42 protein-coding genes (1 of these 42 cut by a window edge) are annotated in these 57671 nt (G+C 72.1%); 18 read left to right on the forward strand and 24 right to left on the reverse strand.

Going from position 1 to position 57671, the window contains the following annotated elements; genetic code table 11:
- Window positions 1-66: 66 nt before the first annotated feature.
- Entirely contained in the window at window positions 67-495 is a 429-nt protein-coding gene (locus ACZ5GP_RS00995; RefSeq protein ID WP_468748725.1) for an SsgA family sporulation/cell division regulator, read from the reverse strand.
- A gap of 255 nt (window positions 496-750) precedes the next feature.
- Between ACZ5GP_RS00995 and ACZ5GP_RS01000 the strand changes: the two genes are divergently transcribed.
- The 3 genes from ACZ5GP_RS01000 (at window position 751) to ACZ5GP_RS01010 (ending at window position 4139) form a co-directional block, all read left to right on the forward strand.
- Window positions 751-2289, forward strand: coding sequence for an ATP-dependent DNA ligase (locus ACZ5GP_RS01000; protein ID WP_468748726.1), 1539 nt, complete (start codon window positions 751-753; stop codon window positions 2287-2289).
- A 97-nt stretch (window positions 2290-2386) separates the two neighbouring features.
- Window positions 2387-2872: a cation:proton antiporter regulatory subunit gene (locus ACZ5GP_RS01005; RefSeq protein ID WP_468748727.1), complete on the forward strand. Its 486-nt coding sequence runs from the start codon at window positions 2387-2389 to the stop codon at window positions 2870-2872.
- A gap of 4 nt (window positions 2873-2876) precedes the next feature.
- Complete coding sequence (locus ACZ5GP_RS01010) at window positions 2877-4139, forward strand: cation:proton antiporter (RefSeq protein ID WP_468748728.1); 1263 nt, start codon at window positions 2877-2879, stop codon at window positions 4137-4139.
- Window positions 4140-4373: 234 nt separating this feature from the next.
- Here ACZ5GP_RS01010 and ACZ5GP_RS01015 read toward each other — a convergent pair whose 3' ends face one another.
- From ACZ5GP_RS01015 to ACZ5GP_RS01030, 4 genes are all read right to left on the reverse strand, one after another.
- Complete coding sequence (locus ACZ5GP_RS01015) at window positions 4374-6563, reverse strand: WD40/YVTN/BNR-like repeat-containing protein (protein ID WP_468748729.1); 2190 nt, start codon at window positions 6561-6563, stop codon at window positions 4374-4376.
- A gap of 58 nt (window positions 6564-6621) precedes the next feature.
- A complete protein-coding gene (locus ACZ5GP_RS01020) occupies window positions 6622-9003 on the reverse strand; it encodes a non-reducing end alpha-L-arabinofuranosidase family hydrolase (protein WP_468748730.1) in 2382 nt (793 codons plus the stop codon).
- 181 nt (window positions 9004-9184) lie between these two features.
- Window positions 9185-10720 carry a sigma-70 family RNA polymerase sigma factor gene (locus tag ACZ5GP_RS01025; RefSeq protein WP_468748731.1) on the reverse strand — a complete coding sequence of 512 codons (1536 nt, stop codon included), beginning with the start codon at window positions 10718-10720 and terminating at the stop codon, window positions 9185-9187.
- Window positions 10721-10896: 176 nt separating this feature from the next.
- The gene (locus ACZ5GP_RS01030; RefSeq protein ID WP_468748732.1) at window positions 10897-11742 is read right to left on the reverse strand and encodes an alpha/beta fold hydrolase; all 846 of its coding nucleotides are present in this window, start codon (window positions 11740-11742) and stop codon (window positions 10897-10899) included.
- A 241-nt stretch (window positions 11743-11983) separates the two neighbouring features.
- Between ACZ5GP_RS01030 and ACZ5GP_RS01035 the strand changes: the two genes are divergently transcribed.
- Window positions 11984-12664, forward strand: a complete 681-nt coding sequence (locus ACZ5GP_RS01035) for a hypothetical protein (protein WP_468748733.1) — start codon at window positions 11984-11986, stop codon at window positions 12662-12664.
- A 147-nt stretch (window positions 12665-12811) separates the two neighbouring features.
- A complete protein-coding gene (locus tag ACZ5GP_RS01040; protein WP_468748734.1) occupies window positions 12812-13438 on the forward strand; it encodes a sigma-70 family RNA polymerase sigma factor in 627 nt (208 codons plus the stop codon).
- 134 nt (window positions 13439-13572) lie between these two features.
- Here the strand turns inward: ACZ5GP_RS01040 and ACZ5GP_RS01045 are convergent, their stop codons facing one another.
- The gene (locus ACZ5GP_RS01045; RefSeq protein ID WP_468748735.1) at window positions 13573-13938 is read right to left on the reverse strand and encodes a winged helix-turn-helix transcriptional regulator; all 366 of its coding nucleotides are present in this window, start codon (window positions 13936-13938) and stop codon (window positions 13573-13575) included.
- 167 nt (window positions 13939-14105) lie between these two features.
- Here ACZ5GP_RS01045 and ACZ5GP_RS01050 point away from each other — a divergent pair, with 167 nt between their 5' ends.
- Window positions 14106-14399 (forward strand): DUF1330 domain-containing protein, encoded by a 294-nt coding sequence (locus ACZ5GP_RS01050; RefSeq protein ID WP_468748736.1) that lies wholly within the window; start codon window positions 14106-14108, stop codon window positions 14397-14399.
- A gap of 25 nt (window positions 14400-14424) precedes the next feature.
- Here the strand turns inward: ACZ5GP_RS01050 and ACZ5GP_RS01055 are convergent, their stop codons facing one another.
- The gene (locus ACZ5GP_RS01055) at window positions 14425-14895 is read right to left on the reverse strand and encodes a GNAT family N-acetyltransferase (protein ID WP_358578523.1); all 471 of its coding nucleotides are present in this window, start codon (window positions 14893-14895) and stop codon (window positions 14425-14427) included.
- 239 nt (window positions 14896-15134) lie between these two features.
- On the opposite strand from ACZ5GP_RS01055, the gene hemC reads away from it, so the two are divergent.
- Both hemC and ACZ5GP_RS01065 read left to right on the forward strand, forming a co-directional pair.
- Entirely contained in the window at window positions 15135-16070 is a 936-nt protein-coding gene (hemC, locus tag ACZ5GP_RS01060; RefSeq protein ID WP_468748737.1) for a hydroxymethylbilane synthase, read from the forward strand.
- A gap of 227 nt (window positions 16071-16297) precedes the next feature.
- Complete coding sequence (locus ACZ5GP_RS01065) at window positions 16298-17713, forward strand: PP2C family protein-serine/threonine phosphatase (RefSeq protein ID WP_468748738.1); 1416 nt, start codon at window positions 16298-16300, stop codon at window positions 17711-17713.
- Between the two features lie 10 nt (window positions 17714-17723).
- On the opposite strand, the gene ACZ5GP_RS01070 is transcribed toward ACZ5GP_RS01065, so the two are convergent.
- Window positions 17724-19223 carry a DNA-binding protein NsdB gene (locus tag ACZ5GP_RS01070; RefSeq protein ID WP_468748739.1) on the reverse strand — a complete coding sequence of 500 codons (1500 nt, stop codon included), beginning with the start codon at window positions 19221-19223 and terminating at the stop codon, window positions 17724-17726.
- Window positions 19224-19457: 234 nt separating this feature from the next.
- Here ACZ5GP_RS01070 and ACZ5GP_RS01075 point away from each other — a divergent pair, with 234 nt between their 5' ends.
- Both ACZ5GP_RS01075 and ACZ5GP_RS01080 read left to right on the forward strand, forming a co-directional pair.
- Window positions 19458-20645, forward strand: a complete 1188-nt coding sequence (locus ACZ5GP_RS01075) for an aminoglycoside phosphotransferase family protein (protein WP_468748740.1) — start codon at window positions 19458-19460, stop codon at window positions 20643-20645.
- A 290-nt stretch (window positions 20646-20935) separates the two neighbouring features.
- Window positions 20936-22921, forward strand: a complete 1986-nt coding sequence (locus tag ACZ5GP_RS01080) for an N-acetylmuramoyl-L-alanine amidase (protein ID WP_468748741.1) — start codon at window positions 20936-20938, stop codon at window positions 22919-22921.
- On the opposite strand, the gene ACZ5GP_RS01085 is transcribed toward ACZ5GP_RS01080, so the two are convergent.
- Window positions 22916-25339, reverse strand: a complete 2424-nt coding sequence (locus ACZ5GP_RS01085; RefSeq protein WP_468748742.1) for a glycoside hydrolase family 95 protein — start codon at window positions 25337-25339, stop codon at window positions 22916-22918. The genes ACZ5GP_RS01080 and ACZ5GP_RS01085 overlap by 6 nt on opposite strands.
- Before the next feature lie 128 nt (window positions 25340-25467).
- Window positions 25468-25968, reverse strand: a complete 501-nt coding sequence (locus tag ACZ5GP_RS01090) for a hypothetical protein (protein ID WP_468748743.1) — start codon at window positions 25966-25968, stop codon at window positions 25468-25470.
- A 273-nt stretch (window positions 25969-26241) separates the two neighbouring features.
- Here ACZ5GP_RS01090 and ACZ5GP_RS01095 point away from each other — a divergent pair, with 273 nt between their 5' ends.
- A complete protein-coding gene (locus tag ACZ5GP_RS01095) occupies window positions 26242-27294 on the forward strand; it encodes a leucine-rich repeat domain-containing protein (RefSeq protein WP_468748744.1) in 1053 nt (350 codons plus the stop codon).
- A gap of 212 nt (window positions 27295-27506) precedes the next feature.
- On the opposite strand, the gene ACZ5GP_RS01100 is transcribed toward ACZ5GP_RS01095, so the two are convergent.
- The 5 genes from ACZ5GP_RS01100 to ACZ5GP_RS01120 all read right to left on the reverse strand — a co-directional run bounded on the left by ACZ5GP_RS01100 (window position 27507) and on the right by ACZ5GP_RS01120 (window position 31997).
- A complete protein-coding gene (locus ACZ5GP_RS01100) occupies window positions 27507-27749 on the reverse strand; it encodes a DUF397 domain-containing protein (RefSeq protein WP_468748745.1) in 243 nt (80 codons plus the stop codon).
- A 107-nt stretch (window positions 27750-27856) separates the two neighbouring features.
- Complete coding sequence (locus ACZ5GP_RS01105) at window positions 27857-29059, reverse strand: thiolase domain-containing protein (protein WP_468748746.1); 1203 nt, start codon at window positions 29057-29059, stop codon at window positions 27857-27859.
- Entirely contained in the window at window positions 29056-30135 is a 1080-nt protein-coding gene (locus ACZ5GP_RS01110; RefSeq protein WP_468748747.1) for a thiolase domain-containing protein, read from the reverse strand. The genes ACZ5GP_RS01105 and ACZ5GP_RS01110 overlap by 4 nt, the downstream gene beginning before the upstream one ends.
- Complete coding sequence (locus ACZ5GP_RS01115; protein ID WP_468748748.1) at window positions 30136-31098, reverse strand: Zn-ribbon domain-containing OB-fold protein; 963 nt, start codon at window positions 31096-31098, stop codon at window positions 30136-30138.
- A gap of 98 nt (window positions 31099-31196) precedes the next feature.
- Entirely contained in the window at window positions 31197-31997 is an 801-nt protein-coding gene (locus ACZ5GP_RS01120; RefSeq protein ID WP_468748749.1) for a crotonase/enoyl-CoA hydratase family protein, read from the reverse strand.
- Window positions 31998-32221: 224 nt separating this feature from the next.
- Between ACZ5GP_RS01120 and ACZ5GP_RS01125 the strand changes: the two genes are divergently transcribed.
- On the forward strand, window positions 32222-33841 hold the full coding sequence (locus ACZ5GP_RS01125; RefSeq protein WP_468748750.1) for an acyl-CoA synthetase: 1620 nt from the start codon (window positions 32222-32224) through the stop codon (window positions 33839-33841).
- Window positions 33842-33894: 53 nt separating this feature from the next.
- Here ACZ5GP_RS01125 and ACZ5GP_RS01130 read toward each other — a convergent pair whose 3' ends face one another.
- The gene (locus ACZ5GP_RS01130; protein ID WP_468748751.1) at window positions 33895-34740 is read right to left on the reverse strand and encodes an alpha/beta fold hydrolase; all 846 of its coding nucleotides are present in this window, start codon (window positions 34738-34740) and stop codon (window positions 33895-33897) included.
- A gap of 173 nt (window positions 34741-34913) precedes the next feature.
- Between ACZ5GP_RS01130 and paaK the strand changes: the two genes are divergently transcribed.
- Window positions 34914-36212 carry a phenylacetate--CoA ligase PaaK gene (gene paaK / locus ACZ5GP_RS01135; RefSeq protein ID WP_468748752.1) on the forward strand — a complete coding sequence of 433 codons (1299 nt, stop codon included), beginning with the start codon at window positions 34914-34916 and terminating at the stop codon, window positions 36210-36212.
- 57 nt (window positions 36213-36269) lie between these two features.
- Here paaK and ACZ5GP_RS01140 read toward each other — a convergent pair whose 3' ends face one another.
- Window positions 36270-37772: an acyl-CoA synthetase gene (locus ACZ5GP_RS01140; RefSeq protein ID WP_468748753.1), complete on the reverse strand. Its 1503-nt coding sequence runs from the start codon at window positions 37770-37772 to the stop codon at window positions 36270-36272.
- A gap of 106 nt (window positions 37773-37878) precedes the next feature.
- On the opposite strand from ACZ5GP_RS01140, the gene ACZ5GP_RS01145 reads away from it, so the two are divergent.
- Entirely contained in the window at window positions 37879-40287 is a 2409-nt protein-coding gene (locus ACZ5GP_RS01145) for a penicillin acylase family protein (RefSeq protein ID WP_468748754.1), read from the forward strand.
- A gap of 45 nt (window positions 40288-40332) precedes the next feature.
- On the opposite strand, the gene ACZ5GP_RS01150 is transcribed toward ACZ5GP_RS01145, so the two are convergent.
- From ACZ5GP_RS01150 to ACZ5GP_RS01160, 3 genes are all read right to left on the reverse strand, one after another.
- Window positions 40333-41907, reverse strand: coding sequence for an acyl-CoA synthetase (locus ACZ5GP_RS01150; RefSeq protein WP_468748755.1), 1575 nt, complete (start codon window positions 41905-41907; stop codon window positions 40333-40335).
- Window positions 41904-43016 (reverse strand): nitronate monooxygenase, encoded by a 1113-nt coding sequence (locus ACZ5GP_RS01155; RefSeq protein ID WP_468748756.1) that lies wholly within the window; start codon window positions 43014-43016, stop codon window positions 41904-41906. The genes ACZ5GP_RS01150 and ACZ5GP_RS01155 overlap by 4 nt, the downstream gene beginning before the upstream one ends.
- A gap of 121 nt (window positions 43017-43137) precedes the next feature.
- The gene (locus tag ACZ5GP_RS01160; protein ID WP_468748757.1) at window positions 43138-44691 is read right to left on the reverse strand and encodes a phytoene desaturase family protein; all 1554 of its coding nucleotides are present in this window, start codon (window positions 44689-44691) and stop codon (window positions 43138-43140) included.
- A gap of 268 nt (window positions 44692-44959) precedes the next feature.
- Between ACZ5GP_RS01160 and ACZ5GP_RS01165 the strand changes: the two genes are divergently transcribed.
- Both ACZ5GP_RS01165 and ACZ5GP_RS01170 read left to right on the forward strand, forming a co-directional pair.
- Window positions 44960-45907, forward strand: a complete 948-nt coding sequence (locus ACZ5GP_RS01165; protein ID WP_468748758.1) for an aldo/keto reductase — start codon at window positions 44960-44962, stop codon at window positions 45905-45907.
- A gap of 63 nt (window positions 45908-45970) precedes the next feature.
- On the forward strand, window positions 45971-46615 hold the full coding sequence (locus ACZ5GP_RS01170) for an HAD family hydrolase (protein ID WP_468748759.1): 645 nt from the start codon (window positions 45971-45973) through the stop codon (window positions 46613-46615).
- An 84-nt stretch (window positions 46616-46699) separates the two neighbouring features.
- Here ACZ5GP_RS01170 and gntD read toward each other — a convergent pair whose 3' ends face one another.
- The 4 genes from gntD to ACZ5GP_RS01190 are packed head-to-tail and all read right to left on the reverse strand — an operon-like array spanning window position 46700 to window position 50782.
- Window positions 46700-47725 carry a guanitoxin biosynthesis L-enduracididine beta-hydroxylase GntD gene (gene gntD, locus ACZ5GP_RS01175; protein WP_468748760.1) on the reverse strand — a complete coding sequence of 342 codons (1026 nt, stop codon included), beginning with the start codon at window positions 47723-47725 and terminating at the stop codon, window positions 46700-46702.
- Window positions 47726-47775: 50 nt separating this feature from the next.
- The gene (locus tag ACZ5GP_RS01180; RefSeq protein WP_468748761.1) at window positions 47776-48459 is read right to left on the reverse strand and encodes a cyclase family protein; all 684 of its coding nucleotides are present in this window, start codon (window positions 48457-48459) and stop codon (window positions 47776-47778) included.
- The gene (locus ACZ5GP_RS01185; protein WP_468748762.1) at window positions 48456-49661 is read right to left on the reverse strand and encodes an argininosuccinate synthase domain-containing protein; all 1206 of its coding nucleotides are present in this window, start codon (window positions 49659-49661) and stop codon (window positions 48456-48458) included. Before ACZ5GP_RS01185 ends, ACZ5GP_RS01180 begins: the two co-directional genes overlap by 4 nt.
- A complete protein-coding gene (locus tag ACZ5GP_RS01190) occupies window positions 49658-50782 on the reverse strand; it encodes a TauD/TfdA family dioxygenase (RefSeq protein ID WP_468748763.1) in 1125 nt (374 codons plus the stop codon). Before ACZ5GP_RS01190 ends, ACZ5GP_RS01185 begins: the two co-directional genes overlap by 4 nt.
- Window positions 50783-51774: 992 nt before the next feature.
- Between ACZ5GP_RS01190 and ACZ5GP_RS01195 the strand changes: the two genes are divergently transcribed.
- Window positions 51775-54912 carry an amino acid adenylation domain-containing protein gene (locus tag ACZ5GP_RS01195; protein WP_468748764.1) on the forward strand — a complete coding sequence of 1046 codons (3138 nt, stop codon included), beginning with the start codon at window positions 51775-51777 and terminating at the stop codon, window positions 54910-54912.
- Window positions 54913-55012: 100 nt separating this feature from the next.
- Window positions 55013-57671 carry the 5' portion of an AMP-binding protein gene (locus tag ACZ5GP_RS01200; protein WP_468748765.1) on the forward strand. It continues 59 nt past the right edge of the window, so only the first 2659 of its 2718 coding nucleotides appear in the window; it begins with the start codon at window positions 55013-55015; its stop codon lies beyond the right edge, outside the window.

The raw sequence follows: 57671 nt of genomic DNA on the forward strand, positions 1-57671 counted from the left end.
GGTGAGTGCTCCGCCGAGGGTGGCCGTGCGCGGCGCGGGCCGAGGAGGCGGTGGCGGAGCTTTTCGCTAGTGCCCGCTGCCCTGGACACCGCCGAGCAGCCGGGAGAGCCCCTCGTCGAGATCAAGGCCGCCCTCCTCTTCGCCGTCGGGCACCACGGAGTAGGAGCGGGCCAGGAAGCGGCGGAGCGCGATCCTGTCGAACTGGACCAGGGCCATCCCCTGGTGGGAGTGGAACTCCATCACCGTCCGCGCCCGTCCGCACGGCCATATGCGCACGTCACCGCCGCCCGTCGGGGCGCTGAGGCCGTCCTCCAGGAGCCGGCGGGCGAAGATCCAGGTGACCTCCATGCCGTCGAGGGAGGCCTCGGAGGGGAAGGTGATCTGGACCGCCAGCGGGTCCTCGGCCGAGTAGCGCAGGACCACGGGGAGGCCGTACTCGTGTCCGTCCGGGGCGACGAGGCGGGCACGGGTGGGCTGCTGGAGGGTGACGGCCATGATCGAGCTCCACTTCTGGTTCTTCCACTGCGCGGGATCCGTTCGCGGACCCCTGTGCCCTTACGACCCCGTACGGAGGGGTTTCATTACGGCGATTCCGGCAAGAGGCCTGTGTGACCTGTGTCACTCACCTCGCATGAGTGGTGCGTCCGAGGACCGTGTGACCGTCCGTGTGCCCCTCATGGCGCGGTACACACGTGCCCGGCCCCGGCCGGCGGCCGTGCGCCGGGCCCCGGTGCGTTGCAGGATGGGCCCATGCTGCTCGCCCGGCTCGCCCACGTGTCCAAGGAAGTGGCCGCCACCTCCGCGCGGTCCCGGAAGATCGCCCTGCTCGCGGAGCTGTTCTCGGCAGCCGAGCCCCAGGACGTGCCGATCGTCATCCCCTACCTGGCGGGGCGGCTGCCCCAGGGGCGGCTCGGCATCGGCTGGAGCACGCTCAAGGACGCCGGGCCGCCCGCCGGCGAACCGAGCCTGACGGTGCGCGGTGTGGACGCGGCGCTCACCGCGATCGGCGCGGTGGCCGGTACCGGGTCGCAGGCCGAGCGGCGCCGTCTGATCGGTGAGCTGATGGGGGCCGCGACGGCGGACGAGCAGCGGTTCCTCGTCGGCCTGCTCACCGGTGAGGTCCGGCAGGGCGCGCTGGACGCGGTCGCCGTCGAGGGCCTGGCGGTGGCCACGGAGACGCCCGCGGACGCCGTGCGGCGCTCGGTGATGCTCGCCGGCTCCGTGAGCCCGGTCGCGCAGGCGCTGCTGGCGCGCGGCCCCGAGGCGCTGGAGGAGTTCCGGCTGACCGTGGGCCGGCCCATCCTGCCGATGCTCGCGCACGGCGCCACGTCGGTCGCCGAGGGCATCGACAAGCTCGGCGCGTGCGCGGTCGAGGAGAAACTGGACGGCATCCGGGTCCAGGTCCACCGCAGCGGGGACGACGTACGCGTCTACACCCGCACCCTGGACGACATCACCGGCCGGCTGCCGGAACTGACGGCCGCCGCACGCGAGCTGAAGGGCGAGCACTTCATCCTGGACGGCGAGGTCATCGCCCTGGACGCGCAAGGGCGGCCGCGGCCGTTCCAGGACATCGCGGGGCGCGTGGGCTCACGCGTCGACGTCGAGACGGCGGCGGCCGGGCTGCCCCTGTCCCCCGTCTTCTTCGACGCCCTGTCCGTGGCCGGGCGGGACCTGCTCGGTCTGCCGTTCGCCGAGCGGCACGCGGAGCTGGCCGCGCTGGTCCCCGAGCCGATGCGGGTGCGCCGCACGGTGGTGGACGAGCCCAGTGACGAGCGCCTGCGCGGTGCGGCCGAGGAGTTCTTCGCGGAGACGCTGGCGCGCGGCCACGAGGGAGTCGTGCTGAAGTCGCTCGACGCCCCGTACAACGCGGGCCGGCGGGGGGCGTCCTGGCTGAAGGTCAAGCCGGTGCACACGCTGGACCTCGTGGTGCTGGCCGCGGAGTGGGGTCACGGGCGCCGCACCGGCAAGCTCTCCAACCTCCACCTGGGAGCGCGGCGGCCCGACGGGACGTACGCGATGCTGGGCAAGACGTTCAAGGGCATGACGGACGCGATGCTCGCCTGGCAGACGGAGCGCCTCCAGGAGCTGGCGGTCAGCGACAACGGCCACGTGGTGGAGGTCCGTCCGGAACTCGTCGTGGAGATCGCCTACGACGGCCTGCAGCGCTCCACGCGCTACCCGGCCGGCGTGACCCTCCGCTTCGCCCGCGTCCTGCGCTACCGCGAGGACAAGCCCCCCGCGCAGGCGGACACCGTGGAGACCGTGCTGGCCCGGCGTACGGCGTGATCCGGTCCGACCTCGGGCCGATTACGTGAATTTGCCAATACTTGACCCCGATAGGGTGACACCACGGGATGATCACCTATCGCACAAGGGGAAAGCTGTGCCCGCATCACGTCTGAGCCGCACGCCGCTTCCAGGCATCGGCATCCGGTACGACCTCACGACCCGGGAACAGCGGCGGCTGTCGGTGGTCGCCCACCGGGACGGGGCGCGGACACTCAGCGCGTACCGGTCCGACGATCCGGACGAGTGCGCCCTGTCGCTGCGGCTCAGCTCGGGCGAGGCGGGATCGCTGATCGACGCGTTGATGCCGTCGCACCACAGCCCCACCTTGCTGCACACCACGGACCTGGGTCTGGTGGCCGAGCGGGTGCTGCTGTCCGCCACCTCGCACTGGAACGGGCGGCTCCTCGGCGAGACCCGGATGCGGACCGAGACGGGCGTCTCGATCGTGGCGGTCCTGCGGCGGGCCGACGCGTTCCCCTCGCCCGCCCCCGACTTCCGCCTGGCGGGCGGGGACACCCTCATCGTGATCGGCACGCGCGAAGGCGTGGAGACGGCCGCGGCGATACTCGGGCAGGAGTGAGCGCGTGCACTCCGCTGTCTTCCTCATCGAGTTCGGCGCGATCATCCTGGCTCTCGGTCTGCTCGGCCGGTTCGCGGGGCGCTTCCGGTTCTCGCCGATCCCGCTCTATCTGCTGGCGGGGCTGGCGTTCGGCGAGGGCGGGCTGCTCCCGCTCGGCGCGAGCGAGGAGTTCGTCGCCATCGGCGCCGAGATCGGCGTCATCCTGCTGCTGCTGATGCTCGGCCTTGAGTACACCGCCAGCGATCTCGTCAGCAACCTCAAGACGCAGTACCCGGCGGGTCTGGTCGACTGCACGCTGAACGCCCTGCCGGGCGCCGTCGCCGCGCTGCTGATGGGCTGGGGCCCGGTCGCCGCCGTCGTCCTCGCCGGTGTCACCTGGATCTCCTCGTCCGGTGTCATCGCCAAGGTCCTCGGCGACCTCGGGCGGCTCGGCAACCGCGAGACGCCGGTCATCCTCAGCATCCTCGTCCTCGAAGACCTGGCGATGGCCGTCTACCTGCCCATCATCACCGCCCTGCTGGCGGGCGTCGGCTGGGCCGCGGGCAGCCTCACGCTCGCCGTCGCGCTCGGCGCGGCGGGCCTCGTCCTCTTCCTCGCCGTGCGCTACGGACGGCTCATCTCCCGCTTCGTCTCCAGCGACGACCCGGAGAAGCTCCTCCTGGTGGTGCTCGGCCTGACCATCCTCGTCGCCGGCATCGCCCAGCAGCTCCAGGTGTCCGCCGCCGTCGGCGCCTTCCTGGTCGGCATCGCGCTGTCCGGTGAGGTCGCCGAGGGCGCGCACTCGCTGCTCGCGCCCCTGCGGGATCTCTTCGCGGCCGTCTTCTTCGTCTTCTTCGGGCTGCACACCGATCCGGCGAGCATTCCGCCCGTGCTGTTGCCCGCTCTGGCGCTCGCCGTCGTCACCGCCCTGACGAAGATCGCCACCGGCTACTGGGCGGCGCGCCGCGCGGGTGTCTCCGTCAGGGGCAGGTGGCGGGCCGGCGGCGCGCTGGTGGCGCGGGGCGAGTTCTCCATCGTCATCGCGGGCCTCGCGGTGGGCGCCGGCATCGAGCCGTCGCTGGGGCCGCTGGCGACGGCGTACGTGCTGATCCTCGTGGTCATCGGCCCGCTCACCGCCCGTTACACGCAGCCCGTCGCCGGCTTCGTGGGCGGCGCCCTGGCCCGGCGGCGGGCGGGCGCCGCCACCGGGGGCGAGGACGCACGGGTTCCCGGGCCCCGGGAAGCGGCCGAGTCCCGGGACGGGCAGGACGCGGGCGACCGCGCCTAGGCCTGGGACCGCGAAGTGGTGGTGTCGTTGGTCTGGGTGTGGAGGTGTCCGTCTGCACAGGCCCCGGAAGATCCCAGGTCAGACCGGCGCACCGCCACCGTCGGCCGGATCGGCCTCGCCCGGCTCCTGGCCTCCTCCCCCGTCCACCCTCGCGGCACACCGGGTCGGGTACGCCGAGGGCCGCCCTCCTGACCGTCAGGAAGGCGGCCCGCCGTCACAGGTGGGGCACGGGGATCAGGACGGGTCGCCGTACTGGAGGCCGCGGCCGTTGGTGCCGATGTAGACGCGGCCGTAGGTGTCGGGGTCGCCGGTGACGACGCCCTGGCTGCCGATGGCGCCCCACTGGTGGTCCTTGTCGTTGACGCGGGTCCAGGTGGCGCCCTTGTCGGTGGAGCGGAAGACGCCGGTGAGGTCCTTGACCGTGCCGATCAGGTACAGGGTCTGGTACGAGGCGCGCGGCGCGGCCTTGCCGAAGCCGACCGCCGAGGCGGACGTCACGGAGGTGAGCCGAGTGAACCTGCCGCCGCCGTCCGTGGAGTGGAACAGGCCCTTGCCGCCGCCCGCGATCCACAGGTCGCCGGCCCGGCCCGGGAGGGCCTTGAGGCGGCCGTCGGCGGGCAGGCCGGTCGCGCGGGCGGTGAAGGTCGCGCCGCCGTCGGTGCTGGCGTAGAGGGTGCCACCGGTCAGGGAGTAGAAGGTGCGGGCGGCGGAGCGGGCGGCGACGACCTCCGCCCCCGCGCCGAGCCCCCGCACCTTCGACCAGGTAGCTCCCTTGTCCGTCGAGCGGTACGGGGACTGCCCGGCCTGGGTCCACACCAGCGTGGAGCCGTCCGCCGCGAGGGCGATGCGACCACTGTGGGCGCCGGCCACCGGTTCGGCGGCGAAGCCCCGCCAGGTGGCACCGCCGTCGGTGGAGTAGGCGCCGTCCTGCGCGCCCCCCGTACCGACCCGCGCCATCACCGACGGCTTCGACGCGGCGTAGTCGATGTCGGTGCTGTTGCTCATCAGCGGGTTCTTCATCCGCCCGGACGGCACCCGCGTCAGGTCGGTGTGGCGGAATCCGCCCTGGTCGCCCATGGCGGTCAGGACGGTCGCGCCGCCGGGCGGAGCGATGGCGTCGAGGATCGCCGTCTCCTCAAGCCCCTTGGCCCCTACGGTCCAATGGCTCGTCCCGGCGTCGGCGTCCTTGCTGCGCCAGATTCCGTTGCCGGTGCCGTACAGCACGTGCCCGGAGTCGAACGGGTCGATCGCGAGGGCCGTCATCCAGTGACCTGTGTGGGTGCCGACGTAGGGCGCGTCGGAGGCGCCCCGCACGGACTTGCGGGCGAGGGCCTTCCAGGTCGAACCACCGTCCGTGGTGCGGTAGATCTCGTCCTCGGGGTACCAGCGGTCCAGCGTCGTGACCATCACCGTGGACGGCTCGCGCGGATCGACCGCGAGCCCCGAGAAGCCGTACGAACCCTGCGACGGGGACACGTTCTTCCAACCCCCGCCGCTCGGCGTGTACTTGTGGACCGAGCCGCCGGTGACGCCGTTGGGTCCGAGGTTGTCGGTGTACGTCACATACAGCGTGCCGTCGCCCGTGACGACACCGTGCTGGGGCAGCCCGCCGGTCGGCTGCCCGGCCACCGCCTGCCAGGTGGCACCGCCGTCCGTCGACCGGTAGAGGGACGTGGACTTGTCGGCGACACCGGCGTACACGGTGCCGCTGCCCTTCGGCCCGTACGTCACGAACGAGATCCCGGCACCGCTGCCCGCCCCGTCCTTGACCGGGAAGGACTCGACCTGACGCCAGGTCGCACCGTAGTCGGTGGACCGCCACAGGCCGTTCTTGCGGGAGCCGAGGAGCAGCTTCGAGTGGTCGGACGGGTCGACGACGAGGCGTTCCCCGGCACCGCGGCCGTCCTCGTTGCCACCGATCTTGAAGGGCAGCTCGGTGCGTTCGAAGGTGCGGCCGCGGTCGGTGGAGCGGAGGATCGCGCCGTTGCCCGCCCAGTCGTTGGTGTACGTGCCCGCGCCGAGGTAGAGCCGGTCGGGGTCGACGGGGTCGGTGGCGAGGGAGTCGATGCCGAGCAGGTTCCAGTCCTTCTCGCCGAGCCAGTCGGTCAGCGGGATCCACTTCTCGGCGCCGGCGTCCCAGCGGTACGCGCCGCCCATGTCGGTGCGGGCGTACAGCAGACCCCGCTCGCGCTGGTTGAAGACGAGGCCGGAGACGTAACCGCCTCCTACGGTCTGCGCGTTCTTCCACACGTACGGTGTCGCCGCGGACGTCCGGGCCTTGGCGGCCTGGGAGTCGTCCTGCGTGAGGAGCAGGTACGGCACGGCCGCGGCGGGCACCGCGAGCAGCAGGGCGATGGTGCCCCGGCGGCGACGGTGCAGACCGCGCCGCCGGGAGTCCGTGCGGGTGGGGCGAGAGATGTTCATGGAGAAGGCGTGCTCCTTGCGGATGACTGTCTGTGGAACGGTGGAACGGTGGAGCGGCTCAGCGCCGCAGGGTCAGCACACCCGGCCGGTACGGCAGCGCGTCGTAGGGGGCGTCCGACTTCGGGTCCTTGCCCTGGTAGAGCAGCTGGAGGTTGCACGGGTCGACGGTCATGGTCTGGTCCGGGTTGGAGCGGATCAGGTCACCGTGGCTGATGTCGTTGGTCCAGGTCGCACCGCTGTTGGCCTTGCCCGCGAAGGGGTTGGACTCGGTGGCGGCCTGCGGGGTCCACGTACCGTTCAGGCTGCTCGCCGTGAAGGAGCGGAAGTAGCGGCTCTCATTGGCACCGCGCGCCTCGACGATCATCAGGTACTGGTTCTGGCCCTGGACCTTGTAGACCTGCGGGGCCTCGAAGAGGTTCTTGACCGTGTCGCTCATGACCGTCGTGTACGAGGAGCCGAAGTTGCCGGGGAAGTTCCCGATCGGCATGGACGCCCGGTAGATCTTGCCGTTGTCACCGGCGAAGAAGAGGTACATGTTCTGGTCGTCGCCGATCAGCGTCTGGTCGATCGGGCCGGTCCGGGAGTCGGGCAGGCTGCCGGTGAACAGGGGCTGCGGCGCGGACCAGCCGTTGGGGTTGGTGGGGTCGGTGGAGGTGCGGTAGCTGAAGGGCGAGGCCCCCCACTGGTACGTCAGCACCCAGATCCTCTTCGGCGCGAAGTAGAAGAGGGTGGGCGCGACCGCGTTCTGGTTCATCCTCGTCTGCGTGGCCGTTCCCATGCCGGACCAGTCGGTGAACGGGGCGAACGCCATCGAGCCGTAGGAGGTGCCCGTCGACATCGACCCGTAGACGAGGTGCTTGCCGTTGTACGTGACGTGGGTGAAGTCCTTCAGCGAGGCCCAGCCGTTGGCGGGGTTCGCGAGGACGCCGGTAGAGCTCCACTTGTACGTGGACGGCAGCGCGCACGTGCCACCGGCCGACCCGGAGGGGGCGGTCCACTTCTGGTTGGCGACGTCGGCGCAGGTGTACAACTGGATCTTGGTGCCGTTGGACGTGCCCGCGCCGACCGCGTCCACGCACTTGCCGGACTGGACACCGGAGATCGAACCGTTGGCGTTGATGTTCCACTGCTGGTTCGTGCCGCCGTTGCAGTCCCAGATGACCACCTCGGTGCCGTTCGCCGTGCCCTTCGCCTTCGCGTCCAGGCACTTGTCGCCGAGCACCTTCAGCTGCTTGGCGGCGCCGTACGTCCAGGTCTGGTTCGGCTGCCCGTCGCAGTCCCTCAGCTGTACTTGGGTGCCGTTGGCGGTCGAGGAGGCGGGGACGTCGATACAGCGGCCGGAGGCCACGCCCTTGATCGCGCCGGTGCCGTCGCCCGCGCCCGCCGGGGTCCTGCCCGGCCCGGTGCCGAACGCTTCCTTGACGGCGTCGTACGCGGGCTTCGGCTTGCCGGCCGCGTCGAAGAGCAGCGGCTTCTCGTCCGCGCGCCACGAGTCGCTGTCGCGGACGCCCCACACCGTGATGCCGGTGCAACGCCGCACGCCGAGGCAGGCGTTGACCGCACTCGCGTAGTGCCGGGGGGACGCCTGCGCGATGTCCAGTTCGGTGATCTGCACGTCGACGCCGAGAGCGGCGAAGCTGTCGAGGGTCTTCTTGAAACTGGCCGGCGGGCCGCCCGCCCCGAAGTGGCTCTGGAAGCCGACGCAGTCGATGGGGACACCGCGCGCCTTGAAGTCCTTGACCAGGCGGTACACGCCCTGGGTCTTGGCGGCCGACCAGTCCTCGATGTTGTAGTCGTTGTAGCAGAGCTTCGCGGCCGGGTCGGCCGCGCGGGCGGTGCGGAACGCCTCCTCGATGAAGCCGCTGCCGAGCACCTTCTTGAACACCGACTCGCGCAGCACACCGCTGCCGCCGTCCTGGAAGGCCTCGTTGACGACGTCCCAGGCGTAGATCTTGCCCTTGTAGCGGCCCATCGTGGTCTTGATGTGGTTGTTCGTGACGTCACGCAGCGTGCCCGGGTCGTTGATCGCTTTCACCCAGTCCGGCAACTGCGAGTGCCACACCGTGGTGTGGCCGCGCAGCCGCTGGCCGCGCTCCAGGGACCGGGCGACGATCCGGTCCGCGGCATCGAAGCGGAACCTCCCGCGGGACGGCTCGATCGCGTCCCACTTCATCTCGTTCTCCGGGGTGATCATGTTGAACTCCCGGTCCGCGATCTTCGTGTACGTCGCGTCGCCGAGCCGGCCGGCGGCTATCGCGGTGCCGAAGTACCGGCCCGACGAGGATGCCTCGGCCTCCAGGCTCGCGGCCCCGGCGGAGTTGGGGAGCAACGTCACGACACCGGCCACGAGGGCCGAGGCGCTCAGACCGATCGCCAGCGTCCGGCGAGGCCGGCGGAGGCGGTGCAGGCCTTTGCGGGGTTCGTCGGTGTGTCTGGTCATGGGGGGTGGCCTTCTTCAGGGGACAGATCAGCGGGGGACGCCTGTGGAGAGGCGCCCCTGAAGAGGAGGCCGGGGAAGACGGGTCGGCGTAACGAAAAACGTGCGCGCCCGCGCAGTGAGGGATCTCGCAGCAGAAATGCGTAATGCGGGGCGCGGTCGGGAAGTCGGCGGTTTCCCGCGCTCACCTCTGCGGCGCGCGGACGACGAAAGAGGCCTGGCCGGTGAAGGTACGCGTGCCGTTGAAGCCGTCGAGGTGGATCGATCCGTCGCGGGGGCGCAGGGCGGAGCCCGGGTAGTTGTGCGCGTACAGAGTCACCGATCCGTCGACCGTCCCCGGGCGCGGGCAGAAGGTGGCGTCCTCCCGGAACAACCGACTGCCGTCGTCGGCGCTCAGGCGCAGCCGCAGATAGTGGTGGCGCAGATACCGGCCGTCGGCCGCCCGGAACGTGACACACCGGCTGTCCGCGAGCCCCTTGCCGACGGTGAAGGTGGCCGCACCGCTGCTGAGCGTCGCGAAGTCACCGTCGTACGTCAGGAACTGGCCGGGCCGGTCCACGGACTCGAGGGACCGCACACCCAGCGGAACCACGGCCGGGCCTGACGGCGACGGCGGGGCCGACGGAGTCGGGGTGGCCGAGGGAGCCCGGGTGCCCGAGGGAGCCGGGGTGACCCACGGAGCCGCGGTGGTCGACGGGGCCGGGGTGGTCGTACCGGCCGTCGGCGCGGCGGCGGCACCGGGCACCCGGTGCTCCGGTTCGGGCCAGGCGACGTATGTGGCGGCCCCGGTGACGAGCACCGCACCGGTGGCGAGGGCCGCGATCGGATGGGCGGTCACCGCGTGGAGCTTGCCGAGCAGAGCGCCGCCCCCTGCCGCCGTACCCGTGGCGCTCGCGGTTGCCGCCGTCGCCACCGTCGTGCCCGACAGCAGGCCCTTCGCGACCAGCGCCGTGAGGAGCGTCGCCGGGACGGCCAGCGGCGTGAGGCCGGACAGGAGCAACTCGGCCGGTACCCGCTCGGCCGCCGTCGCCGTACATGTCGCGCAGTCGCGCGTGTGCCGAGCGATCCGCTTGCGCCACACGGACGTTCGCGCGCCGTCCCAGCCGGAGACGGTCGCGCTCAAACCCGGACAGCGCGGGTCGGCCGCCAGCGCGGCGACGATCGTCCGGCTCAGGTCCAGCTGCTCGCGCATGCGCTGCAGGCGCACCCCTGTGTGGGAGACGCCGAGGCCTGTCGCGTCGGCGATGTCCTGGCGGCTGAGCAGCCCGGCGCACTCCTGCCACCACAGCGAAAGGAGCACCCGGTGTTCCGGGTCGAGCCAACGGCCGGCCTCGGCCGCCTGCGCGCGCTCGTCCGACATGCGCAGCCGCAGGATCGTCGTGTCCTCCAGAGGGGCGGTGGCGTCCGGCAGCGGGAGGGCCTCGTCGATGAGCGTGGTCCGGTCGGCGAGGGTGCGCTGCCGCTGCCAGTACGTATTGATCTGCCGGAGCGTGATCGACACCAGCCACGAGCGGAAGCTCTCCGGGGCCCGCAGGGCGGGCAGGTCGCGTACCGCGCGCAGCAGCGTCTCCTGGACCACGTCGTCCACGTCGGCATGGCCGCTCAGCGCCCGTCCGACGATGTTGTACAGCAACGGCAGATACGCGGAGACGAGCTCCTCGCGCGCCCGCTCGTCCCCGCGCTGCGCCGCGACGACCAGCCTTACGTGATCCGCGTCCATGAGCCCCGGTCCCATCTCTTTCAGGGGAGTGATCCGCCGAGTACGGCGGATCACCCTAACCGTGTGGACCACGACGTCATCCCTCAGGGGCGACGATCACGCTACGCGCGGGTCAGTTGCCCTTCTCAGCCGGCCGGGATGTTACTGACGGCCTCCTAGGCGCTCGGACCGCTCGGTCAGCCGACGCACCTGGGGCGGAATTCCGCGTCCGCCGGGCCCTTGCGGCCCAGCGCGTCGAGGACCCACTGGGCGACGACCGGGTCCTTCGTCGCCTGGTCGTGCAGGAACGGGTCCAGCGGGCAGCGGCCCTGGAGGACGACGTTGGTGACGTACTCCTTGGGGCCGCTCAGCAGGGCGTTGGTGTACGGGACGACGATCTCGTCGTAGCGGGTGGTGATGACGGTGTAGTCGGGGCCCGCCGGGGTCTGTGTGCCCGCGTTGAGCTTCGTCAGCAGGTCCGAGCCGACGATCTGGTCGGTGCAGGCCGGGCAGACGGTGTGGCCGAGGGGCCTGGCCAGCGGGTTGGTCGTGCCGTGGTTGGACGGCACGATGCCGATGAGGTCGTCCACCTTGTCCGCGCCGCCGAGGAACTTCACGTAGTAGCGGGGCATCATGCCGCCCTGGCTGTGGCCGACGATGTCGACCTTCGCCGCGCCCGTGGCGCCCCGCACGGCCTCGACGAAGTCCTTGAGTTCCCCGGCGGAGCTCGCGACCGGGTCGGTCGCCATGTTCCCGTAGTTGAACGCGAAGACGCAGTAGCCCGCTCTCTTCAGCTTCGGCGAGAGGGTGGCCCAGTTCTCCCGCATCAGCTTGAAGGTGCCGTTGACCAGCACGACCGGCTGCGGGTGTGCCGCGTCCGGGGTGCACGACCAGTCGTTCGCGCCGTGCGGCGGTATGTCGAGGAGCGAGGCGGGCGCCGCGGCGGGGGCGGAGGCGGCCGCCGGGACGGCGAGGCCCATGACGGCCAGGGCGAGGGTGGCCGCGGCGGCCAGGGCGGAGCGGCGCAGGGTGCGAAGGTGCATGACAGTTCCCGTCGTTCAGGAAGGCCGCCGTCGCAGGGCAGCGGCGGCATGCGAACACGGTTCGGCAATGCCGACCGCTGGGAGAGATCGTTTTCCGTGAACCCCTGACGCGTCAAGCGCTTTGCGGTCCCTCATTCCTCACACCGGTCAGGGGTTGCGCGAGGGAGGCGGCGGGGTGCGGTCGGGACAAGTGCGGGACTCGCCGCCCACTGGGGCCCCGGCGCCTGGCACGATGCTCTCCATGACCCCAGGGCCCGCCTTCCGCCTCGCCCGAGCCGCCGTGTTCGCGGCCGTGTGCGTGGTGGTGACGGCCCTCGGGCACGCCCTCATGTCGGGTGCCGCGCTGCCGTGGTGGGCCATCGGTTACGCGTTCGGGGCCACGGCGGCCGCCGCGTGGTGGCTGACCGGGCGCGAGCGGGGGCCGCTGGCGGTCACGGGCGCCACGGTCTGCGCGCAACTGCTCCTGCACGAGCTGTTCGCCATGGCACAGCGGATGGGCCCACGGCCGGCGCACGCCGGTGACGGCATGAACCACATGAACCATCCGATGCCGCCGCCGTCCCCCGGCCCCCACTCCGGCACCGCCACCGGCACGGCTGCCGGGTCCGAGGCGGGCCTGCCCGACTGGCTGACGTCCGTGTTCGGGCACAGCGGCCTCGGCATGTTCCTCGCCCACCTCGTGGCCGCGCTGGTCTGCGCCCTGTGGCTGTGGCGCGGGGAGGCCGCCGCCCACCGCGCCGGACGCGCGCTGGCCGCGGCCGTCTTCGTGCCGCTGCGGTTCGTCCTCACGGTTCTCGTCGCGGCACTGCCCCCGGCCCCGCCGCACGTCGGCGCGCTGGTGCCCGTGCCGCGACTGCGCGGGGTCCTGCTCCAGTACGCCCTCGCACGCAGAGGTCCGCCGGTCCTTCCGGTCAGTTCCTGAGACCCGTTCCCGGCACCGGCTCCAGACGCCGGTTTCCGAAGTCGGTTCCTGACGTCGGTTCCTGAAACCGCCCACGCCCCTCGGCGCCGGGCGGCTCTTCGGCGTTCACGCCGTCCCCGGACTCCCCTCACCGAAGGACCTCTTGCGATGACTCCTGCCCTCCTGGGCCCTGCCCTCCCGGCCGCCCCCGCCCCTCCACGCCCCGGGCGCGTCGCGGATCCGACCCGCGACGACCTGATCACCGAGTGGGCGCTGGCCGCCCGCGACGGTGACGCCGAGGCGTTCGAGCGGTTCGTGCGGGCCACCCGACGCGACGTCTGGCGGTTCGTCGCCCACCTCAGCGGCGACCTGCACGGCGCCGACGACCTGACCCAGGAAACGTACCTGCGGGCCCTGACCGGGCTGCGCGGTTACGCCGCCCGCTCCTGTGCCCGTGCCTGGCTGCTCGCGATCGCGCGCCGGACCGTCGCGGACCGCTTCCGCACGGCCGCGGCCCGCCCGCGGATCGCCGACACCGACGACTGGCAGCTGGCCGCGGAGCGGGCGCAGCCGCGCGGCCTGCCCGGCTTCGACGAGGGCGTGGCCCTGCTCGACCTCTTGGCGTCGCTCGACGCGCCGCGCCGCGAGGCGTTCGTGCTGACCCAGCTCGCCGGGCTGCCGTACGCGGAGGCGGCGGCCGCCGCCGGCTGTCCGGTCGGGACGGTCCGCTCGCGGGTGGCGCGCGCACGGGAGCGGGTGAGCGCGCTGCTCGTCGCCGCGGACGGCGCGGCCTGACCGGTACGCCCCGTCACCGGCCCCGTTCGGTACGGACGCCGGTGACGGGGCGGTCCAAGGGGGGTGGTGACGGCCTGGGGGTGCTCGTGGCCCGGTGGCAGCCGCACATCGGTGCGGCCTCGGGCAGGCCGTATCTAGTCGTCGCGCCGGGATTCTTGTGCCGGATCGGCATCCGCTTCCTCCGCCCACCGCCGGCTCCACGCGAACAGCGGCTGGAGGGAGTCGACAAGGTCCTCACCGAGCTGGGTGAGGTGGTATCCGTCCTCGCGCAGAGCGAGCAGGCCGACATCGGTCAGTTCGCCGAGCCGGGTACTGAGCACACTGGAGGACATGCGCCCGCACCGGCGCTGCAACTCGCGGAAACCGCCCGGGGCTTGGCTCAGCTCCCACAGGATGAGCAGCGTCCAGCGCCGCCCCAGCAGGTCGAGTGCGGCCATGACCGGGCGTCCCGATGCGGACCCCCGCACCGGTACGCCGGGCCGCGGTGTCCTGCCTGCCATGTTCCCCTCTCCTCCCTTGCGCTTCGCTTCTCGAAGCAGCATAGTGATTCGAAAAGCGAAGCACCGGGCACGGGAGCGCCGATGTCGCGATCAGCCCTGCCGGAACCGCCGTACGACGGCACGTCAACGCACAGCCGGACCTGTCCGGCCGAACACCGGAGGTTTCCATGGCCAAGGGCTACTGGGTCAGTGTCTACCGCGTCATTTCCGACCCCGAGAGGCTGACTGCCTACGACAAGCTGGCCGGACCGGCCGTCCGGGCCGGGGGCGGGCGCACCCTGTCCCTTGGTCGTCGGGCCGTCGCCCACGAGGCGGGAAACAAGCACCGCGTCGTTCTGGTCGAGTTCGACAGCTTCGATCAGGCCGTCGCGGCCTACGACAGCGAGGCGTACCAGAAGGCGCTGGTGCTCCTCTCCGACTGCGTCGAGCGCGACTTCCGCATCATCGAAGGCATTGCCTGAACCCGACTCCGGCTCGGCCGGCAGGTCAATCGCGCGTTTCGCGCACGAACAGCGTCACGGTCACGCTCGCCTGAAACCCGTTGCTGCGCATCAGCGCGGCCGACGCGGTGTTGCGGGACTCCACGTCGGTCACCACGGCGCTCGCGCCCGCTTCGGTGAGCGTGGCGCAGCAGGCCTTCACCAGGCGGCTCGCGATGCCCTGCCCCTGGTACTCGGGGGCGCTCGCGATCCACTCCAGGTTGCCCCAGTCGGCACGCTGGTCGAAGCCCATCGAGCCGAGCACGAACCCGGCGAGCCGGTCCCCGTCGAGCGCCACCCAGCAGGCCGACGCCTCGCTGTCCAAGTGGCCGGCGATCGCCGAGAGCGACCAGGACGTGTAGGGCTTCACGGAGGTGTCGTAGACCTGGCGGCCCAGCGCGAGGACGTCGGCAAGATGGGTGGCCGTCATCGGCGCGAGGCCGATCGCCGGGCGCTTCGGCGCGGCGGAGGTGGACATGAGGCCTCCTGGGGGCGGGTACCGCGCTGGGCGGCGGTTCGTCCCTCCCACGCTATGAGGCGGCCCCTGGTCCCGCATGCCGAGCCGGGCGCGGCGGCGGGGCGGGGTTCGGGCGGTCCGTGCGCCGAGGCCACGGCCGCGCGAGGACCCGAGCGGGGCCAACTCGCCCGAGTCGTACGTCTTTTGATCAGTTGAACGCCGGTCCGGCCCACCGTGCCGCACCCTCTATCGTGGACCGCATGTCCGTTCCTGAGCTGATCCGCATCGTCTCCCGCTCCTCCCCCATGGCCCTGGCCCAGGTGGAGCGCGTCCGCGCCGAACTCGCCGCGCTGCACCCCGGCATCCGTACCGAGGTCGTGCCCGTCACCACCTCCGGTGACCGCTGGATGGGTGATCTGGCGCGCCTCGGCGGGAAGGGGGCGTTCACCAAGGAGGTGGACGCCGCGCTGCTCGCCGGTGAGGCGGACCTCGCGGTCCACTGCGTCAAGGACGTGCCGGCGGACCGGCCGCTGCCCGCGGGGACGACGTTCGCCGCGTTCCTCAAGCGGGACGACATCCGGGACGCGCTGATCCACCCCGGCGGCCTCACCCTCGACGAGCTGCCGGCGGGGACCCGCGTCGGCACGTCGTCGGTGCGCCGCCGCGCGCAGCTCGCCGCCTCGCACCCGGAGCTGCAGTGCGTGCCGATGCGCGGCAACGCGGGCCGCCGCCTGGAGAAGCTCGCCGCGGGCGACGCCGACGCGCTGCTGCTCGCCCAGTCCGGCCTCGAACGCATCGGCCGCCCCGAGCTGGCCAGCGAGATCCTGTCGGTGGAGACGATGTGCCCGCCGATCGGCGCCGGGATCCTCGCCCTCCAGTGCCGTGAGGACGACACCACGACCATCGACGCGGTGACCGGCCTCGGGGACAGGGACGCGTGGCGCGAGGCGACCGCCGAGCGCATGTTCCTGCACGTCCTGCAGGGCCACTGCAACTCACCGATCGCGGGGTACGCCCGCTCGCAGCGCAACGGCGACCTGTCGCTGCGCGCCTGCGTCTTCACGCCCGACGGCAAGACGGTGCTCAACGCGCACGAGTGGGCGGGTCCGCTCGACCCGGCGACGCTCGGCACGTCCGTGGCCGTGGCCCTGCTGCGCCAGGGCGCCCGCGAGCTGATCGACGGCATCGCGCACTGACACGCCGGGGGGCCAGCCCCCTTCGCAGGACACCGGCATATGCCAGACGCAACACTGTGCCGGGTGTCGCCAAATCCCTTACGGGCCCCCTCCCGCTGTGCGAAAGTCGTTAGCGGTCCACCACCGTCACGGCCCATCACCCGTCACGGCCCACCATCCGTCACGGCCGCCGCTCGTCACGGCCGCCCCCGTCAAGTCGGTCGCACCGCACCTTCACCGGAGCACCCATGCCGTCCCATGTCTTCGCGGACCACGCCGCCCAGCCGCCCGAGCGCGGCACGGTCGACGCACTGATCTCGCAGACACGTCGGCTCCGCGGCGAGGTCGACGCCGTGCGGCGCGGGACGGCGGCCGACCGGGCGGACGCGGCGGGACGCTGGCAGCGGGCCCTGTGCGACCTGGCGGTGCATCAGCTCGACGACCTCGACGGCCATCTCGCCCAGCTGCGGGACGGCCCGCCGCGGGCCGCGGCCGAGCCCGGCGGGCCGGCCGCGCCCGCCACCGACGACGCGCGCCGGGGCTCCCTCCTGAGTCGGGTGGGCAGCGCCGAGTGGAACCTCCTCACCGACGAGGCCAGCTGGTCCTGCGAGCTGTACGACATCCTCGGCCGCGACCCGGCCGCTCCCCCGCTCTCCCTCGACGAACTCCCCTCCCTCGTGCACATCGACGACCAGCCGCTGCTGACCGCGATGGTCACCGACTGCCTGGTCGACGGGAAGCCCATCGACGGTGAGTTCCGCGTCACGCGCCCCGGCGGAGGCGTACGCCAGGTCCACATGATGGGCGAGCCCGTGCTCGGTGCCGACGGCTCCACCGCCTCCATGTGGGCCGTCCTGCGGGACGTCAGCGAACTGCGGCGCAGTCAGCGCGTACTGCGTGAGACCCAGGACTCGCTGCGGCGGCGGCGCGAGGACGCGGGCGCCCGGCGCCGGCCCGCGGCGGAACCGCGCGGAGCGGCACCGCCGTGGCACGAGGCGCCGCGCTTCCCGCGTGGCGGCCCCGCGCGGCTCGACCTCGCCGCCCGTCATCTCCCCTCCTCGATCGGCGCCCCCCTCGGCGGCGACTGGCACGACGCGATGGAACTGCCCGACGGCAACGCCTTGTTGAGCGTCGGCGACCTCACCGCACACGGCGTCACCGGCACCTCGGGCACGGGGATGCTGCTCGGTGCGCTGCGCGGCATGGCGGTCGCCGGCGCCCCACCCGGCAAGCTCATGGGCTGGCTCAACGACCTGATCGACACCACCGTCCGGCACGCCCTCGGCAGCGCGATCTGCTGCCGCTACGACCCCGGCACGCAGCTGCTCACCTGGGCGCGGGCCGGGCACCCCGCCCCCCTGCTCTTCCGCGACGGGACGGGACACGCGCTGCCACCACCGAAGGGCCCGCTCCTCGGCGCCACCTCCGGTGCCCCCTACGGGCAGGCCGAAGTGCGTCTGCGGCCCTCGGACCTGTTGTTGCTGCACACCGACGGCCTGGTGCCGCGGCAGGACAGGGACGCGGCGACGGAGCTCCTGCTCTCCCTCGCCCCCCGCCTCACGGAACGGCGTACGGCGCAGGAGTGCGTGGACATCGTCGTCGAGGAGTTCGGCGGGGCCCTGCGGGAGGACGACGCCTGCCTGTTGATCGCGCGGTGCCGCTGACCGTGGGGCGTTACGCCTTCGCCGTCCGCCCCGCCCTCCTGGACCCCCTCGCCTTCGGCAGCGCGACCTTGATCTCCTCGCGCAGGTCCTGGATCGTCGGATTCCCGGTGTACTGCGCCGTCAGCCGGTACATCTCCCGCAGCCGGTCCCAGGTGCGGTGGGAGGAGTTGGACCCCATCGACACCAGCGCCAGCCGCGCGTACCGGTCCGCCTGTTCGGGGTCGTCGGCGATGAAGCAGGCCGACGCCAGCGAGATGTAGTCGAAGATCTGCGAACGGTCGTGCCCCTTGGCGCGCAGCTCGATGGCCTCCTTGGCGTGCCGCTGCGCGGTGTTCGCCGCGGCCGGTTCATGGTCGGCGAGCGTGCGATAGGCGAGCGCCTGCATGCCGTGCAGGTCCGCCTCGTCGAACATCTGCATCCAGCTCGGCGCCGGCACGTCCCCCTTGTCCGACACGAAGAGGTCCTCGGCGAGACCGAGGGTGCGCCGCATCGCCTGGCCGCGCCCCATCGACGCCTGTGCCCAGGCCTCGATGGTGTACAGCATCGCCTTGGTACGGGGCAGGGCCTCCGCCCCGGCGCCCGACTTGGCGAGCTTCATCAGGTCCAGGGCGTCGTCCGGCTTGCCGAGGTGCACCATCTGGCGCGCGGCCCGGGAGAGTGCCTCGCCCGCGCGCGGGCGGTCGCCTCCCTCGCGTGCGGCGTGGGCCGCGATGAGGAAGTACTTCTGGGCGGTCGGCTCCAGGCCGACGTCGTGCGACATCCAGCCGGCGAGGACCGCGAGGTTGGCGGCGACGCCCCACAGGCGGCGCTGGAGGTGATCGGGATGCCGGTAGGCGAGCATGCCGCCCACTTCGTTGAGCTGGCCCACCACGGCCTTGCGCTGCAGCCCACCGCCACGGGCCGCGTCCCAGGCGCGGAACACCTCGACGGAGCGCTCCAGTTCCTCGATCTCCTGGGAGCCGATGGGAGCGGCCTCGTAGCGGTCGAAGCCGGCGGGGTCCGCGTAGAAGGGATCACTGATACGGGGGGCGTCGGCCGCGAGGGCCGGGTCGGTGTGCAACCAGTCGTACATGGCGCTGCTGAGTGCGGAGCCTGCGGCAAGCGCGGCACCCGCGCCCACCAAGCCGCGTCGGTTGAGCATGAGGTCCATTCCCGTGAATTCGGTGAGGACCGCGGCTGTCCGCTCGGGCGCCCACGGCACGCCGTCGGGGTGCTCCGCACTCCCGTCGCCACGCCGCTTTCCCGGGCGCCCGTGCCGGACCAGACCGAGGTCCTCAGTGGTCACGACACGGCCGAGACGCTCGGTGAACAGGACGGCCAGCACCCGCGGCACCGGATCGCGTGGGATCTCCCCCATGTCGATCCACCGCCGCACCCGCGAGGTGTCGGTGGCGAGCTGGAGGTGGCCCATGGCCGCCGCCTGCCGGTTCACCAGTCTCGCGAGCTCGCCCTTGGACCAGCCGGCCAGGCCGAACAGGTCCGCGAGGCGGGTGTTGGGTTGTCCGTTCACGTCAAGCCCCCAGGTTCTCGGCTGAGTTGACAGTAACCGCCTGTCAGTTGCTGAGCGACTATTCGCCAGGGTTCGCCAGGGTGCGCCACATGGTGTGCCAGGGGACGCCGGGTGTCAGGTAGGAGTGCGCCACCCCGACCCGGTCGCCGCAAGGTACTCCCCAGGGTGCTCCCCAGGTGATCGGGGCGGGAGGCGCACGCAATCCACAGGCACACGAAGGGATCTGTATCTCCCATGTACGCAGCATCGTCCTCCGTGTCCGCCCCGCCCCGCCCGCTCCACCCGCGCCCCCCGGCCCCCCGGGGCCGCGAGGTGCCCCCCTCCCCGGGAGGCGGCCCCTATCTGGAGCCGGTGCGGCCCTCCGCCGCGCAGCTCGGCGCCGGCCGGACACGTCGCGTGCCGGGGGCCGGTACCCAACCGCTCAGCGGGAGACTCGACTTGTCCGGCCCGCAGGGGGCGCAACTGCGCACCGCGATCGCCTCGGTGCACCGCATCTGTCCGGAGTTCAACCCCGTGCAGGTCCTGCGCCGCAGCGGCCGCACCGTGCTGCTGGTCGGCACGGCGGGACGCGGTGCCGCCGTCGCCAAGTGTTTACTGGACAACTCTCCCCTGTGGGCCGACCGGATCCGGCACGAAATAGCGGCCTACCGCTCGTTCGTCCGGCACCGCCCGCCCGTGCGCGCGCCTCGGCTGATCGCCGCCGATCCCGAGGCCTGCACGCTGGTGATCGAGCGGATGCCCGGACGGGTGGCGGCCTTGCAGCGGCATCCGGTCGAGGTCCCGCCCCGGGCGGACATCCGGGCGGCGCTCGGCTCCGTGCTGCGCCTGAACCAGTGGCGGCCGCCGGCGGAGATGTTCGGCCGGCCGATGGACTACGGCAGGCGCATCTCCCGCTTCCACGAGCTGGGGCTGCTGACGGACCGCGACATGGGGGACCTGCAAAAGCTCCTGCACGGCATCGCGCACTCGGCGGTCCGCCAGGGTGAGGGCCCGGAGGCCATGCTGCAGTTCTGCCACGGCGACGCCCTGCTGTCGAACATCCTGCTCTCGCCTGCCGGGCCGGTTCTGGTCGACTGGGAGCACGCGGGCTGGTATCTGCCGGGCTACGACCTGGCCACGCTGTGGGCGGTCCTCGGCGACGCCCCGGTCGCACGGCGCGAGATCAGCCAGTTGGCGCAATCGACGGGCACCGCGGCACGCGACGCGTTCCTGGTCAATCTCATGCTGGTACTGACCCGCGAGATCCGCATGTACGAGATGGCGCTGCAGCGTTCGATGCACGACTCGCCCCCGGCGCCGACCGGGCCGGCCCAGGCGGGGGCCGCGCCGACCGGTGAGGAGCAGCGGCTCCTGCTGAGGCGGCTGCACGACGACTGCCAGATGGCCCGCCGGGCCGTGCGGGCGGCGGTCGGCACCCGCTGACGGAAGGACAGGTCCGCGGCGCACCCTGCACAAGGGCGCACCGCGGACCTTCGTATGCCCGCGGCGCTGGAGGCCGCACCGCTCATTGGTCCATGCCACTGACGCGCCGCAGGCGGCGGCGCCTGTCCGCACGAAAGCGGGCCCGTGACCCGCCGGAACCGGCGCTGACATGGGAAATCCCCTCTGCTGGGCATGATTGACGGATCGTCGGCCAGCGGGTACCACTGACGCACGCCCGGCCCCGCACGCCCCGCCACGCTTCATCGGCCCTGAAGTCCCAGGAGGCTGCATTGCGAGGAACCACCGCCCGTACCTCGTCGGCGCGCAGACGCACCATCAGGACGGCGGGCGCCCTCGCGTCCGCCGGGCTGCTCGTGCCGCTGCTCGGCGCGGCCCCGTCGTCCGGCGCGCCCCAGCCGACGTCCACCCAGTTGCAGGACGCCTTCGCGTCCGCCGCCGACCAGTACCGCGTGCCGCGGAGTGTGCTGCTCGGCGTCTCGTATCTGCAGTCCCGCTGGGACGCGCACGGCGGCGCGGCCAGCGTCACCGGTGGCTACGGCCCGATGCATCTCACCGACGCGCGCACCGCGCTCGCCTCGGCCCCGCACCACGGCGAGGGGTCGGAGGACCCGCGCGGGGACACCTCGCGCCCGATGCCGCCGCCGAGGACGAAGGTGCCCGAGGAGTCGCGGCTGCCGGCGCGGCTCATGACCCTGCCGCGCGCGGCGGAACTGACCGGTCTGCCCGCCGCGGAGCTGCGTACCGACGCGGCCGCGAACGTGGCGGGCGGTGCCGCCCTGCTCGCCGCGGCCCAGCAGCGGCTCGGCAAGCCCCTCAGTGCCGACCCCGCCGACTGGTACGGCGCGATCGCCCGCTTCTCCGGGGCCGACGACGAGGCGACGGCGGCGACGTACGCCAATGACGTGTTCGCCGTCATCCGCGACGGGGAGCGGCGCACCACGGACGCGGGCCAGCGCGTGACGCTCCCGGCCCGGCCCGGACTGCGGCCCGACCCGGCGCAGCTCGAGCGGATGGGGCTGCGCGAGGTCGACGCGGGCGAGACGGAGTGCCCGAGGACGGTGTCCTGCGAGTGGATCCCGGCGCCGTACGAGGAGTTCAAGGACCCCAACGGGAATCCGGACTACGGCAACCACGACCTGTCGGACCGGCCCAAGAGCCAGAGCATCGACTCGATCATCGTCCATGACACCGAGGGCAGGTGGGAGGGCGTCCTGAACATGGTGCAGGACCCGACCTATGTGTCCTGGCAGTACACCCTGCGCTCCACGGACGGCCTCATCGCCCAGCACGTGAAGGCCAAGGACGTCGCCTGGCACGCGGGCAACTGGTACGTCAACGCCAAGTCGATCGGTCTGGAGCACGAGGGTTTCCTGACCGCCCCCGACACCTGGTACACGGAGGCGATGTACCGCGCGTCGGCGCGGCTGGTGAAGTACCTCGCGAAGAAGTACGGCATTCCGCTGGACCGGCAGCACATCCTCGGCCACGACAACGTCCAGGGCACGGTCTCCTCCACGATCCCGGGGATGCACACCGACCCGGGCCCGTACTGGGACTGGCAGCACTACTTCACCCTGCTCGGCAAGCCGTTCCACCGCACGGCGGGCCCGAAGGGCGGTCTGGTGACGGTCGCTCCCGAGTACGCGGCGAACAGGCCGCTGTATACGGGCTGCGTGAAGCCGACCGAGACGTGTGTGCCGCACGGTTCGGCGGCGGTGCGCGTGCACACCGCGCCGCGTGACGACGCGCCGCTGATCAAGGACATCGGCAAGCGTCCCGGCGGCCAGGACTCCACGACCGACGTGAACGACGTCGGCGCGCGGCTGTCCACCGGCCAGCAGTACGCGGTCGCGGACCGCCAGGGCGAGTGGACGGCCGTCTGGTACCTGGGGCAGAAGGCCTGGTTCAAGAACCCGGCCGACCAGCCGACCGCCGTGCACGCCAAGGGGCTCGTGGTGACGCCGAAGGCCGGGGCGGGCGAGGTCCCGGTGTACGGGCGCGCGTACCCGGAGAAGGAGGCGTACCCGGCGGGCGTGCCCGTGCAGGCGGTCTCCCCGCTGCCGTACAAGATCCTGGCGGGTCAGAGGTACGTGGTGGGCGACAAGGTGCCGGGCGAGTACTTCTACGCGCCGACGTTCGACACCGCCCGGCACACGGTGGTGCGGGGCAAGGACATGTACTACGTGATCCAGTACGGGCACCGCATCGGCTATGTGCGGGCGGCGGACGTACGGGTGATGCCGTCGACCTCATGACGCCGTGGGGCCGGGCCGGCCGGGCGCGGGTCCGGCCCGGTCGAAGACGTAGCGCTGTCCGGCGCGGGCCTTGAAGGTCGTCGTGCCGTCCGGCAGGAGGCTGCTGCGCACGGTGAGTTCGCGGCTGCGCGATGCCGTCAGGGCGATACGGGTGGCGCGTCCCGAGACCCAGCTGATGTCGAGGGTCGCGCCACCGCGTGCGCGCAGGCCGCGCACGGATCCCTCCGGCCAGCTCGCGGGCAGTGCGGGCAGGATCTCGATCACGTCGTGGTGGCTCTGCAGGAGCATCTCGACGATGCCCGCGGTCGCGCCGAAGTTGCCGTCGATCTGGAACGGCGGGTGGGTGTCCCACAGGTTGGGCAGCGTGGAGGACTTCAGCTGTTCGCCGAGCATTTGGTGCGCGTGGTCGCCGTCGTGCAGCCGCGCCCAGAAATTGATCTTCCATGCCTTGGACCAGCCGGTGCCGCCGTCGCCCCGGGCGGTGAGGGAGACCTTCGCCGCCTCGGCCCACGGGCTGCCGGGTTCGATCAGGCGGCCGGGGTGCAGGGCGTAGAGGTGGGAGACGTGCCGGTGGTCGTCGTCCGGGTCGTCCAGGTCGGCCTTCCACTCCTGGAGCTGGCCCCAGGAGCCGATGCGCAGGCCGGGGTCCAGCCGGTCGAGGGTGCCTTCCAGTTCGGCCCGGAAGGCGGCCGAGTCGCCGAGGACGCGGGCGGCTTGCAGGGTGTTGGTGAGCAGGTCGTGGACGATTTGCTGGGCCATGGCGTCACCCGCGGTGAAGTCGCCGTGCTCCGGGGAGTAGCCGGGGCCGGCGACGAGCGTGCCGTCACGCGGGTCGGTGCGGAGGTTGTCCAGCCAGAACTCGGCGGCTTCCTTCATCACCGGGTAGGCGGTGGTCCGCAGATAGTCGGTGGAGCCGCCGAAGCGGTAGTGCTCGTAGAGCTGGGCGGTGAGCCAGGCGGCGGCCTCCGGGAACCAGAAGGCGGTCGCCCAGTCGTGGACGCCGGTGAAGCCGAAGGGGTTGGTCTCGTCGTGCACCACCCAGCCGCGGCTGCCGAACATCTCCTCGGCCGTGCGGCGTCCGGGTGCGCGCAGGGCCTGGACGAACCGGTCGTAGGGGGCGGTGGTCTCCGCGAGATTGGCGCTCTCGGCGGGCCAGTAGTTCATCTGGAGGTTGATGTTGGTGTGGTAGTCGGCCGACCACGGCGGGGTGGCGCTGTTGTTCCAGACGCCTTGGAGGTGGGCGGGCAGTGAGCCGGCGCGCGACGAGGCGATGAGGAGGTAGCGCCCGTACTGGAAGAACAGCGCTTCGAGCGCGCGGTCGGCGGCGCCGGCCCCTGTCCCGTAGCGGGCGAGCAGTTGGTCCGTGGGCACGTCGGCGGGCCGCACCTGGCCGAGGTCGAGGTCCACGCGGCCGAACAGGGCGCGGTGGTCGCGCAGATGGCGGACGCGCAGCGCCGCGTGGCCCGCGTCGATCGCCCTGTCGACGGCGCGGGTGACGGCGGAGTGCGGGTCCTCGCCCCGGTAGTCGGGGTAGGTGTCGGCGTAGTCGGTGCCGGCGGCGAGGACGAACCACACGTGGTCGGCGCCGGTGACCGTGACGCTGCCGTCGTCGTGTACGACGCGGGTGCCGCCCTGGTGCGCGACCCTGAGCTGAGCTTCGAACTTCAGGGCGTTGTCGGCGAGTTCACCTCGTACGGTGGTGCGGTCGCCGTGCGCCGTCACGGTGTGGCCGGTGTGCGGTGAGGCGAGGCTCAGGGTGCAGGTGATCCGGGCGGCGCGGTCCGCGGAGAGCCGGCCGACGAGCACGCCGTGCGGGTGCGAGGCGAAGAACTCCCTGTGGTGGCACACGCCTTGGTGGCGGTAGGTGACGGTCGCGAGGCCCTGGTCGAGATCGAGGGCGCGGCGGTAGCCGGTGTCCGGGGCGGCCGGGGCGCCGGGCACGTCGATGTACAGATCACCGAAGGCCTGGTGGGCGCCGTAGCCCCGACGGGCCTGGCCCAGCCGGGCGGCGACGGCGTCGGGGGTGAGCCGGCCCTTCTCGTCCAGTTCGCCGCGCACCGCGTCGAGGGCGCCGGGTCTCGGGGTGCGCCAGTTGCCGAAGTCGTAGCCCTCCCGCGAGCCGGGGCCGCCGGTCCACAGGGTCTTCTCGTTGAACTGGAGCCGTTCGCGGGCGAGGGTGCCGAAGACCATCGCGCCGAGGGCGCCGTTGCCGATGGGGAGGGCCTCGCGCTCCCAGTCCTCGGCGGGAGTGGTGTACCAGAGCGATAATTCATCCGATGTGTGAGGCCCGCGCTCCTCTGCCGTCTCCGCCGGCTCGGCCGCCTGGACGTCGACCAGCGCGCCCTCACCCGCCGCGAGAGCGGCCTCGCCGCCGAGCGCGGACTTCACGGTGGCCCCTCGCGTGCTCCCCTGAGTCATGAGGGGCCACGTTAAAAGTCCGATGGCTGGCGTGGCAAGACGCAGCACCGCCCCGTTCCCTGGACGGAACGGGGCGGTGCTTGGACCAATGGGGGGTGCCGGACGCGCCCGGGCCCCGGTGGGGGTGCTCAGCCCTGCTGGAAGAGCTCAGCGGGCAGTGGCTTCAAAAGGGCGTACAGGTCGTCGGTGATCGGCCGGTCCCAGGCGGCGATGGTCACCAGGACGTTGTCGCTGCGGTCGAACTGCACGCATGAGATGCGGCTCTCGGAGAGCTTCAGGCGGCGCACGATGAGGAGGTTGTCGCCCTGCATCACCGGGATGTCCTCCGTGGAGACGACCGTGATGTCCTCGTCGTTCTCCAGCGCCAGGAGCAGCTGGGCCACCTCGAAGGGCACCTCGCCCTCGGCGGTCTCGCGCGCGGGGGCGCCCTCGGGGAGATTGCCGATGATCATGGCTGGGCCGCGCCCGCCGAACAGGTCGTAGCGCAGGAAGACGCCCTGGCAGCTGCCGTCGGGGGCGGGCAGCAGGCCCGCGCCGAGATTGCCGGGCCAGTCACCGGGGTCCATGGCCAGGACATCGAAGTCCGGGCCCGCGGGGGTGGCGGAGCTGCGGCGGCGGAGGAAGGACATGCGCCCATGGTACGTGGCCGCCGGTGCCCGCCGACGCGGGGGCGCGACCGTTCGCCGCCCCCACCGGTCGGCCCGCACGCCCTCGGCACCCGCCGGGCCCGTGCCGGTAGGCTCGCGGCCGGTGATCGCCGGTGGGCCTGGGTGGGCCGCGTCCAACCGCCCCCCGGGTCGATCCACCGGCCCCCACCATCGAGTGGGCCCGTCCTGGCGCCTCGCCGGGTTCCGTCGGCCGGGGTCGCCGAAGTGCCGGGCGGCAAGGCGAGGGGCAGCGGCATGGCGGACAGGGGCGGGATGGACGTGGGTGGCGAGGCCGACGGCAGGGTGCTGACCAGCGGTGAAATGGACGGCCACGTGCCGAACGGCCGCGAGGTCGGCGGCGGTGCGGAGCACGGGGGCGAGGCCGGCGGTGGCCTACGGAACCGCCGGGAGGCCGACGGCAATGCGCCGAAGGATAGCGTCAGCGGCGGTGACACCGGCAGCGGCCGACGGCAGCGCCGCGGGATCGACGCCGACGGGGCGAACGGCAGTGAGACCAGAGGGGACGCAGTGAACGGGAGCGAAGTTGACCGCGGTGACGGCCATGGCGGCCACAGCACCGCAGCGGCCGACACCTCGGTCCTGGACTACTGGCACGGCGGTCTCAGCGAGGTGCCGGAGGAGGTCTGGCGCCACCCGCGCCTTGAGGTCCTGCTCCTGCCCGACAACGCCCTCACCGCCGTCCCCGTCCGCATCGGGACGCTCACCGCGCTGCACACCCTCGACCTCGGTCACAACAGGCTGCGCGCCGTCCCGGCCGAGCTGGGCGATCTCCCGGCGTTGAGCCGCTTCCTCTATCTCCACGACAATCAGCTCACCGAGCTGCCCGCCTCACTCGGCCGGCTCACCCGGCTCGGCTACCTGAACGTCGGCGAGAACCGCCTGACTTCCCTTCCCGACTCCGTCGGCGCCCTCACCGGCCTGGTGGAACTGCGCGCCCAGCACAACCAGTTGACCCACCTGCCGGACACGATCGGCGCGCTCGCCGCGCTGCGTGAGCTGTGGCTGCGCGGCAACCGTCTCACCTCTCTTCCCGACGGCGTACGGCACCTGGCCTCCCTTCGGGAGATCGAGCTGCGCGAGAACGCCTTCACCGCCGTCCCGGAGACCCTGCGCGGGCTGCCCCTGCTGCGCCGCGTCGACCTTCGGGGCAACCGGGTGCGCCAGCTTCCGCACTGGCTGGCCGAGTTGCCCTCCTTGGAGAAGTTGGATCTGCGCTGGAACGACACCCACGTCGACGGAGGGCTCCTGCGGACGCTCGAAAGCAAGGGCTGCGTCGTACTCCACTAGGGCCCCGCTTTCGGATCAGGCCGGATCAGGGGGCGGCGTCCGGTGCGGGCGATCGCAAGGCGGAGGAGGGAGTCGATGCGGAGCATCGGCGACCGACGACAACGCGGATGGGGGTCCCCCCGCGCCCTTCAGGCGTGGGGGAGTGCGTGCCGGACGCCGCGAGCCCGGCAAGATCCGGAAGAGAGGCCCTCGCGCCGCGGCGCTTCGGCTCGCTAGGTCAGGTCGAACTCTCCCGCACGGGCGCCGTGCACGAAGGCGCCCCACTCCGCCGGGGTGAAGATCAGGGACGGGCTCTCGGGCCGGCCGCTGTTGCGCATCGCGACGAAGCCTTCGACGAAGGCGATCTCCACGTCCCCGTGCCCCTCACTGCTCGACCGCCAGTCGGCGGCGCTGAGGTCGAGCTCCGGCTTGTCCCAGCCCGCGAGCGGATGCTGCTGAGTGGTGCTTTCGGCCACGTCCGTGCTCCTCCCGAATTGCGTCGTCCGGCGCCAGCCTAGCTTTCGCCTCCCGCGCCGCACAGGCCGCGACGCGAGGACCGCGGCCACCGTCGCGCCGGTCGATGTCAGGAGGTGGGCGGCTCGGCCCCGACGAGCCACATGGAGAAGAACTGGGCGCCGCCGCCGTAGGCGTGCCCAAGTGCCCTGCGCGCTCCGTCGACTTGGTGTTCGCCCGCCTGGCCGCGCACCTGAAGTGCCGCCTCCGCGAAGCGGATCATGCCTGAGGCACCGATCGGATTGGCCGAGAGGACGCCGCCGGACATGTTGACGGGCAGGTCGCCGTCGAGTTCCGTCACGCCGGACTCGGTGAGCTTCCAGCCCTCGCCCTCGGCCGCGAAGCCGAGGTTCTCCAGCCACATCGGCTCGTACCAGGAGAACGGCACGTACATCTCGACGACGTCGATCTCCCGGCGCGGCTCGGTGATGCCCGCCTGGCGGTAGACGTCGGCCGCGCAGTCCTTGCCGGCCCGCGGGGAGACGAAGTCCTTGCCGGCGAAGAGCGTCGGCTCGCTGCGCATCGCGCCGCCGTGCAGCCAGGCGGGCGGTTGGGGTGAACGGGCCGCGCCCGCCCGGTCGGTGAGGACCATCGCGCAGGCGCCGTCGGAGGAGGGGCACGTCTCCGAGTAGCGGATCGGGTCCCAGAGCATGGGCGAGGCCTGGACCTTCTCCAGGGTGATGTCGTGTTCGTGGAGGTGCGCGTAGGGGTTCTTCAGGGCGTTGCGGCGGTCCTTGTACGCGACGAGGGAGCCGACCGTGTCGGGGGCACCGGTGCGGCGCATGTAGGCACGTACGTGCGGGGCGAAGAAGCCGCCCGCCCCGGCGAGGAGCGGCTGCTGGAAGGGGATGGGCAGCGAGAGGCCCCACATCGCGTTGGATTCCGACTGTTTTTCGAAGGCGAGGGTGAGGACGGTGCCGTGGACGCGGCCCGCGACGAGGTTGGCGGCGACGAGCGCCGTGGAGCCGCCGACGGAACCGGCCGTGTGCACGCGGAGCATGGGTTTTCCGACGGCGCCGAGGGCGTCGGCGAGGTACAGCTCCGGCATCATGACGCCCTCGAAGAAGTCGGGCGCCTTGCCGATGACGACGGCGTCGATGTCCGGCCACGCCAACTCGGCGTCCGCCAGCGCTCGCCGGGCCGCCTCGCGCACGAGGCCGGCGATCGATACGTCGCGGCGGGCCGCCACGTGCCTGGTCTGCCCGATCCCGACGACGGCCACGGGCTCCTTGCCCGCCGAACCACCCACCGGGCCGCTTGGCGAACTGCTCATCGGGCGTCTCCTTCCAGGAGGGCGACCAGGTTCTGCTGGAGGCAGGGCCCGGACGTCGCGTGGGCGACGGCGCGGTTCGAGGCGCCCCGGTGGATCCGGGCGGCGGCCTCACCGATCCGGATGAGTCCGGCGGCCATCATGGGGTGGGCGGCGAGCGCGCCGCCGGACGGGTTGACGGTGACGTCGTCGCCGAGCTTCAGCGCCTTGCGCAGGACGACCTCCTGGGAACTGAAGGGAGCGTGCACTTCAGCGGTGTCCACGGGCTGTTCGAAGACTCCGGCGCGCTCGGCGGCCAGGCGGGTGGACGGCGAGTCGGTGAGGTCGCGCACCCCGAGGCCGTGCGCCTCGACGCGGTGGTCGATGCCCTGGATCCACGCGGGCCGCTCGCACAGGTCGCGGGCCCGCTCCCCCGCGGCGAGGATGACGGCGGCGGCCCCGTCGCCGACCGGCGGGCAGTCGCCGGTGCGCAGCGGACGTACGACGTACTCCCCTTGCGGGACCGCGCCTCGCAGCTGCGCGTGGGAGTTGGCGGCGGCGTCGGCCCGGCTGCGGCGTGCGACTGCGGCCAGCGCGGGCTCGTCGGTCTCGCCCGCGTCGATGAGTGCCTGTGCCTGGAGCGCGGCGAGCGCCACGGAGTCGGGCCACAGGGGCGCCACGTAGTAGGGGTCGAGCTGGCGGGTCAGCACGTCGCGTACGGAGCCGGGCGAGGACTTGCCGTAGGAGTAGACGAGCGCCGTGTCCGCCTCGCCGGTCTGCAAGGTCGTCCACGCCTCGTACAGGGCCCAGGCGCCGTCCATCTCGACGTGCGACTCGGAGATCGGCGGCCAGGCGCCCACCCCGTCGAGCGCCATGGTGAACGAGAAGGCGCGGCCCGCGAGGTAGTCGCAGGAGCCGGAGCAGGTGAAGCCGATGTCGCTGGTCCTGAGGCCGGTGACGGCGAGGACCTCGTGGAGGACCGGCATGAGCATCTCGACTTCCGACAGGTCGTCGGTGGAGCGCCGGTGGTCGGTCTGCGCGAAGGCGACGACGGCGACCGCACGGGCGGGACGCGTCACGGAGGGCTTCGGCGGCGCCATCTAGACCAGCTCCTTGTACGTGTCGTAGTCGGCGTCGGGTTCGCCTGTGGGGCGGTAGTGGTCGGGGTGGCGGCCGCCTTCCGTCCATACGGGTTCGACGCGCAGGCCCATGCGCACTTCGTCGTAGGGGATGCCGGCGATGCGTGCGTGCAGCGCGAGGTCGGCGCCGTCCAGGGCGATGTGGGCGTAGACGTAGGGGACTTCGATGTCGAGGTTCTTCGCCTTGATGTTGACGATGCAGTACGTCGTGACGGTGCCGCGCGGGCCGACCTCCACCCGTTCCGTCGTGGCGAGCCCGCAGGTGGGGCAGGCGCCCCGGGGCGGGACGTACACCTTGTGGCAGGCCGGGCAGCGTTCGCCGACGGTCTTCCGTTCGGAGAGTGCGTGGAGGTAGGCGCTCTGGGCGCGGCCGGGCGAGTAGGTGTAGTCGAGGCGTGCGGAGGCGACGATCCCGGTGACGGGATTCTCGAACTCCCCCGTGTGCGGGCCGGGTCGCGGCTCCGCTTCCTCTCCCTCGTACGGCTCGAAGCAGGCGATGTCCGTGATGGCGCCCACGCGTTCGCCGGCCCAGCGGATGCGGACGCGCATGCCGGTGCGCACGGCGTCCGGGCCGGGGGCGTCGAGGGCGTGGAGCAGGGCGGTGTCGGCGCCGTCCAGTCTCACCAGGACCCAGGCGAAGGGGGTGCCGAGGGGCTGGCCCCGGCGGGGTTCGTGGTTCCAGGCCCAGGTGGTCACGGTGCCGGTGGCAGCGACCTCCACGAGGTCGCGTATCTCGTCGGCGGTCACCGGGTCGTATTCGACGGGCGGCACGAGCGTGCGCCCGTCGACGGTCTTGACGCCGAGGACGGTGCGTTCGCGCAGCCCGGTCAGGAACGCGCTCTGCACGGGCCCGAGGGACCGCGTGAAGGGAAACTCCACGACGAGAGGAGCGCGCAGCACATCGGGGGAAGAGGCGGATGCCATGGGCGGACTCCATTGCACTCGGTGAACGGGAAGGCGCCCGAGGGGGGCGCGGGAAACGGTGCGACCGGCCACGGCGGGCCCGCGGCCGGCGGAACGTCCTACGCCCGCCGGAACACGGGCACCCGTTTCTCCGCGAAGGCCCTGGAGCCCTCTTTCGCGTCGGCGGTGTCGAAGACGGGCCACCCCCTCTTCAGCTCGGCCGCGAGCCCGGCCTCCTCGCTCATCTCGGCGGCCTCGTACACGGAGGCCTTGACCGCTTCCACGGCGAGCGGCCCGCACGCGTTGATCTGCTCGGCGATGACCAGGGCCTTCTCCAGCGCCGAGCCGTCCGGCACCACATGACCGATCAGGCCGATCGCCGCCGCCTCGGCCGCCGAGTAGGGCCGCCCGGTGAGCAGCATCTCCAGGGCATGCGTACGAGGGATCTGGCGGGGGAGCCGCACGGTAGAGCCCCCGATGGGGAAGAGGCCGCGCCGGACCTCGAAGAGGCCGAAGGTCGCCGACCGTCCCGCGACACGGATGTCCGTGCCCTGGAGCATCTCCGTGCCGCCGGCCACGCAGTGGCCCTCGACGGCGGCGATGACCGGCTTGCGGGGCCGGTGGTGGCGCAGCATCGCCTTCCAGTGCAGGTCGGGGTCGGCCGTCAGCCGGTCGCGGTACCGCTCGCCCTCCATCCCCTTGCCGGCGAGGGCCTTGAGGTCCATGCCCGCGCAGAACGCGCCGCCCGCGCCGGTCAGCACGACGGAGCGGACGGTGTCGTCCTCGTCGGCGGCCACCCAGCCGTCGTAGAGGCCCACGAGCATCGGCAGCGAGAGGGCGTTCTTCGCTTCGGGCCTGTTGAGCGTGAGGATCAGTGTGGCGCCTTCGCGCCGCACGGAGAGGTGTTCCGTCCCGGCCATGTGCCGTGCTCCCTCCGTCGACGGCCGCCGTACGGCCGGCCTGTCGCTTCTCGGACCTGGAACAGGTTGCAGTAGGCAGGGAGCCAGTTCAATACCTTTCTGACACCCAGTCAGTTTTCCTTTGCGGCGCCACTTCCCAGTTGTGGGCGCCTCTGCTCTGATGACCGCCGGAGCGGATGTCGCGGGAGACGGCGGCATCGGACGCCGGGGTCAGGAGGAGTGCGGTGGAGTACAACCTTGCCGACCTGTTCGAGTCGGTCGTCGACGTGGTCCCGGGCCGTGAGGCACTCGTCTACCTCGACCACCCCGGTACGGGCGCCGAGCGCCGGCTGACCTACGCCGAGCTGGACGCGGCGGCCAACCGCCTCGCCCACCACCTGATCGACTCCGGGCTGCGGCCCGGCGAGCACCTGGGCCTGCATCTGTACAACGGCGTCGAGTACCTCCAGACGGTGCTGGCCTGCCTGAAGGCCCGGCTCGTGCCGGTCAACGTCAACTACCGCTACGTGGCCGAGGAGTTGGTCTACCTCTACCGCGACGCGGACCTCGCGGCGCTCGTGTTCGACGGCGAGTTCACCGGGCGGGTCGCGGCGGCGCTGCCGCGCGCGGAGAAACTGCGGCACGTGATCCGGGTGGGGGCGCCGCCCGCCGACGCGCCCGCGCTCGACGCGCCGGCCTTCGAAGCGGCGGAGGCGGCGGGCTCACCGGAGCGGGGGTTCGGGCCGCGCTCCCCCGACGACCTGTTCATCATCTACACCGGCGGCACGACCGGGATGCCCAAGGGCGTCATGTGGCGCCAGGAGGACCTGTTCTTCGCGGGGCTCTTCGGCGGCGACCCGGCGGGCGCACCGGTGAAGCGGCCCGAGGAGCTGGCCGAGCGCGTCGCGGCGGGCGGGCCGGGCCTCACCTTCTTCCCGACGCCCCCGCTCATGCACGGCACCTCCACGCTGACCTCGTTCATCGCCTTCAACTACGGCCAGCGCGTGGCGCTGCACCGCAAGTACGTGCCCGAAGAGGTGCTGCGCACCATCGAGCGGGAGAAGGTCTCCAGCGTGTCCCTGGTGGGCGACGCGATGCTCAGGCCGCTCGTCGACGCGCTGCGCGGCCCCCTCAAGGGCACCGACCTCTCGTCGCTGTTCAGCGTCTCCTCGTCCGGGGCGATCATGTCCGAGACGGTGCGCGCGCAGTTCCAGGAACTGGTGCCCGACGTGTTGGTCCTGAACAACTTCGGTTCCTCCGAATCCGGCTCGAACGGCAGGGCCACGGACGACTCGGGCCCGGTCAGGGGCTTTCGCCTGGCGGTCAACGACCGTACGAAGGTGGTGGACCCGGTGACCCACGAGCCGGTCGCGGTGGGCGAGCCCGGTCGCCTCGCCCAGCGCGGCCATGTGCCGCTCGGCTACTACAACGACCCGGCGAAGACCGCCGAGACGTTCTTCCAGAAGGGCGAGGAGCGCTGGGTACTGCTCGGCGACATGGCGACCGTCGACGAGACCGGCGTCGTCACCGTCCTCGGCCGCGGCTCGCAGTGCATCAACACCGGTGGCGAGAAGGTGTATCCGGAGGAGGTCGAGCAGGCCCTCAAGTCACATCCGGACGTGTACGACGCACTGGTGGCCGGCGTGCCCGACGAGCGCTGGGGCGTCGCCGTCGCCGCCGTCATCCAACTTCGCCGCGGCGCACCCCCGTTGGATCTGGCGGCGGTCCAGGCCCACTGTCGCGCGCTGCTCGCCGGCTACAAGATCCCGCGCAGGGTGGTCCTCACGGACCACATCCAGCGCTCTCCCAGCGGCAAGGCGGACTACCGGTGGGCCAAGGCGGTGGCGGCGGGCGGCTGCGGGTGATCGCCGGGGGGCCCAGTGCATGAGTCCCCCCCCGGCCGCCTGGAGAGGGCCCTTCAGTGCTGCGCGAGGAACCCCGCCACCCGCCGCACGAACCACTCCGCGTCGTCCAGCCACGGGAAGTGCCCGCCGCCCGGCTGCACTTGGCACACACCGTGCGGGAAGAGGGCGGCCAGCTCCTCGGCGCGCGCCGGGCTCGGCCCGCCGTCGTAGGCCCCCGCGAGGACGAGCACCGGCGCGGCGACCGCCGCGAGGGCGGCGCGGGTCGCGGGCGGATCGAAGGACGCCTCGCCGTAGTACGCCTCGGACGCCGCCAGGTTCTTCTGGGCCGTGCTCCGCGCCCGGTGTTCCTGGGCCGCCGTGTCCCAGCGCCCGTAGGTGAGCGGCGCGATGGCCTCCCAGCCCGCGGAGGGCGCGCGGCCCTGCGCGATCTCGCGCAGCGCGGTCTCGGCCGCCGGGTACCAGGGCTCGTCCTTGCGCAGCGCGGCCGCCTCGCGGCGGTCCTCGTCGGTGACGGTGCCGCCGACGGCCAGCGTGGCCGGGGTGACGAGGACGAGGGTGCGGATCCTCTTGGGGTGGCGGGCCGCGTACAGCGTGGCGAGGTCGCCGCCCGCGGAGTGGCCGAGCACGTCGACCCGGTCGAGGCCGAGGTGCTCGCGCAGCGCCTCGACGTCGTCGGTCTGCCGGTCGCAGCGGTACGTCGAGACGTCGTCCGGGATCGCGGAGTCGCCCGTGCCGCGCAGGTCGAGCAGGATGAGGCGGCGGTGCGCCGTGAGACCGCCGAGGTCCCCGAGGTAGACGGAGGCCCGCATGGGGCCGCCGGGCAGGCAGAGCAGCGGCTCCCCCTCCCCCTTCTCGTGGTAGGCCAACTGGGTCCCGTCGTACGCGCTGAATACCGGCATGCCGATGATCATCACACCCCCGGACCCGCGGAGCAACGCCTCCGTACCCGGCCCACCTGCGTGAAACGGTCGTGCGCGATCCCTTGACGCCCACCGCCCGGCCTGGATTACTGACCTCACGGAAGATCGTCGACCGAATGATCGGTCGCCCGTTCGGGACGGGGGAACCCCTTATGGCGCGTACGCCGCTGGAGCTGGACGCGGCGGAACGGCTCGGCCCCGAGGAGCTCGGGGCGCTGCAGCTCGAACGCCTCCAGGAGACCTTGCTGCGCGCGTACGAGAAGGTCCCGTTCTACCGGGCGGCGTTCGACAAGGCGGGCCTGCGCCCCGACGACTGCCGTTCGCTCGCCGACCTGGCGCTGTTCCCCTTCACCACCAAGGACGACCTGCGCGCCAACTACCCGTTCGGGATGTTCGCGGTGGAGCGGTCCGAGGTGCGCAGGCTGCACGCGTCCAGCGGCACGACCGGCCTGCCCACGGTCGTCGGGTACACCGAGCGCGACCTGTCCATGTGGGCCGACGTGGTGGCGCGCTCGATCCGGGCCGCGGGCGGCAGACCGGGGAACATGATCCATGTGGCGTACGGGTACGGCCTGTTCACCGGGGGGCTCGGCGCGCACTACGGCGCGGAGCGGCTCGGCTGCACGGTGGTCCCCGCGTCCGGTGGGATGACCGCCCGCCAGGTGCGGCTGATCCAGGACTTCCGCCCCGAGATCATCATGGTGACCCCCTCGTACATGCTCACGCTCCTGGAGGAGTTCGAGCGGCAGGGCGTCGATCCGCGTACGACGTCGCTGCGGGTCGGGATCTTCGGTGCGGAGCCGTGGACGGAGGAAATGCGGCGCGAGATCGAGGAGCGGTTCGCGATCGACGCCGTCGACATCTACGGACTCTCGGAGGTGATCGGGCCGGGCGTCGCGCAGGAGTGCGTGGAGACCAAGGACGGGCTGCACATCTGGGAGGACCACTTCTACCCCGAGGTCGTCGATCCGATCACGGGCGAGGTCCTGCCGGACGGGGAGCGCGGCGAGCTGGTGTTCACCTCGCTCACCAAGGAGGCGATGCCGGTGATCCGCTACCGCACCCGTGACCTCACACGGCTGCTTCCCGGCACCGCGCGGGTCTTCCGGCGGATGGAGAAGGTGACGGGCCGCAGCGACGACATGGTGATCCTGCGCGGCGTGAACCTCTTCCCCACGCAGATCGAGGAGATCGTGCTGCGCACGGCGGGCGTCGCCCCGCACTTCCAGCTGCGCCTGACCCGCGAGGGACGCATGGACGCCCTGACGGTACGGGCCGAGGCGCGCGCGGACACCCCGCCGCAGCGGCGCGAGGCCGCGGCCCGCGAGATCGCGGCGGCGGTCAAGGACGGCATCGGCGTCTCGGTCGGCGTCGACATCGTGGACCCGGAGACGCTGGAACGCTCGGTCGGCAAGTTCAAGCGGATCGTGGACCTGCGGGAGCGGCCGTGAGCCGCCCCCCTCGCGGGGTCACGGCCCGGTCGGCGCCCTGGGCGGGCCCAGGAGGGCTCATGATCCGCCGAAGCGGTCCCGCAGTTCTCGTTTGAGGATCTTTCCGCTGGCGTTGCGCGGCAGTTCGTCCACGAAGAGGATCCGTTTCGGGGCCTTGAAGGAGGAGAGCCGCGTGCGAGCGTGGGCGATGAGGGCGTCCTCCGTCAGCTCGTCGTCCCTGCGGACGACGACGGCGGTGACCGCCTCGATCCAGCGCTCGTCCGGCAGTCCGATCACGGCCGCCTCCGCGACGCCCGCGTGCTCGTACAGCGCGTCCTCGACCTGCCGCGAGGCGACGAGCACTCCCCCGGAGTTGATGACGTCCTTGACGCGGTCCACCACGGTGAAGCAACCGTCCGCGTCCCGTACCGCGAGGTCGCCGGAGTGGAACCAGCCGTCGCGGAAGGCCTCCGCGGTCTCCCGCGGCTTGTCCCAGTAACCGTCGCACAACTGCGGTGAGCGGTAGACGACTTCGCCGCGCGTGCCGTCCGGCACCTCGTGGCCGCTCTCGTCGACGACGCGTGCCTCCACGAACAGGACGGGCCGGCCGCAGGAGTCCATGCGGCCCTCGTGCTCGTCCGGGCCGAGGACGGTGGCGAGCGGCCCGATCTCGCTCTGCCCGAAGCAGTTGTAGAAGCCGAGCCCGGGCAGCCGGGCCCGCAGCCGTTCCAGGACGGGCACCGGCATGATCGACGCCCCGTAGTACGCCTTGCGCAGCGCGCCGAGGTCGCGGGTGGCGAAGTCGGGGTGGCCGGCGAGGGCGATCCAGACGGTCGGCGGAGCGAACAGGCTGTCGGCGCGCCCCGCTTCGACCAGGTCGAAGATCCGCTCGGCGTCGGGTGCGTCGAGGACGGTGTTCTCGGCGCCGACCGCGAGGTAGGGCATGAGGAAGACGTGCATCTGCGCCGAGTGGTAGAGCGGCAGCGAGTGGACGGGCCGGTCGTCGCCCTTCAGGTCGAGGGCGACGATCGCGCTCACGTACTCGTGGACGAGGGCGCGGTGCGACATCATGGCGCCCTTCGGCCTCGCGGTCGTGCCCGAGGTGTAGAGCAGTTGCGCCAGGTCGCCGCCGCCGGGCCCCTGCCCCTCGTACGCGGGCGCGGTGGCGAGCCGCGCGAGCAGGGAGCCGGCCGCGTCCCGCAGGGGCAGGGTCGGCACACCGGCGGGCAGGCGCCCCGCGAGATCCGGATCGGTGAGGACGAGGGAGCTGCCGGACTGGCGGACGATGTACGCGAGGTCGTCGCCGGTCAGGTTCTGGTTGACCGGCACATGGACCAGGCCCGCCCGCGCGCAGGCGAGGAAGCCGATCAGATAGGCGTCGGAGTTGTGCGCGTAGGCGGCGACCCGCTCGCCGGGGGTGAGCCCGTGGTCGCGCAGCGCCCGGGCCGCGCGCGAGACGGCGTCGTCGAGCCGCTCGTAGGTCCAGGACCGCTCGCCGTAGTGCAGCGCCGTGCGCCGCGGCGTGCGGCGCGCGCTGCGGCGCAGGACCGCGTCGACCGTGTTGTCGCGTACACCCGTCATGGCGTGATCCTCGGGGCCCGCGACGGTCCGGTCAAGGCACGACACAGATGACATACCGCTTGGTACGCTCAACCGCCCCTACCGTCAACGCTGTTGGGAGGCACCCTTGCCTACCCGTACGAGACGACTGGCCGCCGCCGGAGTCACCCTGCTGACCGCCGTGGCCCTGCTGCCGGCCGGCGCGTCGGCCGCACCGCGGGACGCCCACCCCGCGGGCGGCGGCCTGCACGCCACCATCCGCTACACGCAGTACGGCATTCCGCACATCGTCGCCGAGGACTACGCGGACCTCGGCTTCGGCACCGGCTGGGCGCAGGCCGCCGACCAGGTGTGCACGCTCGCCGACGGGTACGTGACCGTACGCGGCGAGCGCTCGCGCCACTTCGGACCCGAGGCCGCTCCCGGCACGGCCCTCTCCTCGGCGTCCACGAACCTCGCCAGCGACCTCTACTTCCGCGGCGTACGCGAGGCGGGCACCGTGGAGAAACTCCTGGAGCAGCCCGCCCCGCGGGGACCGAGCCGCCGGGCGAAGGAGCTGATGCGGGGCTTCGCGGCGGGCTACAACGCCTGGCTGAAGCAGAACCGCGTCACCGATCCGGCCTGTGCGAAGGCCGACTGGGTCCGTCCGATCACCGCCCTCGACGTGGCCCGGCAGGGTTACGCCGTGCAGGTGCTCGGCGGGCAGGGGCGCGGCATCGACGGCATCACGGCCGCCCGCCCGCCGGGCGCCCGGAGCGCGGAGCGGACGGCCGATCCGCGCCGCTCGGCGAAGGCGGCCCGGGAGCTGTTCTCCGCGCAGGACGCCGACATGGGCTCCAACGCCGTCGCGTTCAGCGGCCAGGTCACCGCGAACGGCAAGGGACTGCTGCTCGGCAACCCGCACTACCCCTGGCACGGCGGGCGCCGCTTCTGGCAGTCGCAGCAGACCATCCCGGGCGAACTGAACGTCTCCGGAGCCTCGTTGCTCGGCACCGGCGTGGTCAACATCGGCTTCAACGGCGACGTGGCGTGGAGCCACACCGTGGCGAGCGGGGTCACCCTGAACCTGCACCAGCTCACGCTGGACGCCGCCGACCCGACCACCTACGTGATCGACGGCACACCGCACAAGATGACGAAGCGCACCGTGACGGTGCCCGTCGAGGACGGCGCCCCGGTCACCCGCACCCAGTGGTGGACCCGCTACGGTCCCGTCGTCACCGGCCTCGGCCCGCAGCTGCCCCTGCCCTGGTCCTCGACCACGGCGTACGCGCTCAACGACCCCAACGCCGTGAACCTGCGCGGCAGCGACACCGACCTCGGCTTCGGCAGGGCCCGTTCCACCGCGGGCATCCTGCGGGCGCTGCGCGACACGCAGGGGCTGCCCTGGGTGAACACCGTCGCGGCGGACCGGCGCGGCCACTCGCTGCTCACCCAGTCGCAGGTGCTGCCCCGCATCACCGACGACCTGGCGCAGCGGTGCAGCACGCCCCTGGGCAAGGTCACCTACCCGGCGTCGGGCGTGGCCGTGCTCGACGGCTCGCGCGGCTCGTGCGCGCTCGGCTCCGACAAGGACGCGCTGCAGCCCGGCGTCTTCGGCCCCTCCAGGATGCCGACACTCAAGAATGCCCCTTACGCGGAGAACTCCAACGACAGCGCCTGGCTGACCAACGCCGACCGCCCGATCACCGGCTACGAGCGGGTCTTCGGCACGATCGGCACCCAGCGCTCGATGCGTACGCGTGGGGCCATCGAGGATGTCGCCGCGATGGCGGAGAAGGGCCGTCTCACGGTCGCCGACCTGCAACGCCAGCAGTTCGCGAACCGTGTGCCCGCGGCGGATCTCGCGGCCGACGACACCGCGCGGGCCTGTGCGGCACTACCCGGGGGCACCGCGACCGGCAGCGACGGCAAGGCCGTCGACGTGCGCCAGGCGTGCCGGGTCCTGGCACGCTGGGACCACACGATGGACACCGGGAGCCGGGGCGCGCTGCTCTTCGACCGCTTCTGGCGCAAGCTGACGGCGCCGGCCGGGTCGCAGACGCGGATGTGGAAGGTGCCGTTCTCGGCGGCCGACCCCGTGCGCACACCGAACACCCTCGACACCTCCGCGCCCGGCTTCCCGACGGCGCTGGCGGACGCGGTGAGCGAGCTGAAGGCCGCCGGGATCGCCCTCGACGCCCCGCTGGGCGCGAACCAGTACGTCGTACGCAAGGGGCGGCGCGTCCCGGTCCACGGCGGCACGGAGTCCCTCGGTGTCTGGAACAAGATCGAGCCGGTGTGGGACCCGAAGGCCGGCTACACCGAGGTCGCGCACGGGTCGAGCCACATCCAGGCGGTCGGCTGGGACGACGGCCGCTGCCCACGCGCCCGGACGCTGCTGACGTACTCCCAGTCCGCCGACCCCAACTCGCCGCACCACAGCGATCAGACGCGGCTGTACGCCAAGGAGCGCTGGGTGACGTCCCGCTTCTGCGAGAAGGACATCCTCGGCGATCCGGCGCTGAAGGTGGTGCGGGTGCGCGAGCGCCGCTGAGCGCACGGGCCGGGTCGCCGCCGGGTGACCCGGCCCCGCCCACGCTCACATCGGGCGCTCGCGGCCTTCCCAGTACGGTTCCCGCAGCCGCCGCTTGTACAGCTTGCCGTTCGGGTCGCGGGGCATCGTCTCCACGAAGTCGACGCTCTTGGGCCGCTTGTAGCCGGCGAGACGGCGCTCGCAGTGGGCGAGGATCTCGGCGGCGAGGGCGTCGTCGGCGGCCCGGCCCCCGGCGACCTCCACGACGGCCTTGACCTCCTCGCCCCAGTCGTCGTGCGGGATGCCGAACGCGGCGGCGTCGGCGACCGCGGGGTGGGCGAGCAGCGCCGACTCGATCTCGGCGGGGTAGATGTTGACCCCGCCCGAGATGATCATGTCGATCTTGCGGTCGCGCAGGAACAGATAGCCGTCCTCGTCCAGGAGGCCGAGGTCGCCGACGGTGAAGAAGTCACCGATGCGGTTCTTCCTCGTCTTCGACTCGTCCTTGTGGTACGCGAATCCGCCGGTGGACATCTTCATGTAGACGGTGCCCAGCTCGCCGGGCGCCAGCCGGTTGCCCTCGTCGTCGAAAATCGCCAACTCGCTGATGGGCCAGGCCTTTCCGACCGTGCCCGGCTTCTTGAGCCAGTCCTGGGCGGTGGCGAAGGCCCCGCCGCCCTCGCTGGCCGCGTAGTACTCCTCGACGCACTCGCCCCACCACGCGATCATCGCGCGTTTCACGTGGTCGGGGCAGGGGGCGGCGCCATGGATGGCGTGCCGCATGGAGGACACGTCGTGGGCGGCCCGCGTGGCGTCGGGCAGGGCGAGCAGGCGGTGGAACTGGGTCGGCACCATATGCGTGTGGGTGCACTTGTGCGCGTCGATGAGGCGCAGCATCTCCTCGGGCGTCCACTTGTCCATGACGACCAGGGGGTGGCCGATGTGCAGGGCGGCGCCGGCGAACTGGAGCACGGCGGTGTGGTAGAGCGGGGAGCAGACCAGGTGGACGTTGTCGTCGAAGGGCCTGATCCCGAAGATGCCGAGGAACCCGCCGAGGTGGGACTCCTCGGGGAGCTTGCCGGACAGCGGGCGGCGGATGCCGCGCGGACGGCCGGTGGTGCCCGAGGTGTAGTTCATGACCCAGCCCAGGGTGCGCTCCTGCGGCGCCGACTCCGGTCGCCCGTCCAGGAGTTGGCGATAGGGGCGGAAGCCGGGTATGTCACCGGCGGCGTAGCGGTGGGTGGCCGGGAGCGCCGCCTCGTCGGCCGCCGCCGTGGCCGCTTCGGCGTACCTCTCGTGCGCGATCAGCACTTTGGCACCGGAGTCGGCGACGATCCAGGCGATCTCGGGGCCGACCAGGTGGTGGTTGACGGGGACGAGGTAGAAGCCGGCCTGCGCGGCGGCGAGGTAGGCGGTGAGGAACTCGACGCCGTTGGGCAGGACGACCGCGAACGCGTCGCCGCGTTCCAGGCCGGCCGCCCGCAGCCCGTGCACCAGCTGGTTCGCGACGCCGTGCAGGCGGCCCGCCGTCCACCGCTCGCCGTCGGGCGCGATGAGCACGGTGCGGCCGGGGTCGGCCGTCGCCTGGGCCCAGAAGCCGTTGGGGGGTGTGCTCTGGGGCGTGCTCCCGGCGGCGCTCACGACCGGCCTCCTCTTCCCGCGATGCGGTTGATCCGGTCGACGGCCCGTTCGAAGCCGCGGGTGAGGTCGTCGAAGACGGCCTGGACGCTGCGTTCGCTGTTCATCCGGCCGACGATCTGCCCGACCGGCGTGCCGAGCAGCTCCGGCACCTCGTACTTCTGGATGCGGGACACGGCCTCGGCGACGAGGAGCCCTTGGAGCGGCATGGGCAGCGGGCCGGGACTCCGCGGGTCGTCCCAGGCATCGGTCCACCGGGTGCGCAGCTGGCGGGCGGGCTTGCCGGTCAGCGCCCGGGAGCGGACCGTGTCACCGGAGCCGGCCGCCAGCAGCTTGCGGGTCAGGGCGGGCGAGTGCAGGTCCGCCTCGGTGGTGGTGAGCCACAGGGAGCCGAGCCACACGCCCTGCGCGCCGAGCGCGAGCGCGGCGGCGATCTGCTCGCCGCTGCCGATGCCCCCGGCGGCCAGCACCGGCAGCGGCGCGACCGCCTCGACGGCCTCGGGGGTGAGCACCATGGAGGCGATCTCGCCGGTGTGGCCGCCCGCCTCGTACCCCTGGGCGACGACGACGTCGATGCCGGCCTCGGCGTGCTTGCGGGCGTGCCGGGCGCTGCCCGCGAGGGCCGCGACGAGGATGTCGTGGGCGTGGGCGCGCGCGATCACGTCGGCCGGGGGTGAGCCGAGGGCGTTGGCGAGAAGGGCGATCGGGTAGTCGAAGGCGACGTCGAGCTGGTCGCGGGCGACCTGCTCCATCCAGCCGGTGATGCGCCAGCCGGACGCCTCGCCCTCGGCCAGCTCGGGCACGCCGTGCTCGGCGAGGGTGTCCTCGACGAACTGCCGGTGCCCCTCGGGGATCATCGCCTCGACGTCGGCCTCCGTGACTCCTTCGACCTTCTTGGCGGGCATGACGACGTCGAGCCCGTACGGCCGGCCGTCGACGTGCTCCTGCATCCAGTCGAGGTCCCTGGCCAGTTCGTCGGGTGCCGTGTAGCGGACCGCGCCGAGCACCCCGAGCCCGCCCGCCCTGCTGATGGCGGCGGCCACCGCGGGAAAGGGCGTGAAGCCGAAGATGGCGTGCTCGACTCCCAGTTTCCTGCTCAACTCCGTCTGCATGGGCGCAGGATGCCGCAGTGGCCTGGACGAGGGAAGGGCTTTTCTGATGCTGCGTCAGTTCAGTGGGCGGACCTCGGAGCCGTCGGCCGTCCGGCTCGGGACCACGGGGTGCGCCACCGGTTCACGCTCCCAGGGCGGCCATCGCGGCGTTGTGCCCGGGGATGCCGCTGACTCCCCCGCCGCGCACGGCGCCCGCCCCGCACAGCAGGACGTTCGCGTGCCGGGTCTCCACGCCCCAGCGCCCGCCGGCCTCCTCCGCGTAGGGGAAGGCGAGATCGCGGTGGAAGATGTGGCCGCCGGGCAGACGCAGGTCGCGCTCCAGGTCGAGCGGGGTCTTCGCCTCGACGCAGGGGCGGCCTTCGGCGTCCGACGCGAGGCAGTCGGCGATCGGCTCGGCGAGATACGTGTCGAGCCGGGCGAGCGTGGACTTCAGGAGCTGGGCGCGGACCGCGTCGTTGTCCCGGGTGAAGAGCCGGGCGGGTGTGTGCAGTCCGAAGAGGGTGAGGGTCTGGTGGCCGCGCTCGATCAGTTCGGGGGCGAGGATCGTCGGGTCGGTCAGCGAGTGGCAGTAGATCTCCGAGGGCGGCGCGGCGGGCGGGACCCCGGCGGCGGCCTCGGCGTACGCCGTCGCCAACTCCTCGTACCCCTCGCCGATGTGGAACGTACCGGCGAAGGCGTCCTGGGGGTCGACGGACGTGTCGCGCAGCCTCGGCAGCCGCTTCAGCAGCATGTTGACCTTGAATTGGGCGCCTTCGGCGGGGGCGGGCGGCTCGTCGCCGAGCAGCTCGGCGAGGGCCTGCGGGGAGGCGTTCACGAGCACGTGCCGGGCGGCGACGGTCCGCTCGTCGCCGTCGCCCTCGCGGTAGGTGACCTCGCCTCGCTGTCCGTCGGTGACGATCCGCGTCACCTCGCACCCCGTGCGCAGCCGCGCGCCCGCGACGCGCGCGGCGTCGGCGAGGGCCCCGGTGAGGGCGCCCATGCCGCCGACGGGCACGTTCCAGTCGCCGGTGCCGCCACCGATGACGTGGTAGAGGAAGCAGCGGTTCTGTCGCAGGGAGGGGTCGTGGGCGTCGGCGAAGGTACCGATGAGGGCGTCGGTGAGGACGACTCCGCGCACCAGGTCGTCGGCGAAGCGCTCCTCGATCGCCGCGCCGATCGGCTCGTCGAACAGGGTGCGCCAGGCGGTGTCGTCGGCGACGCGGGCCCGCAGTTCCGCCCGGCTGGGCAGGGGTTCGGTGAGGGTGGGGAAGACGCGGCGGGCGACCTGCCCGGTCATGGCGTAGAAGCTCCGCCATGCCTCGTACTCGCCGGGGCCTGCGGTGAGCCGGGCGAAGGCCTGCCGGGTGCGGGCCTCGCCGCCGCCGACGAGCAGACCGGTCGGGCGGCCCGCGCGCTCGGTCGGGGTGTAGGAGGAGATGGTGCGGGTGCGCACCCTGAAGTCCAGGTCGAGATCCCGGACGATCTTCTTCGGCAGGAGGCTGACGAGGTAGGAGTAGCGCGAAAGCCGCGCGTCGACCCCGGGGAAGGGCCGGCTGGAGACGGCGGCCCCGCCGGTGCGGGTGAGCCGCTCCAGGAGCAGCACGGAGCGCCCGGCGCGGGCGAGGTAGGCGGCGGCGACCAGGCCGTTGTGACCACCGCCGACGATGACGGCGTCGTACGCATCGCGTTCGGTCATGACTCTTCCTAGCACGGGCGGGCGCCGTCTTCCGCTACCCGGCGAGCCGGGAATTGTGGTTCCGGGCGGCGTTCCGGGCGGTCCGCCCTTCGGATGTCACCACCGGTAATCCCCGGCTCTCGTCATGCGCGTCAACCTCCTTTTCCGGAAAGCCTTGTAGCGCATGTCCACGGATTCTATGCTGATCCGGATGAGGGTGCCGCCACGGGTTCATGGCGAGCGCGACGGCAGGGCAGTGCATTCATATCCCACTCGAAAGGAATATTTCGTGCGCACAACCGCACTTGGTTTTCAGGGGCCGTCGGTCGGTCGAATAGGACTGGGTGCCATGGGGATGTCCTTTGCCTACGACCCCCGGCGCCGTGACGACGAGGCTTCCATGACCGTTGTGCGCCGCGCGCTCGATCTGGGGGTGAATCTGATCGACACGGCGGATGTGTACGGCCCCTTCACCAATGAGGAACTGGTCGGGCGTGCCCTGCGCGGCCGGCGCCACGAGGCGGTGCTGTCGAGCAAGGGCGGCGTCCGGTTCGACGGGGAGGACTTCGCCCTCGACGGGCGTCCGGAGTACCTCAGGTCCGCCCTGGAGGGCAGTTTGCGCCGCCTGGGCACCGACCACTTGGACATCTACTTCCTGCACCGCGTGGACCCCCGGGTTCCGGTGGAGGAGAGCTGGGGCGCGCTCGCGGACCTGGCGACCGAGGGCAAAGTACGCGCCCTCGGCATCTCCGAGGCGTCCGCCGACGAGGTGGAGCGGGCCCGGGGCGTCCACCCGGTCGCCGCCGTGCAGTCGGAGTTCTCCCTGTTCACACGCGACTTCCAGGGCGACGTCGTGCCGTACTGCCGTGCGCACGGCATCGCGTTCCTGTGCCACTCACCGCTCGGCAGCGGGCTGCTCGGCGGGCGCTACACCGCGCCCACGGATCTGGACGCCGACGACTTCCGAGCCGACATGCCCCGGTTCACCGCGGAGTCGATGGCCGCCAACGCGGAGCTGGTGGAGCGGGTGCGCGCGGTGGGCGAGCGCATCGGCGCCACCTCGGCCCAGGTCGCCCTGGCCTGGCTGCTCGCCCAGGGCGAGCACGTCATCCCGATTCCCGGCACCAAGACCCTCCGCTACCTGGAACAGAACGCCGCGGCGGCCGACCTGGTCCTGTCGGCGGCCGACCTCGCCGAACTGGACGCCCTGCCGGCGCCGGTGGGCGCCCGCGAGTAGCGGACACCGGTGCCGCGCCACCCAGTACCACAGAGCGATTGACCACTTAGCGATTGGCTGTACGTGAATAAATTCGCCATATTCGATCTCGACGACACCCTGGTGGACAGCGCGGGCGCGGTGGACCGGTGGTTCATCGAATTGACCGAACAGCGAAATCTCGGGGCGGACGGATTGGAGTTCCTCCGGGCGGAACAACAGCGTCCTGTTGCCCCGCGGGAAACCTTCCAGGCCATCATCGACCGTTTCGGGTTCACGGAGTCCCCGGATGAACTGCGGAGCATTTTCCTGGAGCGGGTACCGCTCCTTTCCCGTACGTTCGACGGCGTCGCGCACAACCTCGAAGAACTGCGTGCGCGCGGGTGGCGGACCGCGCTCCTGACCAACGGCACGGCGCTGGACCAGCAGCCGAAGATGCGGGACGGCATGGCGGACCTGTTCGACGTGGTGTGCTTTGCCGACGACGAGACATCGCGCAAGCCGGACCCGGAGATCTTCCGGCTCGTCGCCGATCGCGCGGCCGGCCGGCTGGACGGGGCCTGGGTGATCGGCGACTCCCTGGAGCACGACATCGCGGGCGGGGCCGCCGTGGGCATGTCGACGATCTGGGTCTCCGGCGGACGCCCGCTGCCCGCCGGGGCGCCGACCCCCACCCGGGTCGTGGCCTCGGTCGGAGAGGCGTTCCCCCTGCTGCTCGCCGTGGGGTGAGGGAGCCCGTGCGGCGTGCGGCCCGGCAGCCCGGACCGCACGCCGCACGAGTCCGTCGCGGCCCGGGCCGCCGGGCGCCCGGCCCTACTGGATGACCCGGTCGTGTGCCGAGAGCCGTCGGGCCCGCGAACGTCGCAGGTCGCGCGTGATGTTCATCCGCTTCAGCCAGCGGTCCGAACCGTCGAAGTGCGCCTTGAACGGCCGACGGCCGTGGATCGCCTTGGCGTTGTCCAGGAAGAGGATGTCACCGGGCGCGAGGGCGACGTCCTGGATCTTGCGGTTGATCTCGGCGCACAACCGCTCCAGCGCCCCGGCCGCCTCCTCGGTCAGCGGGGTCATGCAGTCGGGGTCGACGCGCAGATAGGGGTCGGCCTCGTCACCGAGCAGGACGCTCACGGCCACCGGGTTGCGGTGCAGCTCCTCGATCCGCTCGAAGCTCTCCCGCGCCCGGGCGTGCCTGCTCTGCGGCAGGTGGGTGGTGTACGCGTTGCGCTCCGCCGAGTGCGAGCCGCTCGGCCTGGTGGCGAAGAGCGGCCGGCGCAGGACGGCGCGGTCCTCGTCCGTGATGTCGAGGTCGGAGATCTCGGCGTACGTGGTCGGCGCGCTGTAGGGATTGCGCAGACACATCAGCGCGGTGTAGTCCGACCGGTAGGGGTGGAACGCCTCCTCTGTGTGCCACTCCAGCAATTCCTCCGAACCGGAGGATATCTGCTCCTTCTCGTGCCCCTGGATGGGCACGATGTTGTGCATCAGCAGCCCGTTCTGCAAGGTCGCGTAACCGAACGGGTCTCCCAGGAGCTGGGCGCACAGGGCGAAGAACCCCTCCTCCCTGAGCGCCGGCGAGCGCTCCCCCTCGGGCTGGTGCCAGTGGCCGGGGGTGGGCCCTATCGCCTCGCTGATCCGGATGCCGGACAGCAGGAAGCCGCCGGACGGCTCGGTGAGCCGGAACCCGACGAGTGCTTCCCGCAGCTCCCGCGGCAGCTCGTGCGCGAGCACCGCGGCCTTCGCGTGGAACGCCGCGTCGTGCACGCTCGGCAGGTCACGGGTCAACTCCCGTACCAGCTCGTCGAGAACGGTGTTGGCCCGGGCGTCCAGGTGGTACTTCTCCATGTCCACGACCTTCGTAGAAGTAGTGCTGTCTCCTGCTCCGGCGGCGCCGGTCACCCTTCCGTGCCGACGAGGGCGTAGGCCCGCACCGGGAAGGTCCCCATTCCGGCGACGGGGATCGGCGCGGCGTGGAAGCGGAACTCCCGGCCCACCACTTGCTCGAGACCCGTCATGTGCTCGACCACCGGGATCCCGGCGGCCAGCAGCCCGGTGTGGGCCGGCCGGGCGAGGTCGGCCATGTCGTCGATGTTGACCGAGTCGATGCCCACCAGTGCGGGGCGCCGGGCCACCAGCCACTCCACGGCCGCTTCGGTGAGGAAGGGGTGTGCCGGGTCCCCGTACGACGGGGTGGCCCAGTGCCGGTCCCAGCCGGTGTGGACGAGCACGGCCCGGTCGGTCACCTCCAGCCCCTCGAAGACCTCCGGCCCGATGGCGCTCGGCGCGCCGGGGGGCACGGTGACGGCGACGCCCTCCAGGTCGGCGAACCGGGACAGCGGTACCTGCGAGAGGTCGGCACCGCCGTCGAAGCGGTGGAAGGGGACGTCGGCGTACGTCCCCGTGTTCGCCACGAGGGTGATGCGCCCGATCTGGAACTCGGTCCCCGGGGAATACCGCTCACGCGAGTCCACACGCGACATGTGGTCCTCGATCACCGGTCCGGGCAGCCCGGGGTAGGTGGTCATGCCCTCGCGCACCACGTGCGAAAGGTCGACGAGGTCCCTCTTGTTGCCGGTCATCGCGGGTCTCCGAATCGTCGCAGTCGGCTGGGCAGCGTGGCCAGCGACAGCCAGGGTGTGTAGGAGTAGTCGGACATCGACGCGTGGAACGTCTCGCCGAAGCGGGTGTAGTAGAGGCCGTTCGCCGAGTTCACGCTGAGCACCGTGATCGAACCCCGGTGCAGGCGCAGCCGCACGGAGCCCTCCAGCGGGCGGTCCAGATCCGCCAGGCACCTGGCGAGACTCTCGCCGAGGTGGCTGAACCAGCCGCCCTGGACCACGGTGGTGGTCCACTCGCGGGCGATCCCCCCGCGCACCGCGTGCTCCTGGGCGGTGAAGACCGCGTTGGCCAGGACCTGGTGCGCCTTGATGATCACGGTCGCGGCGGGCGCCTCGCGGATCTCGTGGTTCTTCACCCCGAACGGGGTGTCCTCCAGGCCGGAGGAGCGGCCCACGCCATGCTCGCCCGCCAGCCCGTTGAGATGCTCCACGAGGTCGCCGAAGGCGATCGGCCGCTCGTCGAGGGCGACGGGCAGGCCGTGTTCGAAGGTGAGGAGCACCTCGGCGGGGTCGGCGGGAGTGTCGGCGATGTCCCGGGTCCAGCGGAACACGCTCTCGTCCAGGCGGTTCTCCGGGCTCTCCAGGGAACCGCACTCGATGACCCGCGCCCACGGGTTGGCGTCGACGCTGTGGATCCCCTCGGGGAACGAGACGCCGACCTCCCGCAGCGCGGCCAGCTTGCTCTCGCGGGGCAGGTCCGAACCGAGGAAGGGCGCCGCCACGCCGATCTCCGGGGCCAGGGCGGCGATCGACCCACTGAGTCTGATCGAGCTGTTCTGCATGTAGGTCGCCGTGTGGCCGATCACGTCGCAGCCGCGTTCCCGCGCCACCTGGACGGCGGTCTGTGCCATGAGGGGCCGGGTGAGCGTCGAGCCGACCGGGAACTGTTCCTGGTACAGGGCGTCCGCGTGGACGGCCGCGGGAGCGAACCCGTCGAAGAACCGGTCCGTCACGTCGACGTCGACGAAGTCCGCGCCGAACTTCTCGGCCTGCTCGGCCGCGGCGTCGAAGGGCTCCCGGTCGCCGATGCGTATGTGCAGCGCCGTCATGGTGGTACCGAGGGCTTGGAGCCGCTGGAGCAAGTAGGTCCCGTCGACCCCACCGGAGTACAGCAGCAGCATGTGCCGCGGGGGCTGCTCGGCGAGTTCGCCCAGGCTGGTCATGAACCGGTGCACACCGGGTCCTCGATTCGTGGGGTGGGAAGAAGTGATTCGGGGGAAAAGAGGCCGATGTCCCTGAGCGGGCGGCACACGCGCGAGCCGGCGGGGCGGGCCTCGCGCGAGGAGCGCAGGTCCGTGACGGCGAAGCAGCGCCTGAGCCAGCGGTCCGTCCCGTCGTGGCGCGCGGCGAACTCCGAACGCCCGTGCAGGGCGGTGCGGTTGTCCACGACGAGGAGGTCACCGGTTTCGAGCACGCCGCCCCGCAGGGTCGCGAGGAACGCGGCCTTGATGTCTTCCAGGGCGGCCCGCGCCTCGTCGTCGACGCCCTCCATGGCGTGGAAGTCGGCGAGGAGGTCCGGAGTGGCGGCGGATCCGGAGAGCACGGGAAGCGGGCCGGTGAGCAGGTCGGTGGAGCCGTTCCCGAACGAGCTGCTCACCCGCAGACGAAAGCGCGACTCCCGCAGGACCGCCGCGGTCCGCCCGGAGAGCAGGGGCAGGGCCCGGGCGGCCGCGCCGACGACGGTGCGCGCCGTGCGCCCGTGATCGGGGCGTATGCACATCAGCGTGATGAAGTCCGGCTTGTACGGGTGGAACCCGTCCTCGGTGTGGAGTTCGAGGTAGACCGTGCCGGAGTTCTCCTGACGCCTCTCGGCGCCCTCGACGGGGGCGACGTCCTGGACGATCGCGCCGTTCTTCTCGTCCGCGTAGGAGATGACCGCGCCGACGGTGGACGCCACGGCCAGTTGCGCGAACGTGGCCACCGGCAGCTCGTGCCAGTGCGGCAGGAAGCCGTCGGTCGGCGTCGCGGGAGGCATGAGATCGACGGGCATGTTGCGCAGGAGGAGGACACCGGCGTCGTTCCCGTGCCGGCGGAACCCGCCGAGTGCCTCCAGCACCCGTCTGGGCAGCCGGAGTCCGGCGAGCTCGGCCTCCGTCAGCAGTTCCTCGTCGTCCAGCGACCGGTCCTTCAGGGCACGGGCCGACGAGGCGAACTCGTCGGCGGCCGCCTCACGTTCGGCGTCGGTGAGCGTGATCGTCACGTCGCCGAGTGGCGCGATCGCTTCGTCGGCGGGATCACCACCGGCGGTGTTCGGCGGTTGTGTTGGTTCACGTACCTGAATCACCAGGCCCCTCCCTTGATGTCAAGACTGATGCGAGCCGGGGTCCGGTCGTTCGGACCGGGCTCGCCGACCGCCCCGCACACGCAGGGTGAACGGCTCTTTCCAGCCGGGTCGGATCCAGCCATTCCGATTGCGGAGAACAGTGGAAATACGCATGAGGGCGGCACGGAAAAGTCCGGTTCCGGTGACTGGTGCGACGATTGCACCAAAGGGTCCGTCAGGCTTCCCCGACACCCGCGGCCCGGACCCGACTTACTCCCTGATGTTCTCGGCGATAGCCCGATCAGCGGGCGGCCGGGGCACCGACAACCCGTGGGCGCGCGGCGCCGTGGTCATGAATGGCGTGCCCGAGCACGGCCTTGTCCTGTCACTCATCGAAGACGCCCCCGTGTCAAGGCCTTTGCCTCATGCGTTCGCCATCGAAACAGAAAGGACCGGAGGGCGCAAGCACCTTCATGCGGCTTCGGATCAGCCACAAGATTGCCGCTTGCCACCCCTTCAACCCCAAACTACAGTGCGTCTCGCAGCACACACAGCGAGCCAACATTGGCGCGAACGGGGGTGTAGACGGGGTGTACATGAGGGCCGAGGCCAGATATGGGCGACCACCTCTCGGGCGCCGCACGGAGATGCCCGGATTCACCTGATGTAATCGCGGGGGACGTTCTCGACCATTTTCCGCGACCGCTTACGACATCGCGCGTCTTTACGGCTGCTGGTACAGCCTTTCCAAGTGAGTGGTGCGCCGTCCGCACCCTCGGGGCCGATGGCCGACCAAGGGGTGAATGCCCCTCTCATTGTACCGGGTGTACACAGCACCCTCTTGAGTCTTCAACCTGACTTCCGCCGGACCAGCTCTATGTCCGAATCCGGCGGGTTCCATGGGAATGGCGTGCTCAATGCCCGCGCGCCGTTTCTTCCGTTGCGCCCGAAGTCACACGCTTCGTGGCGGACCCATGCACTTGGCAAGGGAAAACTCACCGGGATTTCCGCACATGAGTCACTCCACCATTCATGGCCTCATAGCCGCGCGTGCCGCGTCGCAACCCGACCTGCCGGCCGTCGAGTACGGCACCGAGCGCCTCGACTTCCGTGAGCTGGAGCGCCGCTCCGACGCCGTCGCCCGACGGTTGCGGGCGCACGGTGTCGGGCCCGGCGTCTTCGTCGCCGTGGCCCTGGAGCGCTCCGCCGTCATGGTGGTGACGCTGCTGGGCATCCTGAAGGCGGGCGGCAGTTACGTCGCCCTGGACCCGGCCCACCCCGAGGCCCGGCTGCGCTGGATCCTCAAGGACGTCGCCCCCCGGCTGGCGGTGGCGAGCCGGGCCCTCCGGGACGCGGTCCCCGTGACCGAGAACCCTCTTCTGGTCGCCGAGGAACTGGCCGGAGCGACGGCCCCCGACGAGAGGGCCCGGGACACGGCGGGAGCGCCCCGCGCGGCGGCCCCGGCCGACGCGGCGCTGCCGGAAGGCGACCCCGACCGGCTCGCCTTCATCACCTATACCTCGGGCACCACCGGCCGCCCCAAAGGGGTCATGGCGGTGCACGACTCCATCGCCTACTTCATGGGCATGATCACGCCGTACCTGGCCCTGGGGCCGGGCACCCGGTTCCTCCAGTTCTACCCGCTGACGTGGGAGACCCAGGCGCTCGACATCTACGCGGTGCTGGCCGCCGGCGGCACGGTGATCATCCCGCCCGCCGGGACCGAGACGGCGGGGCCGGGCCTCGTGGAATTCCTGCGGGGCTCCCGCGTCACCGGCGCGATGCTGCCCCCGGCGCTGCTCGCCGAACTGACCGAGGAACCGCCCCTGCCCGACCTGCACACGCTCGCCTACATCGGTGAGCGGTGTCAGCCGCAGGCCGCCGAGCGCTGGGGAAGCGGCCGCCGCCTGGTCAACCTCTACGGACCCACCGAGGTGACGGTCGCGGCCAGTGCCTCGGACGAGCGTCCGCCCGGTGACGCGCCGCCGATCGGCAAGGCCCTGCCCGGCCGTGAACTGCACGTCCTCGACGCCCGGATGAAGCCGGTCGCCGACGGGGAGCCGGGCGAGCTCTATGTCGGCGGCCGGGGCCTGGCACGCGGCTACTGGGGCCTTCCCGAACTCACGGAACGGCAGTTCCCGCCGGACCCGTTCAGTGACCGGCCGGGCGCCCGTCTCTACCGCACCGGTGATCGGGTGCGGTACCTGCCCGACGGCAACCTGGACTTCCTCGGCCGCGTGGACGACCAGCTCAACGTCCGCGGCCAGCGGGTGGAACGCGGCGAGATAGAGGCGGTGATCGCCGCCCATCCGGGCGTGCACTCCTGTGCGGTCGTCGTCCAGGGAGAGGGACCGGACGCCAGGCTCGTCGGCTTCGTCGTCGGCTCCCCGGGCGTCGAGAAGGAACTCGCCGACCGGCTGGCCGAGGAGCTGCCGCCCGTCATGGTCCCCTCGTTCCTCGTGCCGCTGGAGCGCCTCCCGCTCAATCAGCACGGCAAGTTGGACCTGGCCGCGCTCCGCGCGCACCGCCCGGAGGGGACCGGTTCCCGCACCGCCCTCTCGGCTCCCCGGCCCGGGACGCAGGCGGAACTGGCCCGCATCTGGGAGGACGTGCTCGGCGTGAGCGGGATCGGCACCGGCGACGGCTTCCGAGCCCTTGGCGGCACCTCCCTCCAGGCCATCCGGGTCCAGAACCGGGTGCGCGAGCACTTCGGCGTCGCGCTCACCGTCCGGGAACTGCTGGGCGCGGGCACCTTGGCGGAGCTGGCTCGTCTCCTGAGCGCCGACGGCGCCGAACGGCCCGCCCTGCCCCCGCTCACGCGCACGGACACGGACACCGGCACGGGCGCCTCCCACCCCGCTTCCCTGCACCAGCGGCGGTTGTGGGCACAGACCCGCATGAGACAGGCCGCGTCCATCGCCTACAACGAGACGTCCGCACTCCACGTGAGCGGCCCCCTGGACCTGCCGGCCCTGCGGCGCGCCGTCCAGGACCTCGCGGACCGGCACGAGGCCTTCCGGAGCAGCCTGCACCTGGACGGGGCCGACCTCCGCGTCGACGTCGCCCCGCAGGTGACGGTGGCCCTGGCCGAGGAGGACCTGTCGGGGGCCACCGACCCTCTCGCCGAGGCCACTTCGCGGGTCACGGAACTGGGCGCCCTCCCCTTCGACCTGGAGCGGGCACCTCTGCTCAGGGCGGCGTTGCTGACCGTGGGCGCCGAGGAGCGGGTGCTCGTGCTCGTCACCCACCACACCGTCGCCGACGGCCTCTCCCAGGACGTGCTCGACCGCGACCTGTCCGAGTGCTACGCGGCTCGCCGCGTCGGGCGCGAACCCGCTCCCCGGCCGCAGGGCGCGCTGCGCCCGCGCGATCACGCCCTGTGGCAGCGGGCCACGGCCAAGCATCCCGTGCTCGCGGTGGGCCTTGACCACTGGCGTTCCGTACTTGACAGCGCCCCGACCGAGACCCACCTGCCCACCGCCGGGCCGCGGCCCGCCTCGTTCAGCCACCTGGGCGGCCGCGTGAACCACCGCACAGGTCACCAACTGCGCCGGTCGGTCGAGCAGTTGGCCAAGGAAGCGGGCACCACTCCGTACGCGGTGTGTCTCCTGGCGCTCGCGCTCCTGGTGTCGCGCCGCACGGGACGGCGGGACGTGGTGATCGGGTCCCCCTTCTCGGGGCGCCCGAGCCAGGAGGCCGAGGACGTCATCGGCTTCTTCACCAACACCGTCGCGATGCGGGTGACACTCGACGGCGCCGCGGACCCGCTCAATCTCCTTGGCGCCGTGGACGAGCAGATCCAGGAGGGGCTGGAGCACCAGCACGTCGCGTTCAACGACGTGGTGCGGGCGGTCGGCGCCCGGGCGGGCGCGTCCGGCCAGCCCCTGGTCCAGGTGGTCCTCGCCTACCAGGGGCCACTGCGGCCCCGCGCCGCGCTCACCGGTACCCGTGTGGTGCCGTGGCTCGTGGACAACGGCACGGCCAAGGCCGATCTGACGGTGGAGATCAACGAGGTCGGTGACGAGCTGGTGGTGGTCCTCCCCTACAGCGCCGACGTCATGGACCTGCCCACCGCGCGCAGCACGCTCACCGAGTACGTGGATCTGCTGCGTGAACTCACCGCCGTGCGGACGGACGACGTGCGGTCCTGAGGCACCGGTCGTGCACCGTGCCGACCGATCCGTCCCTCCTGCCTGTCCGCCCGTGCGGAGGGCCCCTCCCAACCGACAAGCCAACCAGAGGGGAAGTCCAGTGGATCTTTCCACGCTCCTAGCCCACCACCTCGGCGCGCACGGCGACCAACCGGCCCTGGAGTCGGGTGCGCGGACCTGGTCATACGCCGACCTGGACCGGGTCACCCGGGACCGCGCCGCACGACTGCGCAGGCGGTATCCGCGAGCCGTACGGGTTGCCACGGCCGGTGAACACACCGCCGAGTCGCTCCTGTGGGCGCTGGCCGTGATGCGTGCGGGGCTGGTCTACACCCCGCTCAATCCGGGGCTGCCCCCCGAACGCATGCGCGAGGCCATTCGCGTGGCCGGGCCCGACCTGGTGCTCCGTACCACCCCCGACGCCCTGCGCGACCAGGACCTGGACGGGCTCGTGGTCAGCGCGGACGAACTCGCCCGCGAGGCGGTCCCGCGGGCCGACGGGGAGCCCCCGGCCGCCTGGCCCGTGCGCGAGACGGCGTACTCCGTGTTCACCTCGGGGTCCAGCGGAGTGCCCAAGCTGGTGAACGTCGGCCACCGGGGCATCGAGGACCTGTGCCGGGCCCAGACCCGCCTGTTCGGCATCGAACCGGGCCATCGGGTGCTCCAGTTCTCCTCGCTCGCCTTCGACGCCTCCATCGCCGAAATCCTCGTGACGCTGTACGCCGGCGGCACTCTGGTCGTCCCCGAGTGGGACGGCGGCTCATGGGTGAACACGGTGGGCACCCATCTGGCCGCCCATGGGTGTGACGTGATCACCGTGCCCCCGTCGGTGTACGCGCGGTTGCACGACGAGGCGCGCAAGACGATCGGCACCGTCGTCTTCGCGGGCGAGGCCCTGACGGAGGTGGAGTTCCGGGCGGCGGCCCGGTTCAGCCGGGTGCTCAACGCGTACGGTCCCACCGAGGGCACCGTGTGCTTCTCGGTGACGGAGCCGAACCGCTTCACCACTTCTGTCGGCCGCCCCATCGACGGGTACCGGGCGCGCGTCCACGACCGGGCGCGGGGCCTCTACGCCACTTCAGGGCGCGGTGAACTGGTCATCGTCGGTGAGGGCGTCGCCCTCGGCTACGAAGGCGTGGAGCGGGGGGACGGGCCGTTCACGACGGTCGACGGCAGCGCGGCCTACCACACCGGTGACGAGGTCGAGCTGCGCGACGGCGAGGTCTTCTACGTCGGCCGCCTCGACGACCAGGTCAAGCGGCTCGGCCACCGGATCTCCCTCACCGACCTGGAGGGCAGGCTGTCCCGGCTGCTCGGATCGCGCGTCGCGGTCCTCACCCACGACGGCTCCCTGGTCCTCGCGTACACCGCGGCCGGCCGGCCGGAGCCGGAGCTGAAGGCCTGGCTGCGCGAGTTGCTCCCGAAGTGGGAGGTGCCCGACATCATCCTGGCCGTGCCGGACATCCCGGTCACGCACACCGGCAAGGCCGACAAGGACGCACTGCGGGCCCTCGTGGAGCGCGACGGCACCACCACGGAGCCGCAGTCGGCCGGGCGGGAAGCCGGGCAGGACGTCGTGAGCGGCCTGGCCGAGGAGGTCCTCGGCACCCCGCTCGCCCCCGACGTGTCCTTCTTCGACGCGGGCGGGGACTCCTTCGCACTGGTCCAGCTCCAGGTCGGCCTCGCCCGGCTCTACGGCGAGGAGCGGGTACAAAAGGCCTTCGACCTGCTCAACTACGACTTCACCGTCGAGGGTTTCCTCGCCGCGCTGGGCGAGCGACCGGAGCCGGTGGCCTCCCCCGTGCCCTCGGTGTTCCGCACGGTCTCGGCCGACCTCGCCGACCTGCCCGCGGCGCTCGCGTCCCTGCGGCGGAGAGCGACCGGCGACCCGCGGGCGGTCACCGTCACCGGCGCCGGCGGCTTCATCGGTGGGCACGTCCTCGACCGGTTGCTCGGCACCGGACGTCCGCTGACCGTCGTCGCCACCAGCAACCCCCGGCGGATCGTCGAGCGCCACTGCGCGCGCTTCGGACGGCGGGAAGCCGACTTCGCGGACGTACGCTTTGCGACCTACGACGACCTGGAGGCGGGCGGCGGCGACACCGACGGCTGGGGAGCCGTCGTGCACTGCGGCTACCAGGTCAACCATGTGCTGCCGCTGGAGCGGCACGTCAAGGACAGCATCGCCAACACCCGCACCCTGGTGCGGGCGGCGGCCCGGCGGGGCGCCCATCGCTTCGTGTTCGCGTCGACCGCCTCGGCCGGGCGGGAGTTCGTGCCGTTCACCGAGGACGCGCTCGCGGCCATCGGCGACCCGTACTCCCAGTCGAAGTTCGTGGCCGAGGCCTACGTCGAGGCGTTGGAGGACGACCACTGCGAGGTCGACATCGTCCGCATCGGGCTGGTGTACGGGCACACGCCCGGTGACGCCGCCTTCCTCGACGACGACGTCTTCGCGAACCTGCTGCGGATCTCCAAGAAGGAGGGCGCGCTGCCCCGGCTGAGCGGCCTGGTGCCGGTCTGCCACGTCGCCGACGTCACCGACTCCCTGCTGGCCGCGGCCGCCGGGCGGGCGTCGGAGCGGCGCTCCCTGCTGTTGCAGCGCACCTACGGCGTCGACGAACTCCGTGCGGAGCTCGGGGGTCTCCCCCTGGCGGACCCGCAGGAGTGGCTCACCACCGTGACCGAGGCGGGTACCGCGGACACCCGCGTACTGGCCGCTCTCCGCCTCTGGCTCAGCGAGCCGGGCTGGACCAGGC

The organism is Streptomyces sp. NPDC031466, from assembly GCF_055581265.1.

Coding starts and splice junctions, on each gene's coding strand:
- ACZ5GP_RS00995 (WP_468748725.1), bottom strand. CDS start 495: ATGGCCGTCACCCTCCAGCAGCCCACCCGTGCCCGCCTCGTCGCCCCG.
- ACZ5GP_RS01000 (WP_468748726.1), top strand. CDS start 751: ATGCTGCTCGCCCGGCTCGCCCACGTGTCCAAGGAAGTGGCCGCCACC.
- ACZ5GP_RS01015 (WP_468748729.1), bottom strand. CDS start 6,563: ATGAACATCTCTCGCCCCACCCGCACGGACTCCCGGCGGCGCGGTCTG.
- ACZ5GP_RS01020 (WP_468748730.1), bottom strand. CDS start 9,003: ATGACCAGACACACCGACGAACCCCGCAAAGGCCTGCACCGCCTCCGC.
- ACZ5GP_RS01025 (WP_468748731.1), bottom strand. CDS start 10,720: ATGGACGCGGATCACGTAAGGCTGGTCGTCGCGGCGCAGCGCGGGGAC.
- ACZ5GP_RS01030 (WP_468748732.1), bottom strand. CDS start 11,742: ATGCACCTTCGCACCCTGCGCCGCTCCGCCCTGGCCGCCGCGGCCACC.
- ACZ5GP_RS01035 (WP_468748733.1), top strand. CDS start 11,984: ATGACCCCAGGGCCCGCCTTCCGCCTCGCCCGAGCCGCCGTGTTCGCG.
- ACZ5GP_RS01040 (WP_468748734.1), top strand. CDS start 12,812: ATGACTCCTGCCCTCCTGGGCCCTGCCCTCCCGGCCGCCCCCGCCCCT.
- ACZ5GP_RS01045 (WP_468748735.1), bottom strand. CDS start 13,938: ATGGCAGGCAGGACACCGCGGCCCGGCGTACCGGTGCGGGGGTCCGCA.
- ACZ5GP_RS01050 (WP_468748736.1), top strand. CDS start 14,106: ATGGCCAAGGGCTACTGGGTCAGTGTCTACCGCGTCATTTCCGACCCC.
- ACZ5GP_RS01055 (WP_358578523.1), bottom strand. CDS start 14,895: ATGTCCACCTCCGCCGCGCCGAAGCGCCCGGCGATCGGCCTCGCGCCG.
- hemC (WP_468748737.1), top strand. CDS start 15,135: ATGTCCGTTCCTGAGCTGATCCGCATCGTCTCCCGCTCCTCCCCCATG.
- ACZ5GP_RS01065 (WP_468748738.1), top strand. CDS start 16,298: ATGCCGTCCCATGTCTTCGCGGACCACGCCGCCCAGCCGCCCGAGCGC.
- ACZ5GP_RS01075 (WP_468748740.1), top strand. CDS start 19,458: ATGTACGCAGCATCGTCCTCCGTGTCCGCCCCGCCCCGCCCGCTCCAC.
- ACZ5GP_RS01085 (WP_468748742.1), bottom strand. CDS start 25,339: ATGACTCAGGGGAGCACGCGAGGGGCCACCGTGAAGTCCGCGCTCGGC.
- ACZ5GP_RS01090 (WP_468748743.1), bottom strand. CDS start 25,968: ATGTCCTTCCTCCGCCGCCGCAGCTCCGCCACCCCCGCGGGCCCGGAC.
- ACZ5GP_RS01095 (WP_468748744.1), top strand. CDS start 26,242: ATGGCGGACAGGGGCGGGATGGACGTGGGTGGCGAGGCCGACGGCAGG.
- ACZ5GP_RS01105 (WP_468748746.1), bottom strand. CDS start 29,059: ATGAGCAGTTCGCCAAGCGGCCCGGTGGGTGGTTCGGCGGGCAAGGAG.
- ACZ5GP_RS01110 (WP_468748747.1), bottom strand. CDS start 30,135: ATGGCGCCGCCGAAGCCCTCCGTGACGCGTCCCGCCCGTGCGGTCGCC.
- ACZ5GP_RS01115 (WP_468748748.1), bottom strand. CDS start 31,098: ATGGCATCCGCCTCTTCCCCCGATGTGCTGCGCGCTCCTCTCGTCGTG.
- ACZ5GP_RS01120 (WP_468748749.1), bottom strand. CDS start 31,997: ATGGCCGGGACGGAACACCTCTCCGTGCGGCGCGAAGGCGCCACACTG.
- ACZ5GP_RS01130 (WP_468748751.1), bottom strand. CDS start 34,740: ATGCCGGTATTCAGCGCGTACGACGGGACCCAGTTGGCCTACCACGAG.
- paaK (WP_468748752.1), top strand. CDS start 34,914: ATGGCGCGTACGCCGCTGGAGCTGGACGCGGCGGAACGGCTCGGCCCC.
- ACZ5GP_RS01140 (WP_468748753.1), bottom strand. CDS start 37,772: ATGACGGGTGTACGCGACAACACGGTCGACGCGGTCCTGCGCCGCAGC.
- ACZ5GP_RS01155 (WP_468748756.1), bottom strand. CDS start 43,016: ATGCAGACGGAGTTGAGCAGGAAACTGGGAGTCGAGCACGCCATCTTC.
- ACZ5GP_RS01160 (WP_468748757.1), bottom strand. CDS start 44,691: ATGACCGAACGCGATGCGTACGACGCCGTCATCGTCGGCGGTGGTCAC.
- gntD (WP_468748760.1), bottom strand. CDS start 47,725: ATGGAGAAGTACCACCTGGACGCCCGGGCCAACACCGTTCTCGACGAG.
- ACZ5GP_RS01180 (WP_468748761.1), bottom strand. CDS start 48,459: ATGACCGGCAACAAGAGGGACCTCGTCGACCTTTCGCACGTGGTGCGC.
- ACZ5GP_RS01185 (WP_468748762.1), bottom strand. CDS start 49,661: ATGACCAGCCTGGGCGAACTCGCCGAGCAGCCCCCGCGGCACATGCTG.
- ACZ5GP_RS01195 (WP_468748764.1), top strand. CDS start 51,775: ATGAGTCACTCCACCATTCATGGCCTCATAGCCGCGCGTGCCGCGTCG.